The 57,671-nt window shown below is 72.0% G+C and carries 44 protein-coding genes and 1 pseudogene (1 of these 45 running past the window's edge); 11 read left to right on the forward strand and 34 right to left on the reverse strand.

Going from position 1 to position 57,671, the window contains the following annotated elements:
• Both ABT137_RS34895 and ABT137_RS34900 read right to left on the reverse strand, forming a co-directional pair.
• Positions 1–496 carry the 5' portion of an Fpg/Nei family DNA glycosylase gene (locus ABT137_RS34895; protein ID WP_351715139.1) on the reverse strand. The gene continues 368 nt to the left of window position 1, outside the view, so only the first 496 of its 864 coding nucleotides appear in the window; it begins with the start codon at positions 494–496; the stop codon falls past the left edge of the window.
• A gap of 31 nt (positions 497–527) precedes the next feature.
• Entirely contained in the window at positions 528–2,627 is a 2,100-nt protein-coding gene (locus ABT137_RS34900; RefSeq protein ID WP_351715140.1) for a SpoIIE family protein phosphatase, read from the reverse strand.
• Positions 2,628–2,787: 160 nt separating this feature from the next.
• Here ABT137_RS34900 and ABT137_RS34905 point away from each other — a divergent pair, with 160 nt between their 5' ends.
• Complete coding sequence (locus ABT137_RS34905; RefSeq protein WP_351715141.1) at positions 2,788–4,209, forward strand: lipase maturation factor family protein; 1,422 nt, start codon at positions 2,788–2,790, stop codon at positions 4,207–4,209.
• Here the strand turns inward: ABT137_RS34905 and ABT137_RS34910 are convergent.
• The 8 genes from ABT137_RS34910 to ABT137_RS34945 are packed head-to-tail and all read right to left on the reverse strand — an operon-like array spanning position 4,197 to position 12,050.
• A complete protein-coding gene (locus ABT137_RS34910) occupies positions 4,197–5,027 on the reverse strand; it encodes an amidohydrolase family protein (protein WP_351715142.1) in 831 nt (276 codons plus the stop codon). The two genes, ABT137_RS34905 and ABT137_RS34910, sit on opposite strands and share 13 nt — an antisense overlap.
• On the reverse strand, positions 5,024–5,338 hold the full coding sequence (locus tag ABT137_RS34915) for an L-rhamnose mutarotase (protein ID WP_351715143.1): 315 nt from the start codon (positions 5,336–5,338) through the stop codon (positions 5,024–5,026). The genes ABT137_RS34910 and ABT137_RS34915 overlap by 4 nt, the downstream gene beginning before the upstream one ends.
• A complete protein-coding gene (locus tag ABT137_RS34920; RefSeq protein WP_351715144.1) occupies positions 5,335–6,321 on the reverse strand; it encodes an aldo/keto reductase in 987 nt (328 codons plus the stop codon). Before ABT137_RS34920 ends, ABT137_RS34915 begins: the two co-directional genes overlap by 4 nt.
• Complete coding sequence (locus ABT137_RS34925) at positions 6,318–7,073, reverse strand: SDR family NAD(P)-dependent oxidoreductase (protein ID WP_351715145.1); 756 nt, start codon at positions 7,071–7,073, stop codon at positions 6,318–6,320. The genes ABT137_RS34920 and ABT137_RS34925 overlap by 4 nt, the downstream gene beginning before the upstream one ends.
• Positions 7,070–8,410, reverse strand: coding sequence for an L-fuconate dehydratase (locus ABT137_RS34930; protein ID WP_351715146.1), 1,341 nt, complete (start codon positions 8,408–8,410; stop codon positions 7,070–7,072). The genes ABT137_RS34925 and ABT137_RS34930 overlap by 4 nt, the downstream gene beginning before the upstream one ends.
• Positions 8,411–8,450: 40 nt before the next feature.
• On the reverse strand, positions 8,451–9,476 hold the full coding sequence (locus ABT137_RS34935) for an ABC transporter permease (protein ID WP_351715147.1): 1,026 nt from the start codon (positions 9,474–9,476) through the stop codon (positions 8,451–8,453).
• The gene (locus tag ABT137_RS34940) at positions 9,469–10,983 is read right to left on the reverse strand and encodes a sugar ABC transporter ATP-binding protein (RefSeq protein ID WP_351715148.1); all 1,515 of its coding nucleotides are present in this window, start codon (positions 10,981–10,983) and stop codon (positions 9,469–9,471) included. Before ABT137_RS34940 ends, ABT137_RS34935 begins: the two co-directional genes overlap by 8 nt.
• Complete coding sequence (locus tag ABT137_RS34945) at positions 10,980–12,050, reverse strand: sugar ABC transporter substrate-binding protein (protein ID WP_351715149.1); 1,071 nt, start codon at positions 12,048–12,050, stop codon at positions 10,980–10,982. The genes ABT137_RS34940 and ABT137_RS34945 overlap by 4 nt, the downstream gene beginning before the upstream one ends.
• A gap of 176 nt (positions 12,051–12,226) precedes the next feature.
• Here ABT137_RS34945 and ABT137_RS34950 point away from each other — a divergent pair, with 176 nt between their 5' ends.
• Positions 12,227–12,928 carry a FadR/GntR family transcriptional regulator gene (locus ABT137_RS34950; protein ID WP_351715150.1) on the forward strand — a complete coding sequence of 234 codons (702 nt, stop codon included), beginning with the start codon at positions 12,227–12,229 and terminating at the stop codon, positions 12,926–12,928.
• Between the two features lie 49 nt (positions 12,929–12,977).
• On the opposite strand, the gene ABT137_RS34955 is transcribed toward ABT137_RS34950, so the two are convergent.
• From ABT137_RS34955 to ABT137_RS34980, 6 genes are read right to left on the reverse strand one after another with little or no spacing between them, the layout of a single operon-like run.
• Positions 12,978–15,986 carry an alpha-mannosidase gene (locus ABT137_RS34955; protein WP_351715151.1) on the reverse strand — a complete coding sequence of 1,003 codons (3,009 nt, stop codon included), beginning with the start codon at positions 15,984–15,986 and terminating at the stop codon, positions 12,978–12,980.
• A 28-nt stretch (positions 15,987–16,014) separates the two neighbouring features.
• On the reverse strand, positions 16,015–18,024 hold the full coding sequence (locus ABT137_RS34960; RefSeq protein ID WP_351715152.1) for an endo-beta-N-acetylglucosaminidase: 2,010 nt from the start codon (positions 18,022–18,024) through the stop codon (positions 16,015–16,017).
• A complete protein-coding gene (locus ABT137_RS34965; protein ID WP_351715206.1) occupies positions 18,021–19,256 on the reverse strand; it encodes a glycoside hydrolase 5 family protein in 1,236 nt (411 codons plus the stop codon). Before ABT137_RS34965 ends, ABT137_RS34960 begins: the two co-directional genes overlap by 4 nt.
• Before the next feature lie 41 nt (positions 19,257–19,297).
• Positions 19,298–20,197, reverse strand: a complete 900-nt coding sequence (locus ABT137_RS34970) for a carbohydrate ABC transporter permease (protein WP_351715153.1) — start codon at positions 20,195–20,197, stop codon at positions 19,298–19,300.
• A complete protein-coding gene (locus ABT137_RS34975; RefSeq protein WP_351715155.1) occupies positions 20,194–21,081 on the reverse strand; it encodes a carbohydrate ABC transporter permease in 888 nt (295 codons plus the stop codon). Before ABT137_RS34975 ends, ABT137_RS34970 begins: the two co-directional genes overlap by 4 nt.
• A 7-nt stretch (positions 21,082–21,088) precedes the next feature.
• Positions 21,089–22,381 (reverse strand): ABC transporter substrate-binding protein, encoded by a 1,293-nt coding sequence (locus tag ABT137_RS34980; protein ID WP_351715156.1) that lies wholly within the window; start codon positions 22,379–22,381, stop codon positions 21,089–21,091.
• Between the two features lie 264 nt (positions 22,382–22,645).
• Here ABT137_RS34980 and ABT137_RS34985 point away from each other — a divergent pair, with 264 nt between their 5' ends.
• Positions 22,646–23,653, forward strand: coding sequence for a LacI family DNA-binding transcriptional regulator (locus ABT137_RS34985; RefSeq protein ID WP_351715207.1), 1,008 nt, complete (start codon positions 22,646–22,648; stop codon positions 23,651–23,653).
• A 25-nt stretch (positions 23,654–23,678) separates the two neighbouring features.
• Here the strand turns inward: ABT137_RS34985 and ABT137_RS34990 are convergent, their stop codons facing one another.
• The 3 genes from ABT137_RS34990 to ABT137_RS35000 are packed head-to-tail and all read right to left on the reverse strand — an operon-like array spanning position 23,679 to position 29,524.
• Positions 23,679–25,301: an alpha-L-fucosidase gene (locus ABT137_RS34990; RefSeq protein WP_351715157.1), complete on the reverse strand. Its 1,623-nt coding sequence runs from the start codon at positions 25,299–25,301 to the stop codon at positions 23,679–23,681.
• Positions 25,302–25,317: 16 nt separating this feature from the next.
• Positions 25,318–27,168 (reverse strand): glycoside hydrolase family 20 protein, encoded by a 1,851-nt coding sequence (locus ABT137_RS34995; RefSeq protein WP_351715158.1) that lies wholly within the window; start codon positions 27,166–27,168, stop codon positions 25,318–25,320.
• Positions 27,161–29,524 carry an alpha-L-fucosidase gene (locus tag ABT137_RS35000; protein WP_351715208.1) on the reverse strand — a complete coding sequence of 788 codons (2,364 nt, stop codon included), beginning with the start codon at positions 29,522–29,524 and terminating at the stop codon, positions 27,161–27,163. Before ABT137_RS35000 ends, ABT137_RS34995 begins: the two co-directional genes overlap by 8 nt.
• Positions 29,525–29,779: 255 nt before the next feature.
• Here ABT137_RS35000 and ABT137_RS35005 point away from each other — a divergent pair, with 255 nt between their 5' ends.
• Positions 29,780–31,123 (forward strand): amidase, encoded by a 1,344-nt coding sequence (locus tag ABT137_RS35005; RefSeq protein WP_351715159.1) that lies wholly within the window; start codon positions 29,780–29,782, stop codon positions 31,121–31,123.
• 117 nt (positions 31,124–31,240) lie between these two features.
• Here ABT137_RS35005 and ABT137_RS35010 read toward each other — a convergent pair whose 3' ends face one another.
• From ABT137_RS35010 to ABT137_RS35020, 3 genes are all read right to left on the reverse strand, one after another.
• Positions 31,241–32,317, reverse strand: coding sequence for an HAL/PAL/TAL family ammonia-lyase (locus tag ABT137_RS35010; protein WP_351715160.1), 1,077 nt, complete (start codon positions 32,315–32,317; stop codon positions 31,241–31,243).
• A complete protein-coding gene (locus tag ABT137_RS35015; RefSeq protein ID WP_351715161.1) occupies positions 32,286–32,531 on the reverse strand; it encodes a Rieske 2Fe-2S domain-containing protein in 246 nt (81 codons plus the stop codon). The genes ABT137_RS35010 and ABT137_RS35015 overlap by 32 nt, the downstream gene beginning before the upstream one ends.
• A 101-nt stretch (positions 32,532–32,632) precedes the next feature.
• Entirely contained in the window at positions 32,633–33,214 is a 582-nt protein-coding gene (locus tag ABT137_RS35020; RefSeq protein ID WP_351715162.1) for a TetR/AcrR family transcriptional regulator, read from the reverse strand.
• A 101-nt stretch (positions 33,215–33,315) separates the two neighbouring features.
• Here ABT137_RS35020 and ABT137_RS35025 point away from each other — a divergent pair, with 101 nt between their 5' ends.
• Positions 33,316–34,299, forward strand: a complete 984-nt coding sequence (locus tag ABT137_RS35025; RefSeq protein ID WP_351715163.1) for an aldo/keto reductase — start codon at positions 33,316–33,318, stop codon at positions 34,297–34,299.
• Positions 34,300–34,418: 119 nt separating this feature from the next.
• Positions 34,419–35,375 carry an SDR family NAD(P)-dependent oxidoreductase gene (locus ABT137_RS35030; RefSeq protein ID WP_351715164.1) on the forward strand — a complete coding sequence of 319 codons (957 nt, stop codon included), beginning with the start codon at positions 34,419–34,421 and terminating at the stop codon, positions 35,373–35,375.
• A 25-nt stretch (positions 35,376–35,400) separates the two neighbouring features.
• On the opposite strand, the gene ABT137_RS35035 is transcribed toward ABT137_RS35030, so the two are convergent.
• From ABT137_RS35035 to ABT137_RS35055, 5 genes and pseudogenes are all read right to left on the reverse strand, one after another.
• A complete protein-coding gene (locus ABT137_RS35035) occupies positions 35,401–35,883 on the reverse strand; it encodes a GNAT family N-acetyltransferase (protein ID WP_351715165.1) in 483 nt (160 codons plus the stop codon).
• 58 nt (positions 35,884–35,941) lie between these two features.
• On the reverse strand, positions 35,942–36,115 hold the full coding sequence (locus ABT137_RS35040) for a hypothetical protein (protein ID WP_189267454.1): 174 nt from the start codon (positions 36,113–36,115) through the stop codon (positions 35,942–35,944).
• 395 nt (positions 36,116–36,510) lie between these two features.
• Positions 36,511–37,173 carry an SGNH/GDSL hydrolase family protein gene (locus ABT137_RS35045; protein WP_351715166.1) on the reverse strand — a complete coding sequence of 221 codons (663 nt, stop codon included), beginning with the start codon at positions 37,171–37,173 and terminating at the stop codon, positions 36,511–36,513.
• Positions 37,170–38,702: an FAD-dependent monooxygenase gene (locus ABT137_RS35050; RefSeq protein ID WP_351715167.1), complete on the reverse strand. Its 1,533-nt coding sequence runs from the start codon at positions 38,700–38,702 to the stop codon at positions 37,170–37,172. The genes ABT137_RS35045 and ABT137_RS35050 overlap by 4 nt, the downstream gene beginning before the upstream one ends.
• An 11-nt stretch (positions 38,703–38,713) precedes the next feature.
• Positions 38,714–38,962: pseudogene (locus tag ABT137_RS35055) on the reverse strand (FAD-dependent oxidoreductase); the annotation flags it as partial.
• 213 nt (positions 38,963–39,175) lie between these two features.
• On the opposite strand from ABT137_RS35055, the gene ABT137_RS35060 reads away from it, so the two are divergent.
• From ABT137_RS35060 to ABT137_RS35070, 3 genes are all read left to right on the forward strand, one after another.
• Positions 39,176–42,469, forward strand: a complete 3,294-nt coding sequence (locus ABT137_RS35060; protein ID WP_351715168.1) for an ATP-binding protein — start codon at positions 39,176–39,178, stop codon at positions 42,467–42,469.
• Positions 42,470–42,876: 407 nt separating this feature from the next.
• The gene (locus ABT137_RS35065; protein WP_351715169.1) at positions 42,877–43,254 is read left to right on the forward strand and encodes a hypothetical protein; all 378 of its coding nucleotides are present in this window, start codon (positions 42,877–42,879) and stop codon (positions 43,252–43,254) included.
• 25 nt (positions 43,255–43,279) lie between these two features.
• Positions 43,280–44,050, forward strand: a complete 771-nt coding sequence (locus tag ABT137_RS35070) for an SDR family oxidoreductase (protein WP_351715170.1) — start codon at positions 43,280–43,282, stop codon at positions 44,048–44,050.
• A gap of 84 nt (positions 44,051–44,134) precedes the next feature.
• Here the strand turns inward: ABT137_RS35070 and ABT137_RS35075 are convergent, their stop codons facing one another.
• The 6 genes from ABT137_RS35075 to ABT137_RS35100 all read right to left on the reverse strand — a co-directional run bounded on the left by ABT137_RS35075 (position 44,135) and on the right by ABT137_RS35100 (position 53,011).
• Positions 44,135–45,649: an SDR family NAD(P)-dependent oxidoreductase gene (locus ABT137_RS35075; protein ID WP_351715171.1), complete on the reverse strand. Its 1,515-nt coding sequence runs from the start codon at positions 45,647–45,649 to the stop codon at positions 44,135–44,137.
• A gap of 103 nt (positions 45,650–45,752) precedes the next feature.
• The gene (locus tag ABT137_RS35080) at positions 45,753–47,084 is read right to left on the reverse strand and encodes a wax ester/triacylglycerol synthase family O-acyltransferase (protein WP_351715172.1); all 1,332 of its coding nucleotides are present in this window, start codon (positions 47,082–47,084) and stop codon (positions 45,753–45,755) included.
• 149 nt (positions 47,085–47,233) lie between these two features.
• Entirely contained in the window at positions 47,234–49,555 is a 2,322-nt protein-coding gene (locus ABT137_RS35085) for a GH92 family glycosyl hydrolase (protein WP_351715173.1), read from the reverse strand.
• A gap of 131 nt (positions 49,556–49,686) precedes the next feature.
• On the reverse strand, positions 49,687–50,907 hold the full coding sequence (gene glgC / locus ABT137_RS35090) for a glucose-1-phosphate adenylyltransferase (protein WP_351715174.1): 1,221 nt from the start codon (positions 50,905–50,907) through the stop codon (positions 49,687–49,689).
• A 104-nt stretch (positions 50,908–51,011) separates the two neighbouring features.
• Complete coding sequence (gene glgA / locus ABT137_RS35095) at positions 51,012–52,163, reverse strand: glycogen synthase (RefSeq protein ID WP_351715209.1); 1,152 nt, start codon at positions 52,161–52,163, stop codon at positions 51,012–51,014.
• A gap of 38 nt (positions 52,164–52,201) precedes the next feature.
• Positions 52,202–53,011, reverse strand: coding sequence for a (2Fe-2S)-binding protein (locus ABT137_RS35100; RefSeq protein WP_351715210.1), 810 nt, complete (start codon positions 53,009–53,011; stop codon positions 52,202–52,204).
• Between the two features lie 211 nt (positions 53,012–53,222).
• Here ABT137_RS35100 and ABT137_RS35105 point away from each other — a divergent pair, with 211 nt between their 5' ends.
• Positions 53,223–54,359, forward strand: a complete 1,137-nt coding sequence (locus ABT137_RS35105; RefSeq protein ID WP_351715175.1) for a DMT family transporter — start codon at positions 53,223–53,225, stop codon at positions 54,357–54,359.
• On the opposite strand, the gene ABT137_RS35110 is transcribed toward ABT137_RS35105, so the two are convergent.
• Positions 54,349–55,560, reverse strand: a complete 1,212-nt coding sequence (locus ABT137_RS35110; protein ID WP_351715176.1) for a transglycosylase family protein — start codon at positions 55,558–55,560, stop codon at positions 54,349–54,351. The genes ABT137_RS35105 and ABT137_RS35110 overlap by 11 nt on opposite strands.
• Before the next feature lie 353 nt (positions 55,561–55,913).
• On the opposite strand from ABT137_RS35110, the gene gnd reads away from it, so the two are divergent.
• The gene (gene gnd, locus ABT137_RS35115) at positions 55,914–57,353 is read left to right on the forward strand and encodes an NADP-dependent phosphogluconate dehydrogenase (RefSeq protein WP_351715177.1); all 1,440 of its coding nucleotides are present in this window, start codon (positions 55,914–55,916) and stop codon (positions 57,351–57,353) included.
• Positions 57,354–57,671: the final 318 nt, after the last annotated feature.

Here is a 57,671-nt window from a genome sequence, read left to right on the forward strand (position 1 = left end):
GGGCGCCCTTCAGCTGCCGTCGCTCATCCTTCAGCAAGGCTGCCAGACGGGCCTCGTCGAAATCGTCGGCGAGCGGGTCGGGGCCGAGCCGGGCGATACCGGGGACGTCCTGCGGGTCGCGGACGACGTACACGGCCAGCTTCTTCTGGGTGCCGGCCTCGGTGAGGTCGAAACCCGCACCGGTCTCCAGGGCCGCCCGCAGCGCCAGGGGGCCCTTCCCGGGGCGGGGCAGCCCGTCCGGCAGCCGGTCCTTCCACTGGAGCCAGCCCGCCCGGGCCAGATGGGTCACGAACCGCAGTCCGCGGTCACCCTCGATGTCCAGGAACTTGCCGTGCCGGTGCACGGCGACGACCTCGCTGCCCTCGAAGGCGCCGACCGGGGGGTCGTACGTCTTCAGGACGCTGATGGCGACCGGCAGCACGCGTACGACCTGGCGGCCGACCAGGTTCTCGGTCAGGAAGTCCCTGAGCGCTTCGACCTCGGGCAGTTCGGGCATGCGTCCAGAGTGCCACCCGAGGCTCCCGGGGTCAGGTCCCGTCGGGCTTCTCCGGCATCCGGAACTCGCACCAGACCGCCTTGCCGCCGCCGCGCGCCTCCACGCCCCACACGTCGGCGATCTGGTCGACGAGCAGCAGCCCCCGCCCGGAGACCCCGTCCTCGCCGGCCTCGCGGCGGCGCGGCAGGGCGCTGGAGGAGTCCTCGACCTCGACGCGCAGCCGGCGGTCGCTGCCGCCGAGGACCCGGAGGGTGACGATCGCGGAGCCCTCGGTGTGCATCAGCGCGTTGGTGATCAGTTCGTCGGCGACCAGCTCGATCTCGTCGGCGCGGTCCCCGGCGCCCCAGGCGCGGACGGCGGCGCGGACCATGTGCCGGGCCAGGGTGAGCGCCTCGGGGTCGCCGGAGGCCACGTGCTGCTGGAGGCGGCCGACGGCCTGTGCGGTGTCGGAGCCGCAGCGGCGCAGCAGGAGCAGGGCCACGTCGTCGTCACCGCCCCGCTCGTCGGCGACCTCGATCAGCAGGTCGGCGAGGTCGCGCACGTCCTCCGGCCCCTTGGCGACCTGCTCGGCCAGGGCTCGCATGCCGTCCCCGAGGTCCTCGCCCGGCTGCTCGACGAGCCCGTCGGTGCACAGCAGCAGCGTCTCGCCGGGATCGAGCTCCAGGGTGGAGACCGGGTACTCCAGGCTCTGGAACTCGGCGGACAGGCCGAGCGGCAGCCCGCCCTCGACGGGGACCTTGCGGCAGGCGCCGTCGGCGGCGCGGACCAGCGGGTCGATGTGCCCGGCGCGGACCACCTGGACGACGCCGGTGGCGAGGTCGGCCTCGGCGTACAGGCAGGTGGCGAAGCGGTCGGTGTCGAGCTCGTCGAGGAAGACGGAGGCGCGGGCCATCACGGTGGCCGGGGCGTGCCCCTCGGCGGCGTAGGCGCGCAGCACGATGCGCAGCTGGCCCATGACGGCCGCCGCGTGCGTGTCGTGGCCCTGGACGTCGCCGATGACCGCGCCGACCCGGCCGCCGGGCAGCGGGATGAGGTCGTACCAGTCGCCGCCGATGTCCCGGCCCAGGGAGCCGCCGGCGGCCGCGGAGCGGTAGCGGACGGCGACGTCGGCCCCGGGCACGCTGGGGATGGTGCGCGGCAGCATGGCCTGCTGGAGGCCCTGGGCGAGGTCCTTCTCCTGCTCGAAGAGCATGGCCCGCTGCAGGCTCTGCGCGATGCTGCTGCCGAGTGCGACCAGGACGGCGCGTTCCTCGCTGGAGAAGCCGAGCCGGTCGTTGTAGAGCAGGCCCATGGCGCCGATCGGGCGGGCCTGGGCGATCAGCGGCAGATAGGCGGCCGAGGTGATGTGCAGGTCGGTGATGTGCGGCCACAGGATCGGGTAGCCCTCGGCGAACTCCTCCGGTGACTCGATGAAGCATGGGCTGAGGGTCCGCACCACCTCGCCCATCGGGTACGGCTCCTCTATCCGGGTGATCCGGGTGCCGGGCACGAAGCTGCCTTCCGGTCCCTCGGCGACCAGCCGGATCCGGCCGGCCTCCACCAGGCCCATCACCAGGCTGGTGGCGCCCAGGTTGGGGACGCCGTGGGTGTCCTTGAGGACGTCGATGACCTCCTGGACGCTGCTGGCGTGGGCGAGCGCGGCGGTGACCGCCTGGACGACGCCGGTCTGCCGGCGCAGCGCCTGCCCCTGGGCGTCCCGCAGGTTCCGGGCCTCGCTGTCCTCCAGCTCCTGGGTGGCGTCCCGGACGATCCCGACGACCCGGCGCGGGCGGCCCGTCTCGTCGCGCCGGATGTAGCCCTGGGTGTGGGTCCAGCGCGAGGTGCCGTCGCGGCGCCGGATGCGGAAGTACGTCCCGTAGTTCTCGCTGCCGTCCTTGATGGCCTGGGACACCACCGCGTCCAGCCTGCTGGACTCGGCCGGGGGAACCCGGGCGGCGAGGGTCTCGGGGCGGCCGTCGTACTCCTCGGGGGTCAGGTCGAACACCTCGTACGCCTGGGTGTCCATGTGGAACAGGCCGGCGTCGAGGTCCCAGTCGAAGGTGCCCATCCGGTTGAGCGCCAGGATCGGGTGGTCCGGGTGAGCGGGCCAGTCGTCCGGGAGTGACGGAGCGCTCGCTCCCCGATCAGCCATGGGGCCACCATGCCAGGGGAACCCCTTACGGGCAATTTCTCCCCTATTGTCTGCTTCACTCGCTCGGGTTACGCAAGCGGGGAGGCGCGGTACACAGGGTGACAGGCCCCTGCCGATCCGGGGGGGGCGGCATCATGGAGAGAGGCAGGAGCGCACGGCCGTGGACTGGTTCACCGAACCCGGGTACTGGGTGAGCCGGCTGGTCTTCCAGCGGGCTCTGGCCGGCGTGTACCTCGTCGCGTTCCTGACGGCGGCGCTGCAGTTCCGGGCCCTGCTCGGCGAGCGCGGGATGCTGCCGATCCCGCGGTTCGTGGCCCGCGTCCCCTTCCGGCGGGCGCCGAGCCTGTTCCATCTGCGCTACTCGGACCGTCTCTTCGCGGGCTGCGCCTGGGCGGGCTGCGCGGTGTCGGCGGCGCTGCTGGCGGGAGCGGACTCCGAACTCCCGCTGTGGGCCGGGATGGTGCTGTGGCTGGTCCCCTGGGCGCTGTACCTCTCGATCGTCAACGTCGGCCAGACCTGGTACGCGTTCGGCTGGGAGTCGCTGCTCCTGGAGACCGGTTTCCTGGCCGTCTTCCTGGGCAACGACGAGGTGGCCCCGCCGGTCGTCGTGCTCTTCCTGCTGCGCTGGATCCTGTTCCGGGTGGAGTTCGGGGCGGGCCTGATCAAGATGCGCGGGGACGCCTGCTGGCGCAAGCTCACCTGCCTGCACTACCACCACGAGACCCAGCCGATGCCGGGCCCGCTGAGCTGGTTCTTCCACCACCTGCCCGGGCCGGTGCACAAGGCGGAGGTGGCCGCGAACCACGTCACCCAGCTCGTCGTCCCCGTCCTGCTGTTCACCCCCCAGCCGATCGCGACGGCGGCCGCGTCCCTGATGATCCTCACCCAGCTGTGGCTGGTGGTCTCCGGCAACTTCTCCTGGCTGAACTGGATCACCATCGTGCTGGCCCTGTCGGCGCTCCGCCTCCCCACGGACCGTCGTGCGGCACCTCCCACCCCGCTCTGGTACGAGGTGGTCGTCCTCGCCGTGACCGCGCTGCTCCTCTTCCTGAGCTACCGCCCGGTGGTGAACATGGTCTCCCGCCGCCAGGTCATGAACCGCTCCTTCGACCCGCTCCACCTGGTCAACACCTACGGCGCGTTCGGCAGCGTCAGCCGGGTGCGGTACGAGGTGGTGGTCGAGGGCACGCTGGACGGCACCGCGCGCGAGGACGCGGACTGGCGGGAGTACGAGTTCAGGGGCAAGCCGGGCGATCCCCGGCACTGGCCGCGACAGTTCGCGCCCTACCACCTCCGCCTGGACTGGCTGATGTGGTTCGCCGCCCTGTCCCCCGCGTACGCCGGGGACTGGTTCGGCGGCCTGGTGGAACGCCTCCTGGAGAACGACCGCGACACGCTGCGGCTGCTGCGCCGCTCCCCCTTCCCGCCCGACCAGCCCCCGCGCTTCGTCCGCGCCCGCCTCTTCCGCTACCGCTACACCAGCTGGCGGGAGCTTCGGGAGACGGGCGCGTGCTGGGAGCGGACCTATGTGCGGGAGTTCCTGCCGCCGACCCGGCTGGCGGGCGCGGCTCAGAGGTCGTAGACGCGGGTGGCGGTGGTCTCGAAGACGGCGGTGCGGTCGGCGGGGCCGATCAACCGGGTCGCCGCGTCGAAGACTTCGCCGTAGGTCCCGGCCAGGACGCACACCGGCCAGTCCGAGCCGAACATCAGGCGGTCCGGGCCGAAGGCGTCCAGGACCGTCTCGGCGTACGGGCGCAGGTCGTCGACGGTCCAGGAGGCGGGGTCGGCCTCCGTGACCATGCCGGAGAGCTTGCAGACGGTGTTGGGCCGGGCGGCGAGGGTGCGGACGGCGGTGGCCCAGGGTTCGAGGGTGCCGGACGCGATGGGGGGCTTGCCCAGGTGGTCGAGGACGAAGGTGAGGTCCGGGTGGGACTCGGCGGCCTTGACGGCGGCCGGGAGCTGGTGGGCCTGGACGATGAGGTCGTAGACGAGGCCCGCGTCCGCGAGCGCGGCCAGGCCCCGGGCGACGTCCGGGCGCAGCAGCCACTCCGGGTCGGGTTCGCCCTGCACCTGGTGGCGGATGCCCTTCAGGTAGGAGCCGCCGGGGAGTTCGCGCAGGCGGGCGAGTTCGTCGGCGACGTCCGCGCGGGTCAGGTCGGTCCAGCCGACGACTCCGGCGACCAGGTCGTGGGCGTCGGCGAGGGCGAGGAACTCGGGGGTCTCCTCGGGGACGGTGATCGTCTGGACGAGCACCGTGCGGGTGACCCCGGCCGCCGCCGCCTCGGGTTCGAGGTCCTCGACGGTGAAGTTCCTTCTGAGCGGCTGGAGTTCGGGTCCGGTGATCCAGTCCTGGTCCCGTACCGAGAGGTCCCAGACGTGGTGGTGGGCGTCGATCGTCATGGCAGCTCCCATACGACGGGCAGGCCGGCCTCCGAGCCCGCCTCGGAGTAGTCATGGACGACGTCGAGCAGCTCGGCCATCCGGGCCTGCCAGGCCACGTTGACCGGAAGCTTCTCCAACTCGGCGAGGAGCCGGCCGTAGTCGGCGCAGTCCAGGACGTGGAAGAGGTCGGTTCCGCTGCGCCAGATGGTCCAGGAGGTGGCCCCGGCGGCGCGGATGGCGTCGGTGAGTTCGGCGGGGACCTCGCGGTGCGCGGCCTCGTACGCGGGGATGCGGTCGGCCCGGACCCTGGTGTGCAGGGCGACTCTCATGACCGGTCCTCCGTGGGTACGGGGGCGTCGGCCGGCAGCAGGCCGGTGGCGTGCAGCTCCTGCCAGAAGGCGGCGGGGACGTGCGTGGCGAACTGCTCCGCCCCGTCCGCGATCTCGGCCGCCGAGCGGGCGCCGACCAGGACGCTCGCCACGGCCGGGTGGGCCGCGCAGAAGGCGAGGGCGGCGGCGCGCAGGGTGGTCCCGTGCTGTTCCGCGAGCGCCTTGAGACGCAGGGCACGGGACAGCAACTCGTGGGAGACCTGGGCGTAGTTGTAGGTGGCGTCCGGCTTCGGGTCGGCCAGCAGACCGGAGTTGAAGGCGCCGCCGATCACCACCGAGGTGCCGCGCTCCTCGGCCGCGGGGAGGAGGTCGGCGAGGGCGCTCTGGTCGAGGAGGGTGTAGCGGCCCGCGCACAGCACCACGTCGACGTCGGTGTCGCGCACGAACCGGGTGAGCATGGCCGTCTGGTTCATGCCGGCGCCGATCGCGCCCACGATCCCCTCGGCGCGGAGCTTCTCCAGGGCCGGGTAGCCCTCGCGGAAGGCCTCTTCGGCGTGGTCGTCGGGGTCGTGCAGGTAGACGACGTCGACCCGGTCGAGGCCGAGCCGCTCCAGGCTGGCCTCCAGGGTGCGGCGGATGCCGTCGGCGGTGAAGTCCCAGACCCGGCGCAGGGTGTCGGGCACGGCGAAGCCGTGGGCGAGGTCGTCGCCGTCGCCGGGGCCCGGCTCCAGTCGGCGGCCGGCCTTCGTGGAGAGGGTGTACGCGTCCCGGTCGTACTGCCGGAGGGCCTCGCCCAGCCGCCGTTCCGACAGCCCCAGGCCGTAGTGCGGGGCGGTGTCGAAGTAGCGGATGCCCTGCTGCCAGGCGGCCGTGACGGTGTCGTACGCCTGCTGGTCGGGGAGTTCGGTGTACAGGTTGCCGATCACGGCGGCGCCGAGGCCCAGCGGGCTGACCCGGACGCCGCTGCGGCCGAGCGCGTTCACTGGCCCACCGGCCGCAGCCTGAGGCCCTGCATGCCGCCGTCGACGGCGAGGGAGGTGCCGGTGGTGGCACCGGACAGGGGGCTCGCCAGGTAGGCGATGGCACCGGCGACCTCGGCGGCGGAGACCAGGCGTCCGGAGGGCTGGCGGGCCTCCAGGGCGGCGCGCTCGGCGGCCGGGTCGGACGCCCGGTCCAGGAGGCGGCCGATCCACGGGGTGTCCGCCGTGCCGGGGTTGACGCAGTTGACGCGGACGCCCTCGCGGACGTGGTCGGCGGCCATGGCCAGCGTCAGGGAGTACACGGCGCCCTTGGTGGCGCTGTACAGGGCGCGCTGCGGCAGGCCCGCGGTGGCGGCGATGGAGCAGGTGTTGACGATCGCCGCGTGCTCCGAGCGGCGCAGGTGCGGCAGGGCGGCGCGGGCGGCGCGGACCATGCCGAGGACGTTGACGTCGAAGACGCGGCGCCACTCGTCGTCGTCGTTGTCCTCGACCGTGCCCTGGGCGCCGATGCCCGCGTTGTTGACGAGGACGTCGAGGCCGCCGAGGGCCTCGACGGCGCTCTCCACGGCCGTCCGCACGGAGGCGTCGTCGGTGACGTCGGCCCGGAAGCCCAGCAGCGGCTTCTCGACGGCGGACGGGTCGAGGTCGAGGACGGCCACCTGGGCGCCGCGCTCGGCGAGCAGTTCGGCGGTGGCCCGCCCGATCCCGGAGGCGCCGCCGGTGACCAGGGCCCTCAGACCCTCGAAGTCGGTCATGCCGCCTGTCCCTTCTGTGTTGCGGGGTCGGCGGCCCAGAAGGTGCCGCCGGGATAGGTGTACTCCGCGACGGACTCCGGTCGCATGGCGGCCGAGAAGCCCGGTGCGGTGGGTGCCGTGTAGTGACCTTCGCGGATCACCACCGGATCGAGGAAGTGGTCGTGCAGATGGTCGACATACTCGATGACCCGGTCCTCGGTGGTGCCGGAGACCGCCAGGTAGTCGAACATCGAGAGGTGCTGGACGAGTTCGCACAGTCCGACACCGCCCGCGTGCGGGCAGACCGGGACGCCGAACTTCGCGGCCAGCAGCAGGATGGCGAGGTTCTCGTTGACTCCGGCGACCCGGGCCGCGTCGATCTGGAGGATGTCGAGGGCGCCGGCCTGGAGCAGCTGCTTGAAGACGATCCGGTTCTGGACGTGCTCGCCGGTGGCGACCTTGACCGGGGCGACCGCCCGGCGGATCGCCGCGTGGCCGAGGATGTCGTCGGGGCTGGTGGGCTCCTCGATCCAGTACGGGTCGAACCCGGCGAGGGCCTTGGTCCAGCGGATCGCCTCGTCGACGTTCCAGCGCTGGTTGGCGTCGACGGCCATCCGGATGTCCGGGCCGACGACCGCGCGGGCGACCCGGCAGCGCCGGATGTCGTCCTCCAGGTCGGCGCCGACCTTCAGCTTGATCTGCCGGAAGCCGTCGGCGACCGCCTGGGCGGCGAGCCGGGTGAGCTTCTCGTCGTCGTAGCCGAGCCAGCCGGCCGAGGTGGTGTAGGCGGGGAAGCCGCGCTCGAGGAGGCGGGCCCGCCGCTCCTCGGCGCCTTCCCGGCCCTGCTGGAGGATGGCGAGGGCCTCCTCCGGGGTGAGGGCGTCGGTGAGGTAGCGGAAGTCGATCTGGCGGACGATCCACTCGGGCTCGGCGTCGGCGAGCAGCTGCCACAGCGGCTTGCCGGCGCGGCGGGCGGCGAGGTCCCAGACGGCGTTGACCACCGCGCCGATCGCCATGTGCATCACGCCCTTCTCGGGGCCGAGCCAGCGCAGCTGACTGTCGCCGATCAGGTCCCGGTAGAGGGATCCGGGGTCGTCGCAGACCTCGTCGACCGGGCGGCCGAGCACATGGTTCCGCAGCGCGTCGATCGCGGCGACCTGGACGTCGTTGCCCCGCCCGATGGTGAACGTGAACCCGTGCCCCTCGTGGCCGTCGCCCGCGTCGGTGCGCAGCACGACATAGGCCGCCGAGTAGTCGGGGTCCGGGTTCATCGCGTCGGAGCCGTCGAGCTCGCGCGAGGTGGGGAAGCGGATGTCGTGGGTGTCGACCGCGGTGATGCGGGCGGTGCTCGGGGACACGGATTGCCTTTCCGTCGGGGGGAGTGCGGGAGCGGGCCGGTCAGTCCTGGGCCCGTCCCGTGGTGACACGGGCGATCATGAGGGCGACCAGGATGATGCCGCCGTAGATGGCCTGGATCCAGAACGACGGCACCTGCGCCAGGGTGAGCAGGTTCTGCACGACACCCAGAAGGAGTACGCCGGTCAGGGCGCCGAACATGGTGCCCTTGCCGCCGTCCAGGCTGATGCCGCCGATCACCGCCGCGGCGAAGACCGTGAAGATCATGTTGTTGCCCTGGTTGGCGCTGATCGCGCCCACGTACCCGGTCTGCATGATCCCGCCGACGGAGGCGAGGACCCCGGCCACCACGAACACCCCGAGCATCACCCGGTCGACGCGGATACCGGCGGCCCGGGCCGCGTCGGCGTTGCCTCCGATGGCGTACAGGGCGCGGCCGACCCGGTGGTACTTCAGCACGAGCCCGGTGACCGCGAAGGCGACCGCGGCCAGCCACACCGACATGGGGACGCTGAGGAAGGTGGTGGTGGCCAGGGTGAAGAAGCTGTCGGGCATCCCGAACAGGGTCTTGCCCTTGGTGGCGCCGACCAGCACACCGCGCAGCACGATCAGCATCGCCAGCGTCACGATGAACGCGTTGAGCTTGAACTTGACGACCAGGATCCCGTTGAAGGCACCGACGGCCGCGCCCACGACCAGGATCGCCACCATGGCGAGGGCGGCCGGGAACTCCGTGCCCCAGCCGGACTCGGCCGACGGCAGCACCAGCAGGGCACCCACGGCGGGGGCGATGCCGACGACCGACTCCAGGGAGAGGTCGAACTTGCCGGTGATCAGGACCAGCGACTCGGCGAGCACCACCATCGCGAGGGCGGCGGAGGCACCCAGGATGGAGATCAGGTTGCGTTCGGTGAGGAACGAGTCGTTGACCACCGCACCGAGCACCATGAGCAGCAACAGGGCGGGAACGAGGGCGAGTTCACGGGCGCGGCGCAGAATGACGGTGCGGGCCGCGCGCGGGTCCGGGGAGCGCACCGGGGTGAGCGGCGGGGCCTTGGTCTCAGCCATGGTCCACTCCTTCGGGCATGGAGTCCACTCCTTCTATGGAGGCGATCAGCTCGTGGTCGTGCCAGCCGGCCGGGTGTTCGGCGACGATCCGGCCGTGGAAGAGGACAAGGACGCGGTCGCAGCGGCGCAGGTCGTCGAGTTCGTCGGAGACGACCAGCACGGCGGTGCCGTCCTCACGGGCGCTGTCCACGCGGGCCAGCAGCGACTCCTTGGACTTCACGTCGACGCCCGCGGTGGGGTTGACCAGCACCAGCAGCCGCGGTTCCGAGGCGAGGGCGCGGGCCATGACGACCTTCTGCGCGTTGCCGCCGGACAGGTCGGAGACGGGCTGGTCGGGGCCCTCGGCATGGATGTCGAGGCGCTCGATCAGCCCGGTGGCGAAGCCGCGCTTGCGGTCGGTGCCGACGAAACCGCCGCGGCCGAGCCGGTCAAGCACGGTCATGGTGGCGTTGTCGCCGATGCTCATGCCGGGGACGAGTCCCTGTTCGTGCCGGTCGCGGGGCACGAAGCCGACGCCCGCTCGGAGCGCGGCCCGCACGTCGCCGAACGGCAGCTGCTTCTGCTCCAGTTGCGCGGTCCCGCCGGTCGGGGTGCGCAACCCGGCGATGGTCTCGGCGAGTTCGATCTTGCCGCTGCCGCTGGTGCCGGCGAGGCCGACGACCTCGCCGCTGCGGACGGTGAGGTCGATGAGGTCGTACGACTCGGACGTGAGGCCGCTGGTGCGGAGGACGACGGGTGCCTCGGCGGGCACCGCGTCCCGCGGTCCCTGCTGCTGCCCGGTCACCGCCTCCCCCGCCATCGCCTCCACCAGGGCGGCCCTGGGCAGGTCGGCGACGGGGGCGGTGATGATCCAGCGGGCGTCGCGGAGCACGGTGACGGTCTGGCAGACCTCGTAGACCTCCTGGAGGTGGTGCGAGATGAACAGGAAGGTCACGCCCGAGTCCTGCAGCGCCCGCATCCGGCTGAACAACCGCTCGATCTCCCGGTTGTCGAGCTGGGCGGTCGGCTCGTCGAGGACGATGAACCGCGCGCCGAAGCTCAACGCCCGTGCGATCTCGACCATTTGACGGTCCTCGACCTTGAGGTCGGCGGTGCGCGCCTCGGGGTCGACGTGCACGTCCCAGGTGTCGAGGAGCGCGGCCGCCTCGCCGCGCAGCCGGCGCCAGCTGATGAACCCGCGGTGCAGGGGCTGCCGGTTGATGAAGAGGTTCTCGGCGACCGTCAGCTCCGGTACGACGGTCGGCTTCTGGTAGACGCAGGCCACCTTGCGCCGCCAGGCGTCCCGGTCACCGAGCGCGGGCGCGGGTTCGCCGTCGAAGCGGACGGTGCCCTCGTCCGGGGCCTGGAGGCCGGTCAGGACGTTGACCAGGGTGGACTTGCCGGCGCCGTTGCGGCCGACGAGGGCATGGGACTCGCCCGGCAGGACGGTGAGCCGGCCGTCGGCGAGGGCGACGGTGGGGCCGTACCGCTTGACGACGTCCCGGGCCTCAACGAGTGGCGTGATCATTTGACCGTGTTGCCCCACAGCTTCGGGTCGTCCACGTTGTCCTTGGTGACCAGGGGCGCCGGGAGCTGGTCCTCCAGGATCCCGCTGGACAGCTTGACGATCGTGGAGTCGTGGTCGGTCGGACCCGGCTTGAACGTCTTTCCCTCCATCGCCGCCTTGATGTAGTACATGCCGTACTTGGCGTAGGCGTCGGCGGGCTGGGAGACGGTCGCGTCGATCTGGCCCTTGCGGATGGCGTCGAACTCCTGCGGGATGCCGTCGTTGGAGACGATCACTATGTGCCCGCTCTGCCCGGCCGTCTTGAGCATGCCCTTGGACTTCAGGGTCTGCAGGGTCGGCGCGAGGTAGACGCCGCCGGCCTGCATGTAGATGCCCTTGATGTCGGGGTTGGCGTTGAGCAGGGTGCCCAGCTGGGCGGCGGCCGTGTCGGACTCCCACTTGGCGGGGATCTCCAGGACCTTGAGCTTCGGGTACTTCTTCTTCACGCAGGAGCGGAACGCCTCGGAGCGGTCCCGGCCGTTGACCGAGGCCAGGTCGCCCATGATCTGCACGACCTTGCCGCTGGTGACGTGCTGGCCGAGGTAGTCGCAGGCCTTCTCGCCGTAGGCGACGTTGTCGGCGCGGACCACCATGGCGACCTTGCCCTTGTCGGGCGCGACGTCCACGGCGACCACCGGCACGCCCTTGCGCTCGGCCTGGTCGAGGCCCGCCTCGATGGCGGCGCTGTCCAGCGGGGCCACGACCAGCCCCTTCACGCCCTGGTTCAGCTCGTTGTTGATGTCGGTGATCTGCTGCGAGGGGTCACTGTTGGAGTTGACCGTCTTCAGCGCGTCCACGCCCTCGGTCGTCGCCATCTTGGGCACATAGTCGTTGTACGACTGCCAGAACGGCGAGGTCAGCAGGGGCAGGATCACCCCGACCTTGCCGGTGCCGCCGCCTCCGGCACTGCCGCTGCCGGTGTCCTTCGTGCTGCCGCAGGCGGCGAGCAGGAGCGAGGCTCCGACGGCCACGGCCGTCGCGGCGATGATCCGGGACCTGTTCCGCTTCCTCAGTGTTCTGCCGGGCATCTTGGCAGCTCCTCATCGAGCGTGTTCGAGCAGATGCCCGCATACTTATCAGACCACTCGGCGGATTCAACACCCCGCGGACGCTTATTTTCCGTCGATGAACCGTCGAACGAGCCATAGTGGTCGGACCACCTCGCTGGTTAGACTTCGGCGCACCGGGCGACAGGAGGAGCGGTGTGGACGAGACGGCGCCACAGAAGGGCACGGTGACGCAGCGCGCCATCGAGCGGATCAAGGCGATGATCGGGGAGGGCCGCCTGGAGCCGGGCCAGCGGCTGCCGACGGAACGGGATCTCGCCGCCCAGCTGGGCATGTCCCGCAGTTCCATGCGCGAGGCGATCCGCGCGCTGACGGTGCTGGGCGTCCTGGAGGCCCGGCACGGCTCCGGCATCTACGTCACCCAGCTGGAGGCGGGTGACCTGCTGGAGACGTTCGGTGTGGTCGCCGACCTGTCCCGCGGGCCGCAGCTGGTGGAGCTGCTGGAGGTGCGGCGGGTCCTTGAGTCGACGGCGACGGCGCTGGCCGCTGCGCGGATCACGGCCGATCAGCTGGCCGAGGTGGAGAAGCACCTCACGGCGATGAACGCGACGGACGATCCCGAGGAGATCCTCGCGCACGACCTCGCGTTCCACCGGGTGATCGCGGGGGCCGCGGGGAACGACACGATGGCCGCGATTTTGGAGGGGCTGTCGTCGCGGACGTTCCGGGCGCGGGTGTGGCGGGGGTACGAGGAGGAGGGGGCGTTCGACAGGACGCGGCGGGAGCACGCCGCCATCCACCGGGCGTTGGTGGCCCGGGATCCGGAGGCGGCGCGCTCGGCGGCGGCTGCGCATGTGGGTGAAGTGGAGGAATGGCTGCGCGCGCAGCTCGGCACCTGAGCGGACCCGGCGAAGTCCGCTGCGGTTCGGCAGGGCCCCGAAGGGGCGCTCAGGCTCGCCGGAGTCGCAAAGTCACCAACTCGAACGGGCGCAGGCGCAGTCCAACACTGTTGCCGACATGCTCCGGCGCGTCGGGGAGGGGGCGCTCCAAGAGGTCCGTCGCCGTGACATCCGCGACCTCGAAGCCCGCGGTCAACGAAGCTCGGGCCCTGCCCCCATGCGCCTCGTGGAAGCGGACCACCACGTCGCCGCTGCCGTCGTCCGCCAGCTTCACCGCCGTGATGACGACCGCCTCGTTGTCCACCGTCACCAGCGGAGCCACCTCCCGCGCTCCCGTCACCCGCCGCTCCGCCAGATTGATCCGCCAGCCCTCCCGGACCGCGTCCGCGATTCCCGCGCCCGGTACCAGGGCGTGCCGGAAGCGGTGGATGCCCTGGTCGGTCTCGGGGTCGGGGAAGCGGGGGGCGCGCAGCAGTGAGACGCGGACCGTGGTCGTCGTGCCCTGGTCGCCGTCCGTGCGGACGCTGCGCGTGACGTCGTGGCCGTAGGTCGAGTCGTTGACGATCGCCACGCCCCAGCCCGGCTCCTCCAGCTGGACGAAGCGGTGGTTGCAGGCCTCGAACTTCGCCGCCTCCCAAGAGGTGTTGGTGTGGGTCGGGCGGTGGAAGTGCCCGAACTGGGTCTCGGCCGCGTACCGTTCCGCGTGCACGTCCAGGGGGAAGGCCAGCTTCAGGAACTTCTCGGTCTCGTGCCAGTCCACCTCCGTGTCGATCAGCAGCCGACGCTCCCCCGGTGGCAGGGACAGCACCTGGGTGACCCGGGACGAGCCGAAGGACCGTACGATCCGGACACCCTCCTCGCCGGCCGTCAGCTCGTCGGTCTGCGTGAGGTCCGTGACCGCGTTGCGGTAGAAGGCGTCGACGTCCCAGGCGTCCCACATGTTCGGGAAGTCCGGGTGGAGCTGGAGCAGGTTGGCGGCCGTGCCGGGGGCGACGGTCTCGCGGTCGGCGTCGAGGTCGTAGGCGGACACGACGAGGCCGCGGGCGTCGATCTCGATGCGCAGGAGGCCGTTGGAGAGGATGTGTCCGCCCTCGGGCCGGTCCGACACGGTCACCTCGCCGGACGGCTGTTGCTGCGCCGCGCCCCCGGCGGGGACGCCGCCCCGGCTGTGCGGTGCCGCGTTGAACAGCAGCGGCCGGTCGCCCTCCCCCGCCAGGGCACGCTGGGCCCCGTCGATGATCCGGTCGAGGTCGGTCGCGAGCCGCTGGTAGGTCGCCCTCGCCTCCCGGTGCACCCAGGCGATCGACGAACCCGGCAGGATGTCGTGGAACTGGTGGAGCAGGACCGTCTTCCAGATCCGGTCCAACTCCTCGTAGGGGTAGGGGAATCCGGTGCGTACGGCCGCCGTCGCCGCCCACAGTTCGGCCTCGCGCAGGAGGTGTTCGCTGCGCCGGTTGCCCTGTTTGGTCTTCGCCTGGCTGGTGAGGGTGGCGCGGTGCAGCTCCAGGTAGAGCTCGCCGACCCAGACGGGCGCGTCCGGGTATTCGGCCTCGGCCTTGTCGAAGAACTGCTCCGGGGTCTCCCAGACGACCGTCGGTGAGCCCTCCAGGTCGCGTACCCGGGCCGCCTTGGCGACCATCTCCCGGGTCGTGCCGCCGCCTCCGTCGCCCCAGCCGGTGGGGGCGAGGGAGTGCCGGGCCCGGCCCTTGTCCTTGAAGTTGCGGGCCGCGTGGGCGAGTTCGCTGCCCTTCATGGAGCAGTTGTAGGTGTCGACGGGCGGGAAGTGGGTGAAGATGCGGGTGCCGTCGATGCCCTCCCACTGGAAGGTGTGGTGCGGGAACTTGTTCGTCTGGGACCAGGAGATCTTCTGGGTGAGGAGGCGGGTCGAGCCCGCCGCTCTGATGATCTGCGGGAGCCCGGCGGCGAAGCCGAAGGTGTCGGGCAGCCACGCCTCGTCGTTCTCGATGCCGAACTCGTCGAGGAAGAACCGCTTCCCGTGCACGAACTGACGGGCCATCGCCTCCGAACCCGGCATGTTGGTGTCCGACTCGACCCACATCCCGCCGGCCGGCACGAACCGCCCCTCGGCGACCGCCTTCTTCACCCGCGCCCACACCTCGGGCCGGTGCTCCTTCACCCACGCCCACTGCTGGGCCTGGGACATGGCGAACACGAACTCGGGCTCGTCCTCGATGAGGGCGGTCATGTTGGCCGTGGTGCGGGCCACCTTGCGCACGGTCTCGCGCAGCGGCCACAGCCACGCCGAGTCGATGTGCGCGTGCCCGACCGCGCTGATCCGGTGCGCGGAGGGTACGGCGGGGGTGGAGAGGACCTCGGCGAGACACGAACGGGCGCGGGCCGCCGTGCCGTTCACGTCCTGCAGGTCGACCGCGTCCAGGGCCCGCTCGACCGCGCGCAGGATCTCGTGGCGGCGGTGCGCGTCGGCCGGCAGCTCGGTCATCAGCTCGCCGAGCACCTCCAGGTCGATCACCAGGTTCCACACGGTCTCGTCGAAGACGGCGAGGTCCATCCGGGTGAGCGTGTACTGCGGTTCGTGCCCGGCGGTGTCCTTGTCGCCGAGCCAGGTGGGCCGGAACGGGTGGTAGTCGAGGATGACGGGGTTGGAGGCGGCCTCGACGTGCAGCCGGACCTGTTCGCCGCCCTCGACGGGGGCGCCGACGCGGACCCACTGGTTGCGCGGGTTGAGGCCCTTCACCGGGGTGCCGTCGGGGCGGTAGACCAGGCCCTCGCACTGGAATCCGGGCATGTTCTCGTCGAAGCCGAGGTCGAGGAGGGCCTCTACGGTCCGTCCGGCCCACCCCTCGGGGACGGTTCCGGTCACCCGGAACCAGCTGGTGCCCCACGGAGCACCCCACCGGGCGCCCACCGCGATCGGCTCGGGCTCGGCCGCGAGCCCCTCGTCGACCGGCACGGGCTCGCCGGGCGCGTGCCACACCGCGACGTCGAGCGGCACGGACTCGGGGTACACGGCGGGGCGGATGCGCTCGTCGAGGACGCGCCTCAGGCGGGCTTCGACCAGGCTGCGGTCGTCATGCATGTGGGGTGCTCCGTTTGTTGGTTACCGGTTACCAGGTGTGCGTGACGGTGGCGGGATCCGACGAGGTGTACAGCTCCCCTACGGCACGCACTTCGAACCGTGCCGTCGCCTCGCCCTGCTCCGGCTGGAGGCCGGTCAGGAAATAGGCCCGCTGGCCGGTGGCGCCGAGGAAGCGCCGGGTGCCGTCGGGGAGGAGGCGGTGCAGGGTGTAGTGGCGCACAGCGCCGGGGGCGGCGTCCCAGGCGAGGCGCAGGTTTCCGCCGTCGGCCGCCGTGATCTGCGGGTCGGCGGGAGCCGCGGGGGTGCTCGTCCCCTCACGTACGGCGATTCCGCCGAGCCGCCACCGGACCGGCCCGTCGGTCGCCGTGAGGCGGACACCGAGGGCGTGGACCGTGCCGGGGAGACCGCTCAGCGGGACGGCCGCGGTCAACCAGCCGTCGCCGGAGTCCACCGGCAGATAGGTGTACGGCGGTGCCGTGCCGGCGCTGCCCGGCTCGGCGGTGGCGATGGCCAGCTCGACGTCCACGCCTCCAGCGTCGGTCCGGTACGTCAGCTCGACAACCGTCTGTGCCGTGATCGGGAGCTGCGTCGCGTAGAGGTCCAGCACCACGGGCTGGTCGAGGGCGCCGTCCACCAGCACGCTGCTGCCGCCCCGCCAGGCGTCCGCGAAGTCGAGGGTCACGGTCGGTCGGGTACCCGTCGTCCGTACCGCCCAGCGCCGGGACGGGAGCCGGTCCTGCAGGCCGAGGTGGTTCCAGGCCGTGTCCGAGGCGACCTCGCCGTCCTCGTACCAGCGCAGCCCGTGCCCGGTGTTGAAGACGCTCGCGAACGGGACCGCCGTCACCGTCGACCGGTCCGCCACCGACACGGCCGGCGCCCGCCAGGGGTCCGTGCTGTCGGGTCGGGACGGGTCCAGTGACCGGCCGGTCCAGAAGCGGTCGTCGGCGGCGTGGAAGTCGCCGGGGGTGCGGCTCGCGGGCAGGTGGTTGCGGGTCCACTCGGGCCGGTAGAAGCCGATGGACGTGATGTGCGCGGAGCCGCTCGGGACCATCGCGTCCCAGTTCACGGAGGTGTTGGAGCCGTTGGACTCCACGTCGACCCCGGCCCACAACTCGTAGCGGCTGCGGCCGAGTTGCACCGCCTTCGTGCCCGAGGAGGCGAGGGTCGAGGCGCTCCACCGGAAGTCGACGAACATGTCGTCGGCGGTCTGGAAGAAGGCCTGGTTCTGGCTGTTCAGCGCGCCCTGCCAGCTGACCGTGCCGTTGACGGTCATCGCGTCGTACCAGGTGACCCGCTGGCCCTGGGCCGCGGCCAGAGACTTGAGCTCGGTGAGGAAGCCGAGCATGGCGGTGCCGAGGGCGGTGTTGCCGCCGCCGGTCTCGGCGTTCACGAACCAGCCGTCGAAGCCGTAGGCGGCGGCCAGGGCGACGAGCTGGGCCGCAAGGGGGTAGTGCCCGGCGGTGTCCGTCTGGGCCAGGTCGCGGGTCCACTGGAGCTGGCCGCCGTAGGCGGTGGGCGGCAGGAAGATGTTGCCGAGGACGGGGACGCCGTGCCGGTGGGCCGCGTCGACGATCGGCGCGTTGGGGGCGAGGATCAGCCCCTCTCCCGCCGAGCCGCCCCAGAAGACCAGTTCGTCGAGGTACGCCCAGTGGGTGAGGGCGTAGTAGTCGGCGGTGGCCGAGCCCTGGGAGGGGTTGCTCGACGTCGGTCCGAAGGACACCAGGGCCTGGATGCGGGCCTGCCCGGAGCGGGCGGTGGTGTTGGCGGGGGTCGGGGTGAAGCGGGCGGCGAGCGGCACGGAGGCCGCGTTGAAGGCGAGGTCGGTGTCGCCGGCCGCCGTCCAGGTCTTCAGACTGCGCCAGGTGATGCCGGTGCCCGGGCTGCCGGAGGGGAACGAGTCCGGGTAGAAGTAGGACGCGTAGGGCGGGGTGGCCGTGCCGGCGGCCGCGGTGGCCTTCGAGGTCGCGGCCGTGGCGGGAGTGGGTAAAAAGACCGCCGCGGTGGCCGCGATGAGGACGGTGCGTCTGCTGGGGTTCACGAGCGGGTGCCTCCTTGTGGGGTGGGGAGAACCTGGTCGGGTGTGACGACTTCGGTGATGCCGCGCGCGGTGAGATGGTCCCGGTCGGCCGCGCGGGTGTCGAGGACGGTGGTGGGGCGGGCGCCGTCGGCGGCGAGGCGGAACCAGGCGTCGAAGACGGGTCCGCCGGGAGCGCTCCGGGAGCGCAGGGCCGGGTCGGCGGGCACGACGAGGGCCGTTTCGCGCGTCCGCGCCGCCACGGGCTCGGCCGCCGCGAGGACGTGCGCGATGTCCTTGGGCTTGCGGTCGTTGGTCAACAGGCCGAGCCCGTATTCGAGTTCGGGGAAGTCGGCGAGGCTCCGGCCGACGTCGTGGGAGCACCACCAGGTGATGCCCCACAGGTCGGGGCAGTCCAGGACGGCGGTGATCGTCGCCTCGGCGAAGGCGGCCGCGTGCTCGGCGGGGATCAGCGGCGCGGGCGCGCCAACTTCCTGGAGCCAGACGGGCCGGTGCGCGTCCTCGGCCCAGGCCTTGCTCAACTCGACGAGGTACGCCGCGTGTTGCTCGGTCTGCAGGGCGGCGCGGCCGTGCCGCTGGGCGGTGCCGTCGAACACCCAGGAGTGCACGGCGGTGACGGCGCCGAGGCGGGCCGAGTGGGCGGGGGTGAAGGGCTGGTCGTCCTGGTACCAGGCGGCGTCGTAGGAGGCGTGCAGATGCAGCGCGCCGGGGGCGCCCTCGGCGCAGGCGGCGAGCAGCCGTACGAGCCACTGTTCCGCGTCCGCCGCACTGACCCGGTCGGGATCGGGGTGCGGGCCGGCGGCGAACTGGTTGACCTCGTTTCCGACGGTCATCCCGATGAAGTTGGGCCGGTCCGCGAGGGCCGCGGCGAGGGTGCGCAGGTAGGCGGCCTCGCCCTCGACGACCTGCGGGTCGGTGAAGAGGTTGCGCCGGTGCCAGGTGCGGGTCCAGGCGGGCAGGAAGTCGAAGCTGCTCAGGTGCCCTTGCAGGCCGTCGACGTTGACGTCCAGGCCGCGCTCGGCCGCCGCGTCGGCGAGGGCGACGAGCTGCTCGACGGCGCGCGGCCGGATCAGGGAGCGGTTGGGCTGGAAGTAGGGCCACAGCGGAAAGACCCGGATGTGGTCGAGTCCCAGCGCGGCGATCGAGTCGAGGTCGGCGCGTACGGAGTCGAGATCGAAGTCGAGCCAGTGGTGGAACCACCCTTCGCTGGGGGTGTAGTTGACGCCGAAGCGCACGGCAGGAGGCATGCGTGTTCCTTGCTGGCGATTGACGGGGTTCAGCCCTTGACGGCTCCCTCGCCGACGCCCCGGAAGAAGTACCGCTGGAGGCAGGCGAACAGGGCGATGAGCGGGGCCACGGCGATCACCGTGCCGGCGGCGACGAGGCGTTCGTCGTTGGCGAAGGTGCCGTGCAGGTAGTTGAGGCCGATGGTGAGCGTGAACCTGGAGGGGTCGCTGAGCACGATGAGGGGCCACAGGAAGTCGTCCCAGGCGCCCATGAAGGCGAAGATCGCGACGACGGCGACGGTGCCCCTGACCGACGGCAGGGCGATCCGCAGGAACCGCTGCCAGACGTTCGCGCCGTCGACGTAGGCCGCTTCCTCGATCTCGTACGGCAGGTTGAGGAAGGCGTTGCGCATCAGCAGCACGTTCATGGCACCGATCGAACCCGGCAGCACGACACCGATGAGGGTGTTGTTGAGGCCGAGTTCGCGCATGGTGGTGAACTGGGCGATGATGATGCCCTCCACCGGGACGAGCATCGCGAGGATGAAGACCAGGGTGGCGATCCGGCGGCCGCGGTAGCGCAGCCGGGCCAGGGCGTAGCCGGCGAGTGCCGAGCCGACGCAGTTGGTGACCACGCTGGCGCTCGCGACCTTCAGGGAGTTGAGGGCGTAGTCCCAGACGGGGATGGTGTCGGCGACCCGCCGGTAGTTGTGCAGGGTGGGGTGTTCCGGCAGGAAGCTGGGCGGCGAGCTGAAGATGTCCTCGGTCGGGCCCTTGAGCGAGGTGGACAGCTGCCACAGGAACGGGCCGACGGTGATGGCCAGGACGAGCAGCAACAGGGCGTAGCGCAGGACGAGTTCGCCGACCCGGATGCGGCGGCCGTGTTCGTCGGTGACGCGCGCCTCCTTCGCCGGGGGCACGGTCCGCACGCGTTCCTCGGTGGCGGTCATGTCCGCTCCCTCCGGTCGGCGCGCAGCACGAGGAGCATCAGCGCCACCGTCACCACGAAGACGACGACGGAGAGCGCCGAGGCGTAGCCGACCCGGCCGGTCAGTCCGGTGCCGGTCTGCTGGACCAGCATCACGAGCGTGGTGTCCTCGCCGGCCGGGCCGCCGTCCGGGCCTGCCAGCAGGTAGACCTCGGAGAACGTCTTGAAGGCGGCGACCGAGGAGAGCGCGGCGACCAGCACCATGGTGGAGCGGACGGCGGGCACGGTGACGGTGAGGAAGCGGCGGACGGCCCCGGCGCCGTCCACGGCGGCGGCCTCGTGCAGCTCGCGCGGCACGTTGGCGAGCGCCGCCAGATAGATGATCATGTAGTAGCCGAGGCCCTTCCAGACCGTGACCGCCATGGCGCTCAGCAGGAGCAGCCACTGGTCGCTGAGGAAGCCGACCCGGCCGATCCCGACGGTCTCCAGCAGCGAGTTGACGAGGCCGCGTTCGTCCAGGAGCCACACCCAGATGAGCCCGACCACGACGATCGAGGCGACGACCGGGGTGTAGAAGGCGGACCGGAAGAAGGTGATGCCGGGGATGTTCTTCTGCACCAGCAGGGCGAGCAGCAGCGGCAGGACGACGAGGGCGGGCACCACTCCGACGATGTACAGGGTGCTGTTGCGCAGGCCGGTCCAGAACATGTCGTCGTGGATCAGCTCACGGAAGTTGGCGAGGCCGACGAAGCGGCCCGGGATCAGGGTACGGCGGTCCGTGAAGGAGTTGACCACCGTCGAGACGAACGGATAGAGCACGAAGGCGCCGACGACCAGCAGCCCGGGGGCGGCGAACAGCCAAGGGCTGGTGGGAAGTTGGCGCCGCACGCGGGACACGTCGGCCATCGGGTCCTCAGCCCTCCTGCTGGAGCAGCCGGTCGCAGGCCTTGACAGCGTTGTCGAGGGCCGTCTTGGGGCTCTCCTTGCCCTGCAGCGTCTTGGCGACCTCGTTGCGCAGCGCGGTCTTCATCTGGTCGCTGAACAGCACCGGCGTGTAGTTGACCGCGTTCTTCAGCGACTTGGCGGCGGCGATGCGCACCCGGGTCTCGTCGGTGCCGTCCTCCTTGGTGAAGTACGGGTCGTCGAGGGAGCCGGCGGTGCTGGGGAAGATGGCGACCTTCTTGGCGAAGGACATCTGGTTCTGCGCGTCGGTCACGAAGTGCGCGAAGGCGACGGCGGCCGCCGTGTGCTTGGTCCTGGAGTTGACCATCACGCCCATCACGTACATGTTGACGTGCCCGGTGCTGGTGATCTGGTCGGTGATGCCGATGTTCTTGTACAGGTTCGGCGCCTGCTTCTTGAAGTTGTCGAGGTCGAGCGCGCTGCCGGGGTTCATGGCGACGGCCCCGGTGAGGAACTTCTTGCCGGTGGACTCGGGGGTCGCGGTCAGCGCCTGCGGGTCGAGCGCCTTGGCGTCGTACAACTCCTTGTACTTGGTGAGCAGTTCGACGCCCTTGGCGTCGTTGAAGGCGAACCCGGTCCCCGCCTGGTTCATCAGCTGCGAGCCGTACCGCCCGAAGTCCTCGATCGTCGGCACGTTGGCGAGGGTGGCGACCTTGCCGCCGCTCTGCTGCGCCATCTTCAGCGCGTCGGCGAAGAGTTCGTCGTAGGTCCTGGGCGGCTGCTCGGGGTCGAGCCCGGCCTGCTTGAACAGCGTCTTGTTGTAGAAGAGCGGCCCGGTGTTCAGGTACCAGGGGAAGGCGTACGTCCCGCTCGTCCCCGGTATCTGGTGACTGGCCCAGGCGCCTGCCAGGTACTCGGACTTGTACGTGGCCGCCGCCTTGTCGAGGTCGAGGGCGAGGCCCGCCTTGGCGAGCGGGGCGACCAGGTCCGGGGAGACGTTGACGACGTCGGGGAGCGTGCCGCCGGCCGCGTCCGCGCTGATCTTGTCGGCGTAGCCCTCGGCCGGCTGGTCGATCCACTTCACATGGGTGCCCGGGTACTTCTTCTCGAAGTCCGCGACCAGGCCGTCGAAGTACGACTTGAAGTTCGCGCGCAGGTTCCAGGTCTGGAAGGTGATGTCGCCCTCGACCTTGCCCGAGGCGTCGGTGGAACCGCCGTCGTCTCCCCCGGAACCGCAGGCGCTCAGCGGCAGGGCGAGGACGGCGGCAGCGGCGAGGGCGAAGGCTCTGCGGGAGATAGGCATGGTCCGTTGCTCCTTTGCAGCGGGGTGGGCCGGAGGTGCCGCGCCAGACCTTGCACGCCGTTTCCGCGCCACGTCAATGGATTCGGCGCAGCTAAAGTCATTAGTGACTCAAAACCCCTGCTCAGAAAGGTGTTACGAACGTATTGCCACGGATCGCTAATGCGCTTTAGGGTGTGGCGACTCAAGCGCATTAGCAGATCACGGTCCCGAGCCGAATGAGGAAGTGAGTTGGCGGAGAAACGCGTCCCCGCGCGCCGGCCGACGATGAAGGACGTCGCGCGCCGCGCCGGAGTCTCCGAGAGCGCGGTCTCCTTCGCGCTCAACGGCCGCCCGGGGGTCTCCGAGGCGACCAGGGCCCGGGTCCAGCGGGTCGCCGAGCAGCTCGGCTGGCGCCCCAGCACGGCCGCCCGCGCCCTCTCCGGCGAGGGCGCGGCCACCGTCGGCTTCGTCCTCGCCCGCCCCGCGCACTCCCTGGGCGTGGACTCCTTCTTCCTCCAACTGGTCTCGGGCATCCAGGAGGTGCTCGCCGAACGCCATCTCGGTCTGCTCTTCCAGATGGCGGAGGACGTGGCCGACGAGTGCGCGGTCTACCGCCGCTGGTGGGCGGAGCACCGCGTCGACGGCGTCCTGGTCGTGGACCCGCGGGCCGACGACCCCCGTCCCGACCTGCTCGACGAACTGGGCCTGCCCGCCGTGGTGATCGGCGGCGCCCCCGACGAACGCCACCCCGAGCTGTCGACGGTCTGGGCGGACGACGCGGCCGCGATGGCGTCGGTGGTCGACGAGTTGACCCGGCTGGGCCACCGGCGCATCGTGCACATCGCGGGCCTGCCCGGCCTCGCGCACACCCAGCGCCGCATCCGCACCCTGCGCGCCGAGGCCGACCGGCGGGGTCTGGGCGAGGTCCACTCGGTCACCACCGACTACTCCGACGCCGAGGGCGCGGCCGTCACCCGCCGGGTCCTGCGCGCGACCCCGCCCCCGACGGCCCTGATCTACGACAACGACGTGATGGCGGTGGCCGGCGTCGCGGCGGCAGCCGAACTCGGCTACTCCGTCCCCGACGACGTCTCCGTCGTCTCCTGGGAGGACTCGGCCCTGTGCCGGATGGTCAAACCCTGGCTCTCCGCCCTCTCCCGTGACAGCACGGAGTTCGGCCGCACGGCGGCCCGGGAGCTGACCGCCCTGCTGGACGGCGGCTCGGCCCGGGCGGTGCGGGTGCCGGTGCCCCGGCTGACGGTTCGGGGCAGCACGGCACCCGCGCGTGCGTGAGCGCTCCGCTGGTCAGGCGGTTTGTTCACCGCGGGCCGGTGGGGGCTGGTCGCGCAGTTCCTCCCCCAGCCTTCGGCCGGGGGTACCCCCAGCGCCCCTGCGGGGCGCTGTTCAGCGACGACCGGAACAGTGCGAACTCCGCCAATCGCACCGTGCCCCGGGCCGCCGTGACCCGCACCCGCCACTTTCGGGCCCGTACCGGCGCGGCGAGCCGCAGGATCCGGCTCGCGCCGACCGTCCCGGCCGTGGCCACCCGGGTCCACGCACCCGTCGTGTACGCCTCGACCGTGACGCTCTCCACCTGCTGCCCGAACCGGATGTCCTCCGCCAGCCGGACCCGGTCCGCCTCCAGCTCCCGGCCCAGATCCACGGTCACCCCGCCCGGCGTCACCGAGCGCCGCGCACCGCGTGCCAGGTCCTCGGGCAGCTCCCGGTCCACCCGCTCGCGGAACTCGCGCAGCCGCGCCACGTCCGCGGCAGGCAGCAGACCGTCCGTGTCCGGCGGGACGTTGAGCAGCAGGACCGCGTTGCGGCCCACCGAACCGAAGTAGATCTCCGTCAGCGCGTCGACGGATTTGGGCTGTTGCTCGGCGTGGTAGAACCAGCCGTCCCGGATCGACACGTCGCACTCGGCAGGCCACCACTGGAGGTAGTCGGTCTTCGGCCGGGCCGTCACCAGGGCGGCCCGGCTGCCCTGGTCGGCGGTGTCGTAGGACAGGGCCCAGTCCGTGCGGCCGTACTGGTTCTCCTTGACCGGGACGACACTCCACTCGTTCTCGCGGGCGAGGCCGCCCTCGTTTCCGACCCAGCGCACGTCGGGGCCGGTGACGGCGATCGCTGCGTCCGGGGCCAGCGAGCGCGCCAGGGTGTACCAGCTGTCCCAGTCGTAGTCCTCCACCTTGTCGGGCGGGATGTGGCCCTGGGCGCCGTCGAACCAGACCTCGTCCACCGGGCCGTACTCGGTGAGCACCTCGTAGAGGGTGTTGAGCATGTGGGCGCCGTAGTCGGTGGCGTCGAGGGTGAAGGAGCGGGACGGGGAGCGGTCGTCGCCGTCGACGGGGGTCGGGATCGTGCGCGGCGAGCGTGCGCTGCCGTTGGCGTAGTCGCCGTGCAGGTACTGGTTCTCGTCGGCCGGGGAGATGTAGACGCCGACCTTCAGACCGTATCGGCGCATCGAGTCCGCGAAGGAGCGCAGGACATCGCCGTGGCCGCCCTGCCAACTGCTCGACGCGACCGTGTGGTCGGTGTACCGGGACGGGTAGAGGACGAAGCCGTCGTGGTGTTTGACGGTGAGGATGGCGAGCCGGAAGCCGCCGTCGCGCAGGGCTCGGGCCCACTGGTCGGTGTCGAGGCCGGTGGGCTGGAAGACGTTCGGGTCCTCGTCGCCGGTACCCCACTCCAGGCCGGTGAAGGTGTTGACGCCGAAGTGCAGGAACGCGGTGCGTTCCAGGGCCTGCCAGGCGATCTGCCGTGCGGTGGGCCGGACCTGGGAGGCCTTGCGTACCAGGTCGGCCTCGGTGTCGTCGGGGCCGACCGGGATGCGGGACCGGTCGACGTCCGCGGTGGCGGCGGCCGGGACGGCCGGTAGTCCGGCCGTCATCGCCACCGCCGCCGCCGAGGCGACGAAGACGCGTCGTGAGAGATCCATGGACGTGCTCCTCGGGTCAGGAGAGGTGCCAGAGGGCGGGGGCGCGCTGGTCGGGCGGGTACTGGACCACCCGGCCGTCGTCCGTCACGGTCAGCGCCATGCGGGTGATCGCGTCGATCAGGTGGTAGCCGTTCGCCGCGGGCTCCAACTCCCAGCGCTGCAGGGTGTCCTGGCTGTCGCACGGCTCCCAGGTCGCCGGTACCCCGGGCTGGAGCGGGGCGTTGAGCGTGAGTCTGCCGCCGCGTATCTCCAGGCACCCGTCTGCACTGCGCAGGGTCGCGTAGCCGTCGGCGGTGCGCAGGACCTCCGCCTGGTACGCCGCCCCGTCCGCCCGGAGGGTGTACGTCCCGTCCGGTACCGGCACCTTCGTCGGGTCCCGCCATCCGGGTGCGATTCCGACCGCCGTACCGCGTGCGGTGAACTCCGCGTAGGTGGCGTCGGGGTGCGGGTCGCCCCAGGTGGCCTGGGCGATGTGCCGTAGCGCGGGCCACAGTTCGGCGGCGACCTCGTTCTCGGTCTCGCCGCTGCCGTTGTCGGGCCAGAGGCTGATCTTCGCGCCCGTGACGCCGGCGGCGGAGGCGAGTTTCTCGCCCTCGAAGGAGCGCGGGTCCCACCTCTGGTCGTACAGTGCCCCGGTGTCGCTGTGGAAGCCGCCGCGGACGAGGTAGAGGGAGTACGACGCGTTCATCACCGCGTAGCCCTGGGCGATGAGTCGGCTCGGTTGCACGGCCACGTTCAGCCAGTGCTCGACCGTGGTCCCGGCGGCCACGGGGACGGTGTTGGCGCCGGTCAGGCCGTCGTTCCAGATGCGCAGGCGCCGTCCCATGCCCGCCGCGTAGGCCTGGACCCGGTTGACGAAGTCCACATAGGCGTCCTGCGGGGTGGCGTTCGGGCCGTACTTGCCCTGCGCGTAGGTGAGCATCTGCGGGTACTTGGCGTAGTCGGAGCCGAGCATGTACTCGTCGGCGCCCATGTGCCACGACTTCGCGGTGAAGACCTGGGCGTACTCGTCCATCAGGCTCGTGTAGTAGTCGAAGGCGGCCTGCTGGGTGACGTCCAGGCGGGCCGGCTGCTTGGTGCCGTCGGAGTCGGTCAGTTGCAGGTCGGGGCGGTTCTCGAGCCACGGGTCCATGTGCCCCGGGGAGTTGATCTCCGGGATGATCTCGACGTGGTAGCGGTCGCCGAGGGCGACGAGGTGCCGTATCTCGTCCTTGGTGTAGTAGCCCCAGGTGTTGGCCTCGGGATGGGCGTCGCTCTTCACCTTCAGCTCCAGGAGCAGCTGGTTGAGCTTGTGGTACGCCATCTCGCGGACCAGGTTCTCCAGCCAGGGCAGGGAGACGTGGATGTAGCAGGCGCAGACGCCGACACCCCGCTCGTGGTAGCGCGGTACGTCGGTCGTGTGCCCGGCGGGGATCCGGTCGCCCTGGGCGAGCAGCTGGAGGAGGGTGCGGGTGCCGTAGAACGCGCCGGTCTCGGTCGCGCCGGTGATCGACAGCCGCCGGCCGGAGGTGAGTTCGTAGCCCTCGGTGCCCAGCGTGCGCTGCGCCGACGGGCGGACGTCGATGACGACGTCACCCGGGCGGGAAGCGCGGCCCGTGGCGACCGGGACCACACCGTGTCCGGCCGCCCGGAGGTCGTCGGCGAGGGTGTCGGCGACCCTGCGCCCGGCCGCGTCCGAGGCGACGAGACGCGTATCGGAGCCGAACGCGTAACTCCCCTGCGTCGGAGCCCAGTCGGTCAGCGCGGGCACGGTGACGGGCGTGGCCGTCTGCTGCTCCTGCGCCACCGCGGAGGTCGGTGCCGTCAGCAGGGTCAGTGCTGCCGCGGCTCCGAGGAGCCGCGGCAGCCTGTGCCTGACCTCAGGCATGCCACTCCACCTTGAACACCCACGCGTGTCGGCCCGCCCTGCGGGCCGCCTCGGGCACGTCGATCACCAGGGCACCGTTGGAGACCGTCCAGGTCAGGGGCCGGCCGTGGCCGAGCATGGTCACCTCGTCGCCGGCGCGGATCGGCACCGGGGCCTCGACGGTGAGCCTGGCGCCCGGCTGCGCCAGGGAGTGGATGTAGAAGGCCTCGTCCGGGCGGACCGTGAACCGCAGGTCGTCGCCGAGCTGGGCCGTCCGCGACCAGTACGTGGTGCCGTAGATCGCCTCGCCGTTGACGGCGAGCCAGGCGCCCGTCTCGCGCAGCCGGGTCTGCATGATCTCCGGGATGGTGCCGTCGGCGCGCGGGCCGATGTCGAGGAGGAAGTTGCCGTTCTTGGAGACGATGTCGACCAGGCTGTGCACGACCTCCTCGGTGGTCATGTAGGCGTCGTCCGGGGTCTCCCGGTTGTAGCCGTAACTGCGGGGGTCCAGGCCCCGGCTGGCCTCCCATTTGGCGACGACCGTGTCGGCGTAGGTCGTGTACTCGGGCGTCGTGTAGTCGTGGAAGCCGATGCCCGAGCGGTCGTTGACGGTCACGTCGACGGGGCGGGCCCGGTTCTTGGCGTGGTTGAAGTACTCGGCGAGGACATGGACGCTGTCGTTGGCGCCGCCGATGTCGCACCAGATGATCTCCGGGTCGTAGCCGTGGATCAGTTCCAGCATCTGCGGGGCCTGGTAGTCCCGCACGAAGTCCTTGCCGGAGGTGTAGCCGGTGTACGGCAGCGGATCCAGGGTGTACGGGTTGCGCGGGGCGTGGCCCATCCAGGGGCTGTCGGGGTTGAACCACTCGGGCATGGAGAAGTAGAGGCCGCGGTGGAGTTCGGGCGCGTACCGCCGGGACGCCTCGAAGAGATCCTTCACCAGGTCCCGTTTCGGACCGAGTTGCACGGCGTTGCGGCCGGAGACCTTGGTGTCCCACAGGGCGAAGCCCTCGTGGTGCTTGGAGGTCAGGACGTGGTACTGGGCACCGGCGTCCCGGAACAGCTCCACCCAGGCACGCGGGTCGAACTTCTCGGCCGTGAAGCGCGGGATGAAGTCGTCGTAGGCGAAGTCCGTGCCGTAGGTGTCCCGGTGGTAGGCGTACGTCGGGTTGTTCGGGTCCTGCATCTGGTCCCAGTACCACTCGGCGTACTGCACCCCGACCGGCGCCCACGCGGGCACCGAGTAGACACCCCAGTGGATGAAGATGCCGAACTTGGCGTCGTTGAACCAGTAGGGCGCCCGGTGGCCGGCCAACGAGGTCTCGGTGGGCTGGTAGTCGGCGGTGCCGAGCGTCAACGTGCGCTGGTTCGCCGCGACTTGGGTACCGCGGCCGTGGACGGTGACCGTGCCGTCCTGCTCGGTGCCGGGCGCGGTGCCCGTGCGGTTGCGGATGCCGACGCGGACGCGTGCCTGTTCACCGGGGTCGAGGCGGCGGATGCGGGCGGGCTCGACGGTGCGGGCGCCGGGGACGTCGACGCGTACGGACACCCCGTCGCCCGCCAGGATCGCGACGGTGCCCGCGTTGACGACGGTGGCCTCGACGCTCTGGGCGCCGGTGGCGTCGAGCAGGGAACTGGTGGACCGGGTGTCGCGCAGGGCCAACGCCCGCCCCTGGGCGACCGGTTGGAGAGAGAGCGCGAAGACGTGCAGGGCGGCCTTGCCGGCCTCCGCCGGGTTGGTGACCGGCAGGGTCAGGGCGACGGCCTCGCGCTGCGGGTCGATCCACACCTCGGAGGTGCCGATCCCGACGCTGTGCGCGTCCTTGCCGCCGTCCGGCTGGTAGCGGTACGGCGCCGACAGGGGCCCGCCCACCGAGTACCAGTCGCCGCCGCTCAGGCCGCCGGTGCTGGTCGTGCCGTCGGCGTAGTGGACGGTGACCGTGCCGGAGGCGTTGCCGTAGCTGCCGGCGGTGAGGAAGAGGGCCGACAGGTAGCGGCCCTTGGGGAGGTCGAGGCGCTGGCCCAGCGCGACGACGTTGTTCTTGGCGCCCGCCGTGGCGGCCGGGAAGTCGAAGGGGATGCCGTCGACCTCGACCCGGCCGGCCGGGAGTTCCTCGCCCGGGAACGTGTAACCGGAGCCGTCGAAGTCACCACCCCGGGCGGCGGCGGTGTCGATGCCATCGTTGTCATAGAGGGAGTCGAGCGGTACGGGTATCGGGTCGGGGACGGGAACCCAGGGCGACGCCGCCCCCGCTTCCACCTGCTCATCGGCCGCCCCGGTGGCGTACGCCTCGGTCGGCACGGTGAGGGGCAGCGCGACCGCCGCGGCGGCACCCGCCGCAATCCCCAGGACCTGACGTCTTGGACGAGGAGACATACTCATTACGCGGCTCCATTCATCGGATGTCTGATGATTGAGCGGGCCCAGATGCCTGTCAATGGGGTGTGCACGAACGAGAGTTGACCCAGTGATCGGATGACCTGCGAGGAGAGCACGGACACCGTCGGCCGCCTCGCGGCGGACCCGGTTCGCAGGAGCAGGAGCCGGGACCCTCGACGTGGCGCCCGCGACCGGGCAGAGTGCCCTTTCGTACCGACGAGTAGCCGCTTTCCCGCACCCCGAGGAGCGCCCGTGACCGACTGGGCCGGCCGGACCGCCGCCGAGATCGCCGCCGCCGTACGCGAGAAGCGGGCCACTCCCCGGGAGGTGGTCGCCCAGCATCTGGAGCGGATCGCCCGGCTGGACGGGCGGCTCGGCGCGTTCCGCAAGGTCCGGGCGGAGGCGGCACTGGCCGAGGCGGACGAGGTCGCAGCCCGCGCCGACCTCGCCGAACTCCCCCTCGCCGGGGTGCCGTTGGCGGTGAAGGACAATCTGGCGGTGCGCGGCGAGGCGCACCTGGACGGTTCGGCCGCGATGCCGGACACGCCCGCCGACGCGGACCATGTCACCGTGGCACGGCTGCGGGCGGCGGGCGCGGTGGTCATCGGGCTGACCAACGTGCCCGAACTGTGTGTCTTCGGCACCACCGAGGGGGCCCACGGCATCACCCGCAACCCGTGGGACACCCGGCGCAGCGCGGGCGGCTCCTCGGGCGGCAGCGCGGCCGCGGTCGCCGCCGGGCTGGCGCCGATCGCCCTCGGCAACGACGGCATGGGCTCGCTGCGGATCCCCGCGGCCAACTGCGGTCTGGTCACCATCAAGCCGGGGTTCGGCGTGGTGCCGGCCGGGATCGGCAACGGCGACTGGTTCGGCATGTCGGAGAACGGGCCGCTGGCGACCACCGTGGCGGACGTCCGGCTGATGCTCTCGGTACTGGCGGAGAAGGAGTTCGGGGGCGCCGGGCAGCGCACCCCGCGGAAGATCGCCGTCTCGCTGCGCAGCCCGTTGGTCGGCGTGACCGTCAGCAAGCCGTATACGAACGCGGTGACGGAGGCGGCCGGGCTGCTGGCGGGCACCGGACACCAGGTGCGGCGCGCCGAGCCGCCGTATCCGGCGTCGATCGGTGTCACCGCGCTCCGGCACTGGACCGCCGGGACGGCCGTGGACGCGGCCGGCCTGGACCCCGCCCTGCTGGCCCGGCGGACCCGGGTGCACGCGGCCATCGGGCGCCGCTTCCTGCGCGGGGTGCAGGTGGGCGACGCCCGCGAGCGGCTGCGCGCCCGGCTCACCCCGTTCTTCACCGAGCACGACGTGCTGCTCACCCCGGCCCTGGCCCGCCACGCCCCGAAGGCGGGACCCTGGCACGAGCGGGGCTGGCTGCGCAACGCCCTGGCCGGGTCCAACTACTCCCCCCTGACCCCGGCCTGGAACCTCACCGGCTGGCCGGCGATGTCGGTGCCGTTCGGCACACTGCCCTCGGGCGCGCCCTGCGCCGTACAGCTGGTGGGCCGGCCGGGGTCGGAGGCGGTCCTGCTGGAGGTGGCCCAGCAGCTGGAGACGCTGCGGCCTTGGCAGCGGACGGCGCCCGTCGACTGAGCACTCACGTGGCGGCGCCGCGCTGGGCCGTCGTTCGTCCGCGGCGCCGTCGTGGCCGGTCGCGCAGTTCCTCCCCCAGCTTTCGGCCGGGGGTGCCCCCAGCGCCCCTTCGGGGCGCTACGTCAGTTCGTCAAGGGCGCCGGAGCGGATCAGGTCCACCACGGCCGCGATGTCCACGTCCATCCGCCGGTCCGTGTCGACGAACGGCGCGCGGGCGCGGATCAGCTCGTACGCGGCCCGGGTCCGCGAACCCATGAGCTCGGCGCCGCGCAGGTCCAGCGCCTGGCAGGCGGTGAGCAGATGGATCGCGGCGACCTCCTCCACCAGTCCGATGACCGTGCGCGCGTCACGGGCCGCGATCGGCGCCATGCTGACCTTGTCCTGGTTGTGGGCCTCCGTGGACCGGGAGAACACGCTGGCCGGGTTGGTGCCCTTCAGCGCCTCCGCCGTGACGGCCGAGCACGCCAGCTGCATGCCCTTGAAGCCGTGGTGCAGCCCCGCCTCCCAGGAGTCCTGCTCGGCGGGGACGATCAGGTTGGGGGTGAGCCCGTTGTTGAACTTCTCGTCCACCAGCAGCTCGACCTGGCGGTCCAGCAGGTCGGCGATGTTGGCCGCGGCCGTCTTGAGGGAGTCCATGGCCTGGACCACGTGTCCGCCGTAGAAGTTGCCGCCGCTGTGCACCGTGCCGCCGTCCACGTCGAACAGCGGGTTGTCGTTGGACGAGTTGATCTCGATGCTCAGCCACCGCGTCGCCCAGGTCGCCGTGTCGATCAGCACGCCGATGACATGGGGTGCGCAGCGGATCGAGTAGCGGTCCTGGATGCTGCGGCGCAGGTGCTGGAAACCGGCGTCGTCGAGCGGGTCGTTGAGGTCCAGCACCTGGCTGTGCGGGAGGGCGAGCCGGGAGTCGGCGAGCAGCTGTGCGATCAGCTCGGCCCCGGCGAGTTGCCCGGGGTGCGGCTTCGCCTCGTGGAGGAACGAGGCGAAGTGCCCCCGGTTGCCGAGCAGCGCCTCGGAGGCCATCGCCGTGCACAGGGCGGCGACCGCGGCGAGCCGTTCGGCGGCGACGGTGGCCAGGACCGCGAAGGCGGAGCTGAAGGAGGTTCCGTTGATCAGGGCGAGCCCGTCCTTGGCCTCCGGCACCAGCGGTTCGAGCCCGAGTTCACCGAAGACCTCGGCGGCCTCGCGCGGCACCGCGGTGCGGGCAGCGGTCGGCGAGCACGTGCACGCTCCTGTCGGCCTGCCGGAAGAGCGCCAGGTCCTCGCCGAGGAGCCGGACCTTGCGTACGTCGGGAGCGGCCAGGTCGGCCGAGAAAGCGATCGGCCACCAGTAGCGGCGCAGCATCTCTCCGGCCGGTGTGCCCCGCCCGAAGCTGGTCAACACGGTGTTCTTGTCAGGGGACAGCATGAGGTTCCTCCGCCTCGCGAAGAATCAGGCAGAGGAGGCTACGGGCACCACGGTTCTGCGGTTCACGGGACTTTTGCGGCTCGTGGTGCCCCTGGGGAGTGCTATGACCGCTTCGGCTCGGTCAGCCGGCGGGCCGCCTCCACGACCGCCGCGCGGTGCAGGGCGAGCCGCTCCGCGGGCCAGGACTCGCCGACCTCCTTGGGGTCGACGCCCTCGGCGGCCCAGAACCAGGCCTGGGCCGCGGCGAGGACCATGGTCAGAAGGTCGTCGGGGGCCATGGCCGGGTCGAGGTCGCCGCGCTGCTGCGCCTCGGCCACCAGGGCCGCCTTGTTCCGGAACGCGTCCTGTTCGAGTCCGGTGGCGGAGGGGCGCTCCAGCAGCTTCCACAGTCGCAGGCGCATCAGGTCCGGCCGGGCGACCAGGTGGTCGAAGATCGCGCCGGCGTAGCCGGGCAGGTCCTCGACGTCGAACGGCACGGACTCCGCGCCCGCCGTCATCGCCCGTGTCAGCACCTCGTCGAAGAGCTGTTCCTTGTTGCCGAAATAGACGTAGATCAACCGCTTGTTGGCTCCCGCGGCCTCGGCTATCCGGTCCACCCGGGCACCGGCGATGCCGTAGGCGGCGAATTCGCTGAAGGCCGCGTCGAGCAGCCGGGCCTTGGTGGCGCTGGAATCCCGTGACATGACCACCACCCTACCAAGTAACTATCTAGTTATTGACATGGCCGGAAGGCGGGGCTACGGTCAAGGTATCTATCCAGTTAGTTATGGAATTGAGGAACCTCATGGAACAGCGCGCACTGGGCGGCCAGGGCCTGACCGTCGGCGTCCAGGGCCTCGGCCTCATGGGCATGAGCGTCTTCTACGGCGCCACCGACGAGACCGAGTCGCTGGCCACCATCGACAGGGCGCTGGAACTCGGCGTCACCCTGCTGGACACCGCGGAGAGCTACGGCCCCTTCGTCAACGAGCAACTGCTCGGCAAGGCGCTGGCCGGGCGCCGGGAGTCCGCCGTGGTCGCGACCAAGACCGGCGTCGAGATCACCGACGACGGCCAGGTGGTCGGCCTGAACGGCACCCCGGAGTACGTGCGGCACGCCCTGGACCGGTCGCTGCGCCACCTCGGCACCGACCACGTCGACCTCTACTACCTGCACCGCATCGACCCCGAGGTGCCGATCGAGGACACCGTCGGCGCCCTGGCCGAGCTGGTCGCCGAGGGCAAGATCCGGCACATCGGCCTCTCCGAGGCCTCGGCGGCGACCATCCGGCGCGCCCACGCCGTCCACCCGGTCACCGCCCTGCAGATCGAGTACTCCCTCTTCGAGCGCGGGATCGAGCACAACGGCGTCCTGGACACCCTCAGGGAGCTGAACATCGGCCTGGTCGCCTACTCCCCGCTGGGGCGCGGCTTCCTCTCCGGCGCGATCACCAGCCCGGACGACTTCACCGCGGACGACTGGCGCCGTACCGACCCGCGCTTCCAGGGCGAGAACTTCCAGCGCAACCTCGACGTGGTCGGCGAGGTCCGCCGGCTCGCCGCCGGCAAGGGCGTCACCCCCTCCCAACTGGCCCTGGCCTGGGTCCAGCAGCAGGGCGCGGTCGCCATCCCCGGCACCAAGCGCCGGCGCTACCTGGAGGAGAACATCGCCGCCACCGGGATCACCCTCACCGCGGACGACCTCGCCGCCATCGAGGCGGTCGCCCCGCACGGCGTGGTCACCGGCGAGCGCTACGCGCCGGAGCACATGGGGACCCTGAACGGCTGACCGCCGACGCCGCCCCACCCTCGGTACACACCCCCGGACATCACGCCGGCTTCCTCCCGGTGACCAGGCCGCGGCACGCCCCGGCCACACCCCCCACACATCAACAGGAGACATCCCTCATGTCCGTACCCCAGACCACCGACGCCTTCGGCGCCACCACCACCGCCGCCGAGGTCATCGACGGCGTGGACCTGCACGGCCGGCGGGCCGTGGTGACCGGAGCCAGCTCCGGAATCGGCGTGGAGACGGCCCGCGCGCTCGCCGCGGCCGGCGCCGACGTCACCCTGGCCGTGCGCAACACCGAGGCGGGCGACCGTGTGGTGGCCCGCCTGAAGGCGGAACTGCCGCCCGGCTCAGGCGAGTTGACCGTGGGGCGGCTCGACCTCGCCGACCGGTCGACCGTCGCGGACTTCGTGGCCGACTGGCGGGGCCCGCTGCACATCCTGGTCAACAACGCCGGTGTGATGGCTCCGCAGGAGGTCACCCGCACCCCCGACGGCCGCGAGCAGCAGTTCGGCGTCAACCACCTGGGCCACTTCGCCCTCACCACCGGCCTGCACCGGGCGCTGGCGGCGGCGGACGGCGCCCGGATCGTCTCGGTCAGCTCCACCGGCCACCTCTTCTCCCCCGTCGTCTTCGACGACCTGGACTACCGGTTCCGCCCCTACGACCCGTGGACCTCCTACGGCCAGTCGAAGACCGCCAACATCCTCTTCGCCGTGGCCGCGGCCGAGCGCTGGGCCGACGACGGCATCACGGCCAACGCCCTGATGCCGGGGAACATCGCCGACACCAACCTGGCCCGGCACATGGACATGCGGCAGATCGAGGAGTTCATCGCCTCGGGCGAGATCGCGCTGCCGCCGCAGAAGACGGTGGAACAGGGCGCCGCGACCTCGGTGCTGCTGGCCGGCTCGCCGACCGTGGCGGGCGTCAGCGGCCGCTACTTCGAGGACTGCGCGGCGGCCGAGCCGGTCACCGAGCGGGCCGGTGCCGTCGGCGGGGTCGCGCCGTACGCCCTGGACCGGGACAACGCGGCCCGGCTGTGGCGCGTGTCCGAGGCGCTGATCGGCTAGGACTCCGAGGTGCGGACCGGCCCGGTCACAGGGCGCGGTACATGATGTGCAGGCCGACCGGTCCGTGCTTCGGGTGGTCGAAGGCCTGCGGGACCGTGCCGAGGATGGTGAAGCCGAGGGAGGTCCACAGGGCCACGGCGGGGTTGGTCTCCACGACGGCGTTGAAGACCATCGCCCGGTAGCCGTGTGACCGGGCCTCGGCGAGAACGTGCTCGGCGAGGGCACGCCCGATGCCCTGGCCGCCGTGGCCGGGGTCGACCATGAAGCCGGCGTCGGCGACGCCCGCCGCGGGTCCCCCGTAGTTGGGGGTCAGGTAGGCGGAGCCGACGACGGTTCCGGTGGGGTCCTCGGCGACGTAGACACGCTTGGCCGGGCTCATCCACAGGGCGCGGGCCGCCTGCTCCGAGGTGCCGGGGTCCCATCCGTAGGTCTCGGCGGCGGCGACGATCCGGTGCCAGAAGGGCCAGATCTGCGGCCAGTCGGCCGCGGTGGCTTCTCTGATCAGCATGGGCGTGAGTCTCGCACGCCCATGCGCGTCGGCGATCGCGACGGGACCGACCTGCCGGTCAGTCCACGCTCGGCAGGATGTGGGGCTCGGCGAGATCCTCCTCGTAACCCGCGAGGCGGATCGGGGCGGACCGGGCCCACACGTCCAGGCTGCCGAGTTGTCCGGGCCGGCTGCCCGCGCGCTCCGTGCGTTCCTTGGGGCGCTGCTCGCGATTCGTCTTCTCCGGTGTCACCGCGCACTCCTTATGTGTCGGTCACCCTCGGGGCGTGCCGGACGGTCTGCGTTCCGGTGCCGGGCGCCCGCTCGGGTCTGGATGGAAGGCCAGTTCGGACGCGGTGGCGCCGGTAACTCACAAGAGAGCAGGCCGCTGTCGACCGACTCGTCCCAGGACGGACCGTGGGTGTGGGTGGGACCCCTTGTTGCTGTCCGTCCCCTATAGATTAACCAAATGAGCGGGGGTCCGCTCGATAGGGAGTGCAAACAAGGTGTAACTATCGCGAGTCGCTCCGCATTTCGGCGACTCGCAAATGAACCTGTTTGTAACATCATGCCCCGTTTACGCCTCACCCGCCCATCTACTTAATTCGCACATAGCTTCGAAAACACGGTGCGTCTGCCAGGGAGGTGTCACGCGACCAGGCGCAGCCAGCCCTCCGCGAGGGCGGCGTGGCCGGACGGCGTGGGGTGTACGCCGGCCGCGGTCCAGTACTCCGGTGCGGTCGTCGCGGCGAGCTGGGCGAACAGGCCGTCGGCGGCGAGCAGTTGCGCGCCATGGGTGCGGGCGAGTTCGCGCACGGCCTGGATCTTCGGGTCGAGATCGGCCCGCCACCGCCTGCGGACCTCTTCGTCGAGGATCACGTCCCCGACCTCGATGCCGCCGCGGACCGGCAGCAGGAACGGCTCGATGAGGACGAGTTCGGCGCCGGCCTCGGCGAGGGGCGCGAGCAGGCGGTCGTGACCCGCCGCGTACTCCTGCGTGGAGACCGCATGGCCGTCCGGGTCGTACGAGGGCCGGCCGACGTCGTTGATACCGACGAGGATCGACACCACGTCCGGGCGGACGTCGAGCACGTCCGTCCGCCACCGTGCTTCGAGGTCCCGCACCGTGTTGCCGGCGATCCCGGTGTTCAGCCAGGTCACGGCCCGGTCCGGGTGCCGCAGTCCCCACTCTCCCGCGATGCGCAGCGCATAGCCGGATCCGAGCGGCAGCTCGCCCTCCAGCCGCCCGCTGCCGGTGATCGAGTCGCCGGTGAACATCACGGTGCTCCCCGGCCCGAGGGTGATGGTCATGCGTGCTCCCTGCGGTCGGCGGCACCGAACCAACGGTCCGCGGTCTGCTCGAACTCTGCGTGGTCGGGGTCTCCGGCGGTTGCCCAGGCGACCGTGCCGTCGGGCCGGACCAGCACGGCACGCAGTCCGAGGCCGTTCCGGGCCGGCCCGGCCGCATACCGGATGCGGCTCTCCCGGCGGGTGGCCGGACCGTGCAGGGACCGGTCGGTGCCGAGATCGAGTACGACGCCGCGTCCGTCCCGCAGCAGATCCGCGAGGCGGGTGCCGTCCGCCAGCCGCAGGTCCGGCGCGTCACGGCCGACGAGCGGGTGCTCGCTGCCCAGGTCGTAGCGGTTCGCAGAGCCCGATGCCCTCGTGAACACGTAGGTCGTTCCGTCCCGCGTCCCGATCAGGTCACGGATCACCTGCTGGACCGCCTGGCCGTGCGCGTCCGGCTTCATCGCCGCGGTCTGTGCGCGCGTCCAGTCGAGCGCCGCCGCGCCGATCGGACGGCGTTCGCGGGTGTAGGTGTCGAGGAGCCCGTCCGGGGCGTGACCGCGCACGGTCGCCGCGAGTTTCCAGCCGACGTTCATCGCGTCGCCGATGCCGAGGTTGAGTCCCTGTGCTCCGAGGGGCGAGTGGATGTGCGCGGCGTCTCCCGCGAGCAGGACGCGTCCCTTCCGGTAGGTCGTCGTCTGCATCGCCCGGTCGGTGAAGGTCGAGACGAGCCGGACGTCGCTCAGCATCGTGTCGGTGCCGGACACCCGGCGCAGCACCGTCTGGAGATGTGCGCGGGACGGCCGCTGGGAGCGGTCGTACGCGCCGCCGTCGCAGTCCAGCATGCCGATGTAGTCCACCGCCGGCATCCGCAGGTACATGCCCGTCGGCGTCAGATGGAACCCGGGGCGCAGTTTCTCCGGACCGGCGACGGTGGCGAGCATGACGTAGCCGGTGAACTGCGGTTCGCTGCCGACGAATTCGAAGCCCGCGAGCCCGCGCACCGCGCTGCGGCCGCCGTCGCAGCCGACCAGCCAGCGCGCCGTGTACGCGTGCTCGCCGGCCCGCGCGACCACGCTCTCGTCGTCCTGGGTGACGCCCGAGACCGTGACGCCGCGTCTGATCTCCACGCCGAGCTCGGCCGCCCGCTCGGACAGCACCGTCTCGACCGCTTCGAGGCTCGTCATCACGCCCTCGGACGCCGGGCCGGGCAGCCGGAACGGCAAGGCGGTGACGTCGCCGTCGGCCGGATCGAGCATCATGCCGGCGAAGTGGCCCACACTCCGCGGGGGCGACGGCTCGTCCGTGTCGGAGTCCTCGCCGGGGGTCTCGTCGACCCCGGAGGCCGTCAGCAACCGGTGCAGCATCCCGCGGCGGTGGAAGGCCGCCACCGACGCGGCGGACAGCCCCCGCATCCCGAGCGGGTGCGCCTTCCACGGCGAACGGGGCTCCGGCTCCCGTTCGAGCACCAGGACGGAGCAGCCCGCCAGGCCCAGCTCACAGGCGAGGAACAGGCCGACCGGGCCCGCGCCCACGATCGTCACGTCGTACACGCGGCTCACCGGCCCTGCCCGTTGATCATGTCGACCGTCTGGCGGCCCTCGACGACGGCGTGGAACTCGTCCATCAGATCGGCCGCCTGGAGGGCGAGCTGCCCGTTGTGGTCGTGGATGTCGAGCATTCCGCCCTGCTGGTGCGCGGCCGGCGAGGGATCGGCCTCGTAGACCCTGGACGGGATGCCGTTGACGTGCAGGACGCGGGCCAGGACGAGCCCGCCGAGTCCGGCGCCGGTGATCGTGACAGGGCTGTTCATGATGGTGGCTCCCCAGTGATCGGACCGCCTGGCGAACCCCGGCCGGCCACCTGCGGACAGGCAGGCACTCGAAGCCTGACGCGGGCCGCTCACACGGGGCTCACACGGCGCCGACAGCGGCTCACACGGCGCTGACACCACCGTGCCGTCGGCCGAAAGCCAGGGCAGCGCACCGATTTGGGGACTTGAGGACGCGCACGGGAAGATCGGGGGATGGACGGCGACACGCGGCTTCGCATCACGCTGCTCGGCGGCTTCCAGGTGTCCCGCGATGACGCCGCCCTGCCCGTCGCGGGTGCGCGGTTGCAGGCACTCGTCGTACGGCTGGCCCTCGCGGGCGGTCGCGCGGTCGCACCGGGCGTTCTGGCCGACGCGATCTGGGCCGAGGAGCCGCCGGCCGACCCCGCCCACGCCCTGCAGGCCCTCGTGTCACGGCTGCGCCGGACCCTCGGCTCGGCCGGCTGCGTTGCGCAGGCCACGGGCGGCTACCGGCTGGACGTGGACGCGGCCGACGTGGACGCGCTGCGGTTCGAGCGGCTCGCCGCCGCCGGCCGGGACCGCCTGCGTGCCGGGGACCGCCATGCCGCGGCGGCGGTGCTCGGCGAGGCGGTGGCGCTGTGGGGCGATCCCCCGGGCGCGGAGCCGCCGGCCGTCGCCGCGGTGGCGCCCGCCGTCGCGACCCGGCTGGCGCACGCCTCGGTCGAGGCCGTGGTCGGCCTCGCCGACGCCGAGCTGTCCCTGGGCCGTGCCGACGCGGCCGCCGCCCGGCTGACCGCGCTGCTCGCCGGGCACCCGGTCCACGAGCGGGCGGCCGCGCTGCTGTTGGACGCGCTCACCGCCCAGGGCCGCCGGGCCGAGGCCCTGGCCCGGTACGAACAGGTCCGCGCGACCCTGGCCGACGAACTCGGCACCGACCCGGGCACCGCCCTGCGCGAACGCCATGTGCGCCTGCTGCAAGCCGAGCGGCCCGGCCAGGCCGCCGCCGGCCCCGCGCGGAACGCGCCTGGCCCACCACCCGCGCCTAGGACCGCGGCCGGCCATCTGCCCGCGCCGCTGACCGGCTTCGTCGGGCGCGCCGACGACCTCGCCCGGATCGACGCGCTGCTCGCCACGGGCCGGCTGGTCACCGTGCTCGGTCCCGGTGGTGCCGGCAAGACCCGGCTCGCCGTCGAGGCCGCCCGCCGCCGACGCGAGGCGTACCGCGACGGTGCCTGGATGATCGACCTCGCCTCGGTCACCGAGCCGGCGAAGGTGGGCGCGGCCCTGCTCGCCGGGACCGGGCTGCGCGGCGGCGTGATGTTCGAGTCCCGGACCCGGGGCGAGGGCGACGCAGTGGACGTACTGGTGGACCGGCTCGGCGGCCGGGAGAGTCTGCTGCTCGTCGACAACTGCGAGCACCTGATCGACGCCGTGGCCCACCTGGTCACGGCGCTGCTCCCCCGCTGTCCCGGGCTGAGCGTGCTCGCCACCAGCCGCGAGCCCCTCGCGGTCGACGGCGAGGCGCTGGTGCCGCTCGGCCCACTCGGGCTGCCCGGCCCGGACGACGGTGTCGAACAGGCACGGCGGGCGGAGGCCGTCCGTCTGTTCGTCGAGCGGGCCGCGGCCGTCCGCCCCGGCTTCGAGGTGGACGAGGCGACGCTGCCCGAGGTCCGACAGGTGGTGCGCGCCCTGGACGGGATGCCGCTGGCCCTCGAACTGGCCGCCGCGCGACTGCGGACGCTGTCGCTGCCCGAGCTGGCCGACGGGCTGTCCGACCGGTTCCGGCTGCTCACCACCGGCAGCCGGACCGCGCTGCCCCGCCATCGCACGCTGCGCGCGGTCATCGACTGGAGCTGGGGCCTGCTCACCGAGCACGAGCGCACGGTCGCCGAACGTGTCTCGGTCCTGCCCGGCGGTGTCACTCCGGCCTCGGCCACCGCCCTCTGCGCCGGTACGGCGGTGCCGGCCGCGGACGTCCCCGAGCTGCTCGCGGGCCTGGTCGACCGGTCGCTGCTGCAGCTCGCGCCCGACCCGGGCCGCTACCGGATGCTGGAGACGCTGCGGGAGTACGGCACCGACCGGCTGGCCGCCACGGACGGCCTCGGCACCGTCCGCGACCTGGCCGCCGGCCACTTCGCCGCACTGCTGGCCCGCTACGACCCCCAGCTGCGCGGACCCGGCCAGCCGGCGGCCCTGCGCGTGATCGGCGCCGAGTACGACAACACGCTCGCCGCCCTGCGCCGGCGCTGCGACACCGGCGACGCCCCCGGCGCCCTCTCGCTCGCCCTGGATCTGACCTGGTACTGGCAGATGCTGGGCCGGACCTCCGACGCGGCCCACTGGCTGGGCGAGGCGCTGGCGGTGCCCGGCGGCGGGCCGACGCCCGAGCGCGACTGCGCCCACGCGATCTACCTGCTCAACCGGGGCGACGCCCGGCCGGCCGGCGCGACCGGGGAGGCCGCGGACGACCGGGCCGGGATCCTCGAACTGGCCGACCGGCTGCTCGCGTACCCCGAGCTGCCCGGCCCGTACGGCGCGCTCGCCGCGCTCCCGCTCGCCTTCCTGCAGGCGGAGAGGACGCAGGGCGAGAAGACCACGCCCGCGATCATCGAGCGGCTGGCCGACGGCGACGACGTGTGGCTGGCCGGGCTGGCCCGTATGTTCCGCGCCCAGTTCGCCGAGAACGCGGGCGAACTCGACCGGACGCGCGCCGACGTGGCGACGGCGCTGGCCTGCTTCCGGCAGGTCGGCGACCGCTGGGGCCAGGCCGAGGCGCTTCCGCTGCGCGCCCGGCTGCGGCAGTACGACGGCGACCTCGACGGCGCGCTGGCCGACCTGCGCGAGTCCCGGTCGCTGGCGGACGAGTTCGGCTCGCTCAGCGTCGCCGACACGGTCTTCGGCGACCTGCGCTGGATCGACCTGCACATACGGCGCGGGGACACCGACCTGGTGATCGCGTTGCTCGACTCGGCCCGGGAGCGGGCGCTGCGCGCGCGGGCTCCGGCGATGCTGTTCCTGGTCGACGCGTGGGAGGCCGGCTTCCGGGTGCGGCTCGGCGAGCTGGACCGGGCGCGGGAACTCCTCGACGCGGCCGAACGGGAGCTGCCCGACGGCATCCCCTTCCCCGGGGACCACGCGCGGACGCTGATGGGCACCGCACGTGCCGCGTTCTGCCTGCGGACGGGCGATCCGGCCGGCGCGCAGAAGGCGCTGGCGACGGCCTACACGGCGGCGCTGCGGACCCGGGACCTGCCCGTCCTGGCCCTGGTGGCGGTGCACACGGCCGCGCTCGCCGACGCGCGTGAGCTCTATCACCAGGCCGCGGTCCGGCTCGGCGCCGCCTCCCGGCTGCGCGGCACGCACGACCGCACCGACCCGCAGGTGTGCGACCTCACCCGCAGCGGACGGGCCGCGCTGGGCGCGGACTCCTTCGCCGCCGCGTACGGAAGGGGCTGGGAGCTGGACCACCGGACGGCCGTGACCGAGGCCGACCCGGCGAGGCTGTCCCGGGATCACCGGATGCGCTGATCATTCGAGGACCGGTTGCGGTGCCCGCGGGGCAGCGGTGCCCCCTGCCCGGGGAATTTCAGTCCGGTGACGTGATGATCAGGGTCGCCCCCGGCCTCAGTGCGCCCGCGGACACAACCAAGGGTGCGATGGAGTGGCACCGCACCCTCCACCGCGGCGACACGGTACGGATCGACAACGGCGCCCGCCACACCGTCGTCCACACCTTCGTCCGGGGCAAGGCGTCCCCCTGCCGGCTGGAGCCGATCGACCGAACCGTCTCCGGCCCGCCGCCCGGTGCCGTGGCACACCGGACGGTGGGCCGAGGCCCACAACAGGCTGTGCAGTTCAGGTTGCGTTGGCCGGGTCGAAAACTCGGCATGATCCGATGACACAGGACAACGGCTGTCTCGCGGAAGGACTGACGCATGGAGCTGCGCAGCGTCGAGGAGCTGATGGATCTGCTGTACGCCTGCCGGCACCAGCGCGCGCTGCGCACCGCGGCACTGCTGCGCCGCAGCCGCCCTGCCGACAAGGAGCTCCAGGTCGCGGGCCTGGTGCACGGCATCGAGGAACTGCTCGGCCCCGCCGACGGCGCCGCGCACGCGGTACGCCACCTGCTCGGGGAGCGCGTCTACCACCTGGTCCGCGGGAACGGCGCCGCCACCGACGACGACGTGCTGCGCCTGCGCCAGGCGGACGAGGAGAGCCGCACCGCGGGCTTCGACGCGGGCGTCCTGGAGGACTGGCGGACCGTCCTTGAACTGGTCGCCGCCCGCAACTCCCGCCTGGGGGCTGTCGACTGACGTCCCGTCATGAGACGGTACGGCGATGACGTCATCGTACGGGCCGTCGTACGGGCTCCGGGGCCGGGCGGCCGTCGTCACCGGCGGCACCCGCGGCATCGGGCGCGCGGTCGCCGAGGCGCTCGCGGCGGCCGGCGCGCTGGTGTGCGTGAGCGCCCGGGACCCGGACGAGGTGCGGCGTACGGCCGCCGGGCTGGGCGGGGTCGGCCTGGCCGGCAGCGTCGCCGAGCCGGAGCACGCCCGGGAGCTGACCCGGCTGGCGCTGACCGAGTTCGGGCGGCTGGACATCCTCGTCAACAACGCGGCGACCAACCGCCCGTACGGCCCCCTCATGGACGCCGACCTGGGGGTGTGGCGGGAGGCGTTCACGGTCAACGTGGAGGCCCCGCTGCGGCTGACGCAGTGCGCGTGGCGCGGCTGGATGCGGGAGCACGGCGGCTCGGTGATCAACATCTGCACGGAGGGCGCGGCCCATGTCGGCCCCCACGTGGGCGCGTACGGCACCAGCAAGGCGGCGCTGCTCCATCTCACCCAGCAGCTGGCGGGCGAACTGGCACCCCGGGTGCGCGTGAACTCGGTGTCGCCGGGGCTGGTGCGCACGGAGATGGCCCGCTTCATGTGGGAGCCACGGGAGCAGGAAATCGCCGCCGGGCTGCCACTGGGGCGGATCGGGGAACCGGAGGACGTGGCGGGGGCGGTGCTGTGGCTGGCCTCGGACGCGGCGGGGTGGGTGACGGGAGCAGACGTACTGGTGGACGGCGGTACGAGGGTGAGAGCGGCGCGTATCCCTACCTGAAGGGGCGCTGGGGGTACCCCCGGCCGAAGGCTGGGGGAGGAACTCCGCGACCAGCCCCCACGCACCCGCACGGTCAAGCGACGCTCACCACTTGCCCGGCTCGAAGTCCTTCAGGAAGACCCCGTACACGTCGTCGCCCTCCTCGCCGCGCACGATCGGGTCGTAGACGCGGGCCGCGCCGTCGATCAGGTCGAGGGGGGCGTGGAAGCCCTCCTCGGCCAGCCGCAGCTTGTCGAAGTGCGGCCGCTCGTCGGTGATCCACCCCGTGTCGACGGAGGTCATGAGGATGCCGTCGGTCTCGAACATCTCTGTCGCGCTGGTCCGCGTGACCATGTTCATGGCGGCCTTGGCCGCGTTGGTGTTGGGATGCCCGGCGCCCTTGTAACCGCGGCCGAAGACGCCCTCCATCGCCGACACGTTGACGACGTACGACCGGCCGCGCGCCGCCTGCTTCGCGGCCGCCGCCATGGCCGGTCGGAGCGCGCTGATCAGGATGAACGGCGACGTGTAGTTGCAGAGCTGGGTCTCCAGGAGCTCGACCGGGGAGATCTGGTCGATGGTCTGCACCCAGGTGTTGGTGTCCACGACGTCCGGGACGAGGCCGCCCGCGTCGATGGCGGTGCCGTCGAGGTGCCGGGCCACGCTGGCGTTGCCCGCGACGAGGGCGAGGTCGGCGACCTGCTGCGCGTCCAGGCCGCTGATGCCGAGGGGCAGCGCGGCGAGACCGTCCACGGCACCCGAGTTGAAGGCGCCGATGACCTGGTGGGCGGGGAGCTCACCGGCGGGCAGCGGGGCGCTCTCGCCCTCGACCAGGGCCGCGTACGCGGACGGCAGCCGGCGTACCGTCTGGGTCGCGTTGTTGATCAGGATGTCGAGCGGGCCGGCCGCGCTGACCTGCTCCGCGAGGGCGACGGCCTGCGCCGGGTCGCGCAGGTCGATGCCGACGACCTCCAGGCGGTGCAGCCAGTCCGCCGAGTCCTCCATCGCCTTGAACCGGCGGATGGCGTCCTTCGGGAACCGCGTGGTGATCGTCGTGTGGGCGCCGTCGCGCAGCAGCCGCAGCGCGATGTACATGCCGATCTTGGCGCGGCCGCCGGTGAGCAGGGCACGCTTGCCGGTCAGGTCGGCGCGGGCGTCGCGCTTGGCGCGGTTCAGCTGTGCGCAGTCCGGACAGAGCTGGTGGTAGAAGTAGTCGACCTCGACGTAGCGGGTCTTGCAGGTGTAGCAGGAGCGCGGGCGCTGGAGTATCCCCGCGACCCTGCCCTCCTCGGTCCGGGAGGAGGGCAGCAGGCCCTCGGTCTCGTCGTCGATGCGCTGGGCGGAGCCGGTCGCGGTGGCCTCGGTGACCGCCTTGTCGTGGGCGGTCTTGGCGGCCCGGCGCTCCTGGCGACGGCGCTGCTTGACCGTGCGGTAGATGCCGGCCGTGGCCCGGCGCACCGCGATGGCGTCCGGGTGGTCGACCTCCAGCTCGTCCAGTTCCGCGAGCACGCCGAGGCAGACGGCGAGCCGCTCGGGGTCGATGCCGGGGCCGTAGACCACGCCCTCGTCCACGGCCTGCACCGCGTCCTCGGCCGCCGGGCCGTCCTGTGTCACCGTCATCGCGCTGCCGCTTCCCTGATCCACCAGCGGCGCTCCGACTCGCGCCCGCTTTCGAACCGGGAATTTTACGGAGCGCCGGGCAATACCTCCAAACCCGACCGGATCATGGATCGCAGACCGCGATCAGCGAGTCCACCTCGTCGGTGACCGCGCGGGCCAGCACGTCGAGGTCCGGGACGGCGCTCGCGTCGGCGACCAGGCCGTAGTGGACGTGGTTGCGGTACGTCGAGATGGCGACCGCGAGGGACTGGCCGGGCGCGAGCGGGGCCAGCGGGTAGACGGCGGTGAGCGGGTGGCCGCCGAGGCGCAGGCCGACGCCGGGCAGCGGCACGCTGGTGACCAGGATGTCGAACCAGAGCCGGGCGGCCTGGCCGACGAGCGGCCCGCCGAGCCGGTGTCCGAGCGCGGGCACGTGGTCGGCGAGCAGGGCGACGGCACCGGCGCCCCGGTTGGGGCCGGCGTCCTTGTTGCGGACCATCGCCGTGCGGACGCGGTCGAGGCGGGCGAGCGGGTCCGGGTTGTCGACCGGAAGCCGTATCAGGTACCCGGAGAGCCGGTTGCCCTGTGGGGCCGCGGTGCGCGGGCGGCGCCTGGACACGGGGATCAGGGCGCGCGGGGCGACGCCCTCGGTGCCGTCGCCGCGCTCGTCCAGCCAGCGGCGCAGGGCGCCGGCGACGACGGCGATCAGGACGTCGTTGACGGTGCCGCCGACGGCCTTGCGGACGCGGTGCACGTCGTCGATGTCGAGGTCGACCCCGGCGATGCTCCGGGTACCGGAGGGCTCGGACTTCAGCGCGGCCGAGGAGCTCACCCCGAGGGCGGACAGGGCGACCGAGGCGCCGATGTCGAGGGCCCGGCCCACGTCCGAGAGGGCACCGCGCACCAGCTCGGGCAGCCTGCGCACGTCGGGCAGCCCCAGCATCGAGCGCGGTGGCTCGATCGAGCGGGGGGTGCGCACGGGCAGGTCGAGCGGGTCCATGACACCGGCGGCCAGCTTGAGGGCGCGCAGCCCGTCGGCGAGGGCGTGGTGGAACTTGAACAGCACCGCGAAGGACACCCCGTCCTCGCCGGGCAGCACATGCGCCTCCCACGGCGGCCGGCCGCGCTCCAGCGGACGCTCCATCAGGCGGCCGGCGACGGCCTGGAAGTCGGCGGTCGGGGCGTGCAGCCGGACGTGGTTCAGGGGGTCGAAGTCCGGGTCGGTCTCGCGGGCGGCACTGCCGAACGCGAGCGGCTGCCAGACGTCTCTGATGCGCATGCGCAGTCCGGGTACCGCCGCGGCCCGGGCCGCGAGCAGGTCGGCGGCGTGCGCGCCGGCGGTCGGCGAGTGCGCCGAGAAGACGCCCAGCGCGCCGAGGTGCATCGGGTGCTGCTCGGACTCGATGTTCCAGAACGCCAGATCCAGCGGCGCGAGCAGGTCAGCAGTCGCAGTCATCGAAAAGGGTGCCTCGCGTTGACGGAGGGTGGATCAGCAGTCAAACGCCGACTCATGATTACGGGCAAGTACGATCACGCTACGCTCAGTTAACAGCAGATTAAGTCCCGCCTCCTCCGAAAGAGGCGGGGCTCATGCGACACCTGAGGTCACTTCAGCGCCGGTGGTCCCGCCTCGGGTGACGTACCCCACTCTGACGGGCGCGGGCCGACCGTGAACGCCAGCGACCGCAGGGAGCGCAGCGCACCGGTCGTCAGATAGGTACGGCCGTAGTCGGTGCCGTCGGCGCGGGCCTTCTGGATGTACCGCTGGTCGGCGGAGGTCCCCGGTGCGGTGACCGTGAACCCGCCGCTCGGCCAGAAGCGGCGGTCGAGGCGGACGTCGGCCCGGTCGAAGACGGGCGTGGACAGGCCCCAGGTCCCGTAGCCGGGCTGCACCGGGAAGAGACCGAGGGACGACAGGACGTTCCAGGCGGACATGGTGCCGAGGTCGTCGTTGCCGGTCATCCCGGTCGGGCCGTCGGTGAACAGGGTCAGCGCCGCGTGCACCACGTCGGTGGTCTTCCAGGGCTGGCCGGTGGAGAGGTAGGTGTACGGGGCGATCAGGTCGGGCTCGTTCATGGGGTTGTAGACGGCCGCGTTGTAGTAGGTGTACGCGTTGCCGTGCACCCACACGTCCCGCGCGGTCTTCGCCGGGTCGGCGAGCAGCCTGTCGTAGGCGAAGAAGGAGTCGAGCCGTGCGTTGGTGGCCCGCTCGCCGCCGATCAGGGAGATCACGCCGGGCAGGTCCTGCGGGACGAGCCACTGGTACTGCCAGGCGGTGCCCTCGTGGAAGCCGATGCCGCGGGCCGGGTCGGGGTTGCCGGTGAAGGCGCCGGAGGCGTCGCGGGCACGGAAGAAGCCGGTGGAGGGGTCGAAGACGTTGCGGTAGTTCTGCGCCCGGGTGGCGTAGCGGGCCGCGTCCTCGACATGGCCGAGGTCCCGGGCCATCTGGGCGAGCATCGCGTCGGACAGCGCGTACTCCAGGGTGACGGAGGCGCCGTGGTCGTAGTCGGAGTCGCCCACCTTGGTGTGCGGGCGGCCCTTGAGGTACGGCGCGAAGCCGTCGGCGAGGTACTCGGCGTTGGCCTCGCGGCCGACCCCGGCGTTGGCGGCCGGCGGCACGCCGTCGGCGTTCTTCTTCAGCGCCCGGTAGGCCCGCTCCTCGTGGCCCTTGAGCAGGCCCAGCTGGTAGGCGGTGGTCAGGAACGGGGTGACCGGGTCGCCGGTCATGATGTTCGTCTCGACCGTGCCGTAGCCCCACTTGGGCAGCCAGCCGCCCTCCTCGTCGATCTTCAGCACCGACAGCGCCATGTCGCGGGCCTCGCGCGGGGCGAGCAGGGCCAGTGCCTGGGCCTGGGTGCGGTAGGTGTCCCAGAGCGACCAGTTCTGGTAGTAGGTGAACCCCTGGGCACGGTGGATCCGGCGGTCCCAGCCGGTGTAGCGGCCGTCGGCGTCCTCGCCGACGTTGGGCGCGAGGAAGGTGCGGTACAGGGACGAGTAGAAGGTTCGGCGTTGGGTCGGGGAGCCGCCCTGGACGCGGACGTCGGCGAGCCGCCGCTCCCAGGCGTCCCGCGCGTCCTGTCGTACCGCGTCGAACGAACGGCCGCCCTCGGCGCGCAGATTGACCTCGGCGCCGTGCGCGTCGACGTACGACAGGGCGGTGGTCGCCTCGACCGTACGGTCCCGGGTGGTGTCGAAGCGGACGTAGGCGCCGTCGGCTCCGGTGCGGGCGCCGGGGGTGACCTCGGTGCCGTTCCAGGTGCCGTACGCGGTGAAGGGGCGGCTGAAGCGGGTGACCGTGTAGACGGTGTAGGGGGCGGTCTCGCGGCAGAAGCCGTGGCCGGTGATGCGGGTGCGTACGGTGTGGTCGTCGAGGATCTCGACGTCGCTGCTGACCGGCTTGTGCAGCGCCTGGTGCGCGTTGAGCAGGACGTTCGCCCGGCCGGTGGCGGGGAAGGTGTAGCGCTGGACGCCGGTGCGGGCGGTCGCGGTCAGCTCGGCCGTCACGCCCGAGTCGAGGCCGACGCGGTAGTAGCCGGGGCTCGCCGCCTCGTCGGCGTGGTCGAACCCGGCGGCGTACCTGGCGTAGTCCGTCTGCGTGACGTCCCCGGTGGTGGGCAGCACGGGCAGGTCGCCGCCGATGGCGCAGCCGACGCCGGAGAGGTGGACCAGGGAGAAGCCGCGGATCCGGTGCTGGGTGTAGTCGTAGCCGGTGCTGTGCCCGGTGTCCGGGGAGAACTGCACCATGCCGAAGGGCACGGCCGCGCCGGGGAACGTGTTGCCCTCGTCCTGGCTGCCGATGAAGGGGTTCACCAGATCGGCGAGGCGGCCGTCGGCCGGTTCGGCGGCCCCCGCGGCGGGGCCGGTGAGCAGCGCGGACGCTGTCAGCAGGCCGGCGAGGCACAGCCGTGTGCGCCGGGTCCCTCTCATGTCGGACGACCTCCGAAGCTCGACAGTTCGACATCGCTGTCTGCATCGTGAGGGGAGAGGACCGCAAAGTCCGGCAAATGATGGTTTTTCACTCGCAGCGCGTCGCGCCCGAGTTGGGGTGCGCTCGGGGGCTACGAGACGATCTGCCCCTTCCCGAGGGCGATGACCCCGCCCTTGGAGACGGTGTACAGCTCGGTGTCCCGGTCCGGGTTGACGCCTATCGTCGCGCCGGGCGGGACCTCGACGTTCTTGTCCAGGACCGCGCCGCGCACCACCGCGCCCCGGCCCACGATGACGTTGTCGTGCAGGATCGACCCCTGGACCACCGCGCCCGGGTCGACCCGCACCCCCGGGGACAGCACGGACCGGGTGACCTGCCCCCGGATCAGGCAGCCGGCGCTGATGATGGACTCGCTCGCCATGCCACCCGCGTTGAAGCGGGCCGGGGAGAGCTGGTACGAGTGCGTGTAGATGGGCCAGCTGCGGTTGAACAGGTTGAAGGCGGGCCGCTCGGCGATCAGGTCCATGTGGGCGTCGTAGTACGCGTCGAGGGTGCCGACGTCCCGCCAGTAACCGCGGTCGCGGCTGGTCTCGCCGGGCACGTGGTTGGTGCCGAAGTCGTAGAGCTGGGCCTCGCCGCGGGCGGTGAGCTGGGGCAGGATCGAGCCGCCCATGTCGTGCACCGAGTCGTCGTCCTCGGCGTCCCGGTACAGGGCCTCCACCAGGGTCTTGGTGCTGAAGATGTAGTTGCCCATGGAGGCGAAGACGCAGTCCGGGGCGTCCGGCAGGCCCGGCGGGTCGGCGGGCTTCTCCAGGAAGGTCTCTATCGTCTGCCCGTCCGAGCCCGGGGTGATCACTCCGAACGCCGAGGACTCCACGCGCGGGATGCGGATGCCCGCGACCGTGACCCCGGCGCCGCCCTCGATGTGCTGCTCGAGCATCTGCCGTGGGTCCATGCGGTAGACGTGGTCGGCGCCGAACACCGCGACGTAGTCGGGCTGTTCGTCGTGGACGAGGTTGAGGGACTGCAGGATGGCGTCCGCGCTGCCCAGGTACCAGCGCGGGCCGAGCCGCTGCTGCGCCGGGACGGGGGTGACGTAGTTGCCGAGCAGGCTGGACATCCGCCAGGTGGTGGTGATGTGCCGGTCCAGCGAGTGCGACTTGTACTGCGTCAGCACGCAGATGCGCAGCACGTCCGCGTTGACGAGGTTGGACAGCACGAAGTCGACCAGGCGGTAGGTACCGCCGAAGGTGACCGCTGGTTTCGCCCGGTCGGCGGTCAGCGGCATCAGGCGCTTGCCCTCCCCGCCGGCCAGCACGATCCCGAGTACCGAAGGTCCACCACGACGCATGGCCGCTCCCCTCACCCTGGTGCTCCATGCTTGCCCTGGGAGCACACCCGCTAAGCCTGCACCGGGATGACGTCGAACAGGCGGCCTGTTCGTTACGCCTGGCGTTACGCCTGTTTGAGGATCTCCTCGTAGAGCCGGACCGTGCGCCGGGCGACCGCGTCCCAGCCGAACTCCCCCACGGCGCGCTCCCGTCCGGCCTCGCCCATCCGCCGGGCCGTCTCCCGGTCCCCGACGACGGCGTCCAGCGCCTGCGCCAGGCCCCCCTCGAAGTCGTCGTCCAGGTCGACCAGCAGGCCCGTCTTGCCGTCCTCGACGACCTCGGGGATACCGCCGACCCGGGACGCCACCACGGGCGTGCCGCAGGCCATCGCCTCCAGGTTGACGATGCCGAGCGGCTCGTAGACCGAGGGACAGGCGAACACGGCCGCGTGGGTGAGGAGTTGGATGACGTCGGCGCGCGGCAGCATCTGCGGGATCCAGTGCACGCCCTCGCGGACCCGGCTCAGCTCCGCGAACAGCTCGCGGAACTCCCGGTCGATCTCCGGGGTGTCGGGCGCGCCCGCACACAGCACGACCTGCGCCGCCGGATCGATGTCCCGTACCGCGCGCAGCAGATGGGGCACGCCCTTCTGGCGGGTGATACGGCCGACGAACAGCACGTAGGGGCGGCCGGGGTCGATGCCGATCCGGGACAGCACGTCAGTGCCGCGGTCCGGGCGGTAGAGGGCGGTGTCGATGCCGTTGTGGACGACGTGGACCTTCGCCGGGTCCAGGGCGGGGTAGCAGTCGAGGATGTCCGTGCGCATCGCCCCGGACACGGCGATCACGCCGTCGGCGGCCTCGATCGCGCTGCGCTCGGCCCAGCTCGACAGGGCGTAGCCGCCGCCGAGTTGCTCGGCCTTCCAGGGCCGCAGCGGCTCCAGCGAGTGGGCGGTCACCACGTGCGGGACGCCGTAGAGCATCTTGGCCACGTGGCCGGCGAGGTTGGCGTACCAGGTGTGGGAGTGGACGAGTTCGCGGCCTTCGAGACCCGCGGCCATGGCGAGGTCCACGGAGAAGGTGCGCAGCGCGTCGTTGGCGGTGTCCAGGGCGGACCAGGGGCGGTGCCGGACGACGCCGACCCCGCGGCCCTCGCCCCAGCAGTGCACCTCCAGGTCGACCAGGGGCCGCAACTCACGGGCGAGGAACTCCACGTGAACACCCGCGCCGCCGTAGACGTCCGGGGGGTACTCCCGGGTCAGCAGTCCGACTCGCACCCGCAACCCCTCGCTCTCCACGGCCGGTTGTTCCATGGTCACCCAGATGCGGCGCGCGGGGAAGAGCGCGGTGGTTGTGTGAAACAACAGTCACCGCAGACCCCGCCGCCCGGTACCCGGTAGTAGAGACAGCAGCTGCGGCGCCGGAAGGCCAGGCCGGTGCGGGTGCCGGTGGCGCTCAGCAGGGGGTGCGCGAAGAGGGCGTCGGCGAGGGTGCGGGTCCGGGTGACCGAATCCGCACAGTCGTTCGCACGCGCCCAGCGGTCCAGCTCCCGTGCGGCACCGGCCAGCGCGGAGCCGGCGTTGCCCCACAGCAGGCCGGCGGCGAGACCGTAGCGGTCCCGCAGGGCTGCTCCGAGAGGTTCGAGATGGCCGTGTACGACGACCCGTACGACCGTGTCGGCGAGCGCGGCCGGGTCGGTGCCGCGGGGCAGCGCGCGCACCTCGGTGAGCCAGAGGTCGTCGGGGGCCCCGGCGGCGGCGTCCCAGCGGAGCAGGCCCGGGTCGAGGTCGGGGAGGCGGCCGTAGCGGACGGCGCAGCCGAGGGCGACGGACCAGAGCCGGGCGGCCAGCGCCTGATGGGCGATGGAGGCGGCGACCCGGGGCTCGGCGGTGCGCAGACTCCTCGAAACGGCCTCAACACGGAAAGTTAGGATATTACCGTAAACATCCGATGTGAGTTTTTTATAGCCCTTTGCCAGGGTCGCGAGTTGGCCGATCCGCGTCACGTCGGTGCCTCCTACCGCCGGTCGGACCGTACGCAGGACGAAGAAGCCGCCGAGCGCGTGGAGCGCGGCGAGATCGGGGTCCAGGTCCTCGAACAGGTCCACGAACAGCAGTAGTACCAGGGTTCCCGGGCTTCCGGGCGCACACCGCCTCCACCCGGCGGCCCCCACCCTGGGGATGATCAGAATCCCGTCGTACTCCATCGGTAGTAGGACCCATTAGGTGCTCAGGTACGACGACGGGAAGCACACGGACGGGCAGAGTGTTGCTCATGGAAGCCGACCGATCACCGCGCGGGGCCGAACGGCCCCGCCTGACGCAGAGGAGCCGCGCATGAGCGCCCTCGCGTTGTCCGTGTTGCTTTCCTTCATCTCCGCCGTCGCCTACGCCGGCGGAGCGATCGTGCAGGAGCAGGTGGCGGTCTCCTCCCCCGACGAGCAGTACGCGCCGCTGCGCCGCCCGAGCTGGTGGGGCGCGATGGCGCTCAACGGCCTCGGCGGCCTGCTGCACGTCGTGGCCCTGGCCTACGGCCCGCTGAGCCTGGTCCAGCCGCTGGGCGCGCTCACCATCGTGTTCGCCCTGCCCATGGCGGCGCTCTTCGTCGGCCGCCGGGCCGGGACGACCGCCTGGCGGGGCGCGATCATGGCGACCGTCGGTCTGGCCGGTCTGCTCTCCCTGGTCGGCTCCTCCGACTCGCACACCCTGGACTCCGCCGGGCGGATCGGGGTCGCGCTGGTCACCGGCGGGGCGGTCGTCGCGCTGATGATCGCGGGCCGGGCCGCGCACCGGCACCCGGCGGTGCGCAGCGTGCTGCTCGCCACCGCGTCCGGCATAGCGTTCGGCATGTCCTCGGTGTTCACCAAGGTCGTGGCGATCGACTGGGACGGCGGGATCGCCACCGCCGACCTGCTCTGGCTGTCCGTGATCGGCGCCTACGCCGTCGCGGGGGTCCTGATCTCCCAGGCCGCCTACCGGGGCGGCGGCCTCGCGGCGCCCCTGGCCACGCTGACCGTGGTCAACCCGGTGCTGGCCGCCGCGGTCGGCATCACGATGTTCGGCGAGACGTTCCGCTACGGCACGACGGGCACCCTGCTGGCACTGGGCTGCGGTGTGGTGGCGGCGGGCGGCCTGATCCTGCTCACGACCGAGCGCATCGAGCACACCCCGCACCCGGCCCGGCCGGTACCGGAGCCCACCCTGGCCGAGGTCTCGCCCGAGCCGCTGGTCGAGGCGCTGGTGGAACTGGCCGAGGCGGGTCTGGCCGGCGCGGAGCGCGGCGGTGTGGCGCAGGCGGAGCCGGCGCAGGTGGTCAGGTCGGCGGAGGCCGCCTCACTGGTCGAGATGCCGCAGCAGCGGTCGGGGTCCGCGGCGCCGGACGTGGTCGCGGACGTGGCCGACGTGCTGCTGCCCGCCGCCGACTACGTGCACGGTCCGCTCCTGGACCGGCGCCGTGCGCGGATCAGATCCTGACGCCGCCGGCCCGGAGATAGGCGACCGGGTCGATGTCCGTGCCGAAACCGGGCCCCGTCCGCACCTCGAAGTGCAGATGCGGGCCCGTGGCGTTTCCGGTGGAGCCCGAGCGGCCGATCCGCTGGCCCGTGGACACGCTCTGCCCGGCCCGCACGGAGATCGCCGACAGATGGCCGTACTGCGTGTAGCGGCCGTCGGCGTGCCGGATCACCACCTGGTAGCCGTAGGAGCCGCCCCAGCCCGCCGTGACGACCTGCCCGGCCTCGACCGCCTTCACGGAGGTGCCGGTGGGCGCGAGGAAGTCGACACCGGTGTGGTAGCCCTTCGACCAGTGCGAGCCGGACACGTGGTAGCCGGTGCCGATCGGGGCGTCGACGGGGGCGACGAGGGTGTGGCCGGTGTGGGTGCCGGCCTTCGTCTTCTCGCCCTTGGTCCTGGTTTCCGTCCTGGCCTCGGTCTTCGGGTGGGCCTTGGTCTTTGCGGCCGCCTTCTTCGCCGCCGATGCGGACTTCGCGGCCCGGCCCGTCAGGCTCAGCCGCTGTCCCGGCAGGATCAGGTCGGGGTCGGAGCCGACCGTCGTCCGGTTGGCCGCGTACAGCCGGTGCCAACCCCCGGCCACGTCGTGTTCGTCGGCGATCCCGGAGAGGGTGTCGCCGTGCACCACGGTGTACATCTCGGCCCGGCCGGCCCGGGACTGCGGCGTGGTCTGCGGCTGTACGTCCCGTACGGAACTCTTCGTGGAACTCTTGGCCGAATTCTTCGCGGCGTGGTTCGTCGCGGGGTGGGTGGCGGCGCTCTCGGTGTGCACGTCGGGGGTGTCGCCGCCGCGGGTGAGCCCGGCCCGCACCGAGCAGACGGGCCAGGCACCCGGCCCCTGGCCGTCGAGGACCTTCTCCGCCACCGCTATCTGCTGGTCCTTGGTGGCGAGGTCGGCGCGCGGCGCGTACCTCGTGCCCCCGTAGGCCTCCCAGGTGGACTGGGTGAACTGGAGCCCGCCGTAGAAGCCGTTGCCGGTGTCGATGCCCCAGTCGCCGCTGGACTCGCAGGCGGCGACCCGGTCCCAGGTGGACACGGAGGCCGCGTCGGCGCTTCCGGCGGCGGCGAGCGGGAGCGCGAGGCCGGCACCGCCCGCCGTCACGGTGAGCGAGGCACGGTTGATCCTGTTCGGCTGGTACCGGCGGTGCCGGCCGCGATCGGCCATGTCGGAAGCCCCCCTCGCCACGCGCGTCAGGAAGGCCAAAAGTAAGCGTCCCGAACAGGCCATGACAAGACGGCAATCAGCCGCCTCTTGTCCCTGGGGGCTCGGCGGTCACGCCCGAACGGATGCGGCGGGGACCGGCGTTGACGCGCCATCAGCCGTACGGGGCCGGCGGGACTGCCGGGAAGCGTTTCACGAGGTTACTGAGCCGTCGGGCCGGTGTGGTCCGTATCTGCAAGTGCGGCCGGTCGAACGGCGGGTCAGGATGGCCTTTGGGCAATACTGGCGGGCATGAGCGGCGGCAGCATCCCTTGCACGTTCTACGGGATCGACTTGATTCTTGAGGAGCAGGCGGTATGAGCACTTCGGCGCAGATCGGCGTCACGGGTCTCGCGGTCATGGGCCGCAACCTCGCCCGGAACTTCGCGCGCAACGGCTACACGGTGGCGTTGCACAACCGCACGGTGTCGAAGACACACGAGCTGGTGGAGAACTTCGGGGACGAGGGCGACTTCATCGCGGCCGAGACCGCCAAGGAGTTCGTGGCGGCGCTGGAACGGCCGCGCCGGCTGGTCATCATGGTCAAGGCGGGCGGTCCGACGGACGCGGTGATCGAGGAGTTCGCACCGCTCCTGGAGCCCGGCGACATGATCATCGACGGCGGCAACGCGCACTTCGCGGACACCCGGCGCCGCGAGAAGGCGCTGCGCGAGCAGGGCATCCACTTCGTGGGCATGGGCGTGTCCGGCGGTGAGGAGGGCGCGCTGCACGGGCCGAGCATCATGCCGGGCGGGCCGAAGGAGTCGTACGACTCGCTGGGCCCGATGCTGGAGAAGATCTCGGCGAAGGCGGCCGACGGCGCGCCGTGCGTCACGCACATCGGCCCCGACGGGGCCGGGCACTTCGTGAAGATGGTGCACAACGGCATCGAGTACGCCGACATGCAGCTGATCGGCGAGGCGTACCAGCTGCTGCGCGACGTCGCCGGGTACTCCCCCGCGCAGATCGCGGACATCTTCCGCACCTGGAACACGGGCCGGCTCGACTCGTACCTGATCGAGATCACGGCGGAGGTGCTGGCGCACGTGGACGCCGCGACCGGCAAGCCGTTCGTGGACGTGGTGGTGGACCAGGCGGAGCAGAAGGGTACCGGGCGCTGGACGGTCCAGATCGCGCTCGACCTGGGTGTGCCGGTGTCGGGCATCGCCGAGGCGGTCTTCGCCCGCTCGCTGTCCGGTCACGCCGCTCTGCGGGACGCGTCCCGGGGCCTGGCCGGACCGAAGCCGACGGCGCTGCCCGAGGCGGAGGCGGCGGCGTTCGCGGACCGGGTGGAGCAGGCGCTGTACGCGTCGAAGATCGTGTCGTACACGCAGGGCTTCCACGAGATCCAGGCGGGCAGCGACGAGTACGACTGGGACATCGACCTCGGGGCGGTGTCCTCGATCTGGCGGGGCGGCTGCATCATCCGGGCGGCGTTCCTGGACCGTATCCGGGCGGCGTACAACACGCGGGCGGATCTGCCGAGCCTGCTGTCGGACGAGACGTTCGCGCGGGAGATCGCGCAGGCGCAGGACGACTGGCGTGAGGTGATCATCGCGGCGACGCGGGAGGGGGTCGCCGTGCCCGGCTTCTCGGCGGCGCTGGCGTACTACGACGCGTTGCGGGCGGAGCGGTTGCCTGCGGCGCTGACGCAGGGGCAGCGGGACTTCTTCGGGGCGCACACGTACCGGAGGGTGGGCCGGGAGGGCTCGTTCCACACGCTGTGGGGCGGGGACCGCTCGGAGGTCACGGCGTAGGCCCGGCCGTCTGCGGGGTGCGGGTGGGCTGCGGTTTCGCGCAGTTCCCCGCGCCCCTGGAGGCGGGCTGAGCCCGCCGGTCGAGTGCCGGTGCGTCGTGGGGTTTCGCGCAGTTCCCCGCGCCCCTGGGGTGGGTGCCCGTGGGGTGTGGCTGCTCGGGGGTTTCGGGGGATTTGCTCAGGTCAGGGGTGGGCCTGGTTCTGGGTTGGGTGTGGGGTCTGGGCCCGGGATCGGGGAGGGGGCGGGGGGTGTTGGGGTGGGGGGCTGGGGTGGTGGGATCGGTTCGGGTCCTGGGGGTGGTTGGGGGGTGGGGACCGG

The sequence above is a fragment of the Streptomyces sp. NPDC001980 genome, assembly GCF_040296885.1.
In the GTDB taxonomy this organism is placed as follows: Bacteria; Actinomycetota; Actinomycetes; order Streptomycetales; family Streptomycetaceae; genus Streptomyces.

Coding starts and splice junctions, on each gene's coding strand:
- ABT137_RS35060 (WP_351715168.1), top strand. CDS start 39,176: ATGGACGGCGACACGCGGCTTCGCATCACGCTGCTCGGCGGCTTCCAG.
- ABT137_RS35015 (WP_351715161.1), bottom strand. CDS start 32,531: ATGCTGTCCCCTGACAAGAACACCGTGTTGACCAGCTTCGGGCGGGGC.
- ABT137_RS34975 (WP_351715155.1), bottom strand. CDS start 21,081: ATGGCCGACGTGTCCCGCGTGCGGCGCCAACTTCCCACCAGCCCTTGG.
- ABT137_RS35085 (WP_351715173.1), bottom strand. CDS start 49,555: ATGAGAGGGACCCGGCGCACACGGCTGTGCCTCGCCGGCCTGCTGACA.
- ABT137_RS34925 (WP_351715145.1), bottom strand. CDS start 7,073: ATGACCGACTTCGAGGGTCTGAGGGCCCTGGTCACCGGCGGCGCCTCC.
- ABT137_RS35080 (WP_351715172.1), bottom strand. CDS start 47,084: ATGACTGCGACTGCTGACCTGCTCGCGCCGCTGGATCTGGCGTTCTGG.
- ABT137_RS34980 (WP_351715156.1), bottom strand. CDS start 22,381: ATGCCTATCTCCCGCAGAGCCTTCGCCCTCGCCGCTGCCGCCGTCCTC.
- ABT137_RS34985 (WP_351715207.1), top strand. CDS start 22,646: ATGAAGGACGTCGCGCGCCGCGCCGGAGTCTCCGAGAGCGCGGTCTCC.
- ABT137_RS35020 (WP_351715162.1), bottom strand. CDS start 33,214: ATGTCACGGGATTCCAGCGCCACCAAGGCCCGGCTGCTCGACGCGGCC.
- ABT137_RS35070 (WP_351715170.1), top strand. CDS start 43,280: ATGACGTCATCGTACGGGCCGTCGTACGGGCTCCGGGGCCGGGCGGCC.
- ABT137_RS35075 (WP_351715171.1), bottom strand. CDS start 45,649: ATGACGGTGACACAGGACGGCCCGGCGGCCGAGGACGCGGTGCAGGCC.
- ABT137_RS35105 (WP_351715175.1), top strand. CDS start 53,223: ATGAGCGCCCTCGCGTTGTCCGTGTTGCTTTCCTTCATCTCCGCCGTC.
- ABT137_RS34900 (WP_351715140.1), bottom strand. CDS start 2,627: ATGGCTGATCGGGGAGCGAGCGCTCCGTCACTCCCGGACGACTGGCCC.
- ABT137_RS35000 (WP_351715208.1), bottom strand. CDS start 29,524: ATGTCTCCTCGTCCAAGACGTCAGGTCCTGGGGATTGCGGCGGGTGCC.
- ABT137_RS35045 (WP_351715166.1), bottom strand. CDS start 37,173: ATGACCATCACCCTCGGGCCGGGGAGCACCGTGATGTTCACCGGCGAC.
- ABT137_RS34910 (WP_351715142.1), bottom strand. CDS start 5,027: ATGACGATCGACGCCCACCACCACGTCTGGGACCTCTCGGTACGGGAC.
- ABT137_RS34915 (WP_351715143.1), bottom strand. CDS start 5,338: ATGAGAGTCGCCCTGCACACCAGGGTCCGGGCCGACCGCATCCCCGCG.
- ABT137_RS34990 (WP_351715157.1), bottom strand. CDS start 25,301: ATGGATCTCTCACGACGCGTCTTCGTCGCCTCGGCGGCGGCGGTGGCG.
- ABT137_RS34935 (WP_351715147.1), bottom strand. CDS start 9,476: ATGGCTGAGACCAAGGCCCCGCCGCTCACCCCGGTGCGCTCCCCGGAC.
- ABT137_RS34945 (WP_351715149.1), bottom strand. CDS start 12,050: ATGCCCGGCAGAACACTGAGGAAGCGGAACAGGTCCCGGATCATCGCC.
- glgC (WP_351715174.1), bottom strand. CDS start 50,907: ATGCGTCGTGGTGGACCTTCGGTACTCGGGATCGTGCTGGCCGGCGGG.
- ABT137_RS34955 (WP_351715151.1), bottom strand. CDS start 15,986: ATGCATGACGACCGCAGCCTGGTCGAAGCCCGCCTGAGGCGCGTCCTC.
- ABT137_RS35110 (WP_351715176.1), bottom strand. CDS start 55,560: ATGGCCGATCGCGGCCGGCACCGCCGGTACCAGCCGAACAGGATCAAC.
- ABT137_RS34970 (WP_351715153.1), bottom strand. CDS start 20,197: ATGACCGCCACCGAGGAACGCGTGCGGACCGTGCCCCCGGCGAAGGAG.
- ABT137_RS35030 (WP_351715164.1), top strand. CDS start 34,419: ATGTCCGTACCCCAGACCACCGACGCCTTCGGCGCCACCACCACCGCC.
- ABT137_RS34940 (WP_351715148.1), bottom strand. CDS start 10,983: ATGATCACGCCACTCGTTGAGGCCCGGGACGTCGTCAAGCGGTACGGC.
- ABT137_RS35025 (WP_351715163.1), top strand. CDS start 33,316: ATGGAACAGCGCGCACTGGGCGGCCAGGGCCTGACCGTCGGCGTCCAG.
- ABT137_RS34995 (WP_351715158.1), bottom strand. CDS start 27,168: ATGCCTGAGGTCAGGCACAGGCTGCCGCGGCTCCTCGGAGCCGCGGCA.
- ABT137_RS35065 (WP_351715169.1), top strand. CDS start 42,877: ATGGAGCTGCGCAGCGTCGAGGAGCTGATGGATCTGCTGTACGCCTGC.
- gnd (WP_351715177.1), top strand. CDS start 55,914: ATGAGCACTTCGGCGCAGATCGGCGTCACGGGTCTCGCGGTCATGGGC.
- ABT137_RS35035 (WP_351715165.1), bottom strand. CDS start 35,883: ATGCTGATCAGAGAAGCCACCGCGGCCGACTGGCCGCAGATCTGGCCC.